The organism is Psychrobacter sp. 1044, assembly GCF_904846525.1.
GTDB lineage: Bacteria > Pseudomonadota > Gammaproteobacteria > Pseudomonadales > Moraxellaceae > Psychrobacter.
The window spans coordinates 57,672-98,261 of the sequence record NZ_CAJHAZ010000013.1; the positions used below are offsets into that span (position 1 = coordinate 57,672).

Annotated in this window: 36 protein-coding genes (1 of these 36 cut by a window edge); 8 read left to right on the top strand and 28 right to left on the bottom strand. The window is 43.3% G+C overall.

Annotated elements, in window-relative coordinates:
• The 6 genes from JMX82_RS10370 to JMX82_RS10395 all read right to left on the bottom strand — a co-directional run.
• On the bottom strand, positions 1-361 hold the 5' portion of the coding sequence (locus JMX82_RS10370) for a YidB family protein (RefSeq protein WP_201540473.1). 374 nt of this gene lie to the left of the window's left edge; 361 of the gene's 735 nt are visible here — the first part of the coding sequence; it begins with the start codon at positions 359-361; its stop codon lies beyond the left edge, outside the window.
• A 301-nt stretch (positions 362-662) separates the two neighbouring features.
• Positions 663-1,106 (bottom strand): protein YgfX, encoded by a 444-nt coding sequence (locus tag JMX82_RS10375; RefSeq protein WP_201540474.1) that lies wholly within the window; start codon positions 1,104-1,106, stop codon positions 663-665.
• Positions 1,107-1,198: 92 nt separating this feature from the next.
• Positions 1,199-1,480 (bottom strand): succinate dehydrogenase assembly factor 2, encoded by a 282-nt coding sequence (locus tag JMX82_RS10380; protein ID WP_201540475.1) that lies wholly within the window; start codon positions 1,478-1,480, stop codon positions 1,199-1,201.
• 29 nt (positions 1,481-1,509) lie between these two features.
• Complete coding sequence (gene folP, locus JMX82_RS10385; RefSeq protein WP_201540476.1) at positions 1,510-2,406, bottom strand: dihydropteroate synthase; 897 nt, start codon at positions 2,404-2,406, stop codon at positions 1,510-1,512.
• 188 nt (positions 2,407-2,594) lie between these two features.
• The gene (gene ftsH, locus JMX82_RS10390) at positions 2,595-4,490 is read right to left on the bottom strand and encodes an ATP-dependent zinc metalloprotease FtsH (RefSeq protein WP_320158775.1); all 1,896 of its coding nucleotides are present in this window, start codon (positions 4,488-4,490) and stop codon (positions 2,595-2,597) included.
• Positions 4,491-4,891: 401 nt separating this feature from the next.
• Positions 4,892-5,524 carry an RlmE family RNA methyltransferase gene (locus JMX82_RS10395; protein WP_045444188.1) on the bottom strand — a complete coding sequence of 211 codons (633 nt, stop codon included), beginning with the start codon at positions 5,522-5,524 and terminating at the stop codon, positions 4,892-4,894.
• A gap of 343 nt (positions 5,525-5,867) precedes the next feature.
• On the opposite strand from JMX82_RS10395, the gene JMX82_RS10400 reads away from it, so the two are divergent.
• Together JMX82_RS10400 and JMX82_RS10405 are read left to right on the top strand one after the other, a co-directional pair.
• Entirely contained in the window at positions 5,868-6,176 is a 309-nt protein-coding gene (locus JMX82_RS10400; RefSeq protein ID WP_045444184.1) for a YhbY family RNA-binding protein, read from the top strand.
• Positions 6,177-6,399: 223 nt separating this feature from the next.
• On the top strand, positions 6,400-7,128 hold the full coding sequence (locus JMX82_RS10405) for a hypothetical protein (protein WP_201540477.1): 729 nt from the start codon (positions 6,400-6,402) through the stop codon (positions 7,126-7,128).
• Positions 7,129-7,242: 114 nt separating this feature from the next.
• Here JMX82_RS10405 and JMX82_RS10410 read toward each other — a convergent pair whose 3' ends face one another.
• Complete coding sequence (locus JMX82_RS10410) at positions 7,243-7,971, bottom strand: CHAP domain-containing protein (RefSeq protein ID WP_045444182.1); 729 nt, start codon at positions 7,969-7,971, stop codon at positions 7,243-7,245.
• A gap of 262 nt (positions 7,972-8,233) precedes the next feature.
• Here JMX82_RS10410 and JMX82_RS10415 point away from each other — a divergent pair, with 262 nt between their 5' ends.
• Positions 8,234-8,749, top strand: coding sequence for a hypothetical protein (locus tag JMX82_RS10415; protein WP_055124714.1), 516 nt, complete (start codon positions 8,234-8,236; stop codon positions 8,747-8,749).
• Between the two features lie 298 nt (positions 8,750-9,047).
• Here the strand turns inward: JMX82_RS10415 and lpxC are convergent, their stop codons facing one another.
• The 12 genes from lpxC to JMX82_RS10475 form a co-directional block, all read right to left on the bottom strand.
• A complete protein-coding gene (lpxC, locus tag JMX82_RS10420; RefSeq protein ID WP_055124715.1) occupies positions 9,048-9,965 on the bottom strand; it encodes a UDP-3-O-acyl-N-acetylglucosamine deacetylase in 918 nt (305 codons plus the stop codon).
• 373 nt (positions 9,966-10,338) lie between these two features.
• The gene (ftsZ, locus tag JMX82_RS10425; protein WP_045454113.1) at positions 10,339-11,544 is read right to left on the bottom strand and encodes a cell division protein FtsZ; all 1,206 of its coding nucleotides are present in this window, start codon (positions 11,542-11,544) and stop codon (positions 10,339-10,341) included.
• Positions 11,545-11,779: 235 nt separating this feature from the next.
• The gene (ftsA, locus tag JMX82_RS10430; RefSeq protein ID WP_198329470.1) at positions 11,780-13,072 is read right to left on the bottom strand and encodes a cell division protein FtsA; all 1,293 of its coding nucleotides are present in this window, start codon (positions 13,070-13,072) and stop codon (positions 11,780-11,782) included.
• 171 nt (positions 13,073-13,243) lie between these two features.
• Entirely contained in the window at positions 13,244-14,038 is a 795-nt protein-coding gene (locus JMX82_RS10435; RefSeq protein WP_201540478.1) for a cell division protein FtsQ/DivIB, read from the bottom strand.
• Positions 14,039-14,582: 544 nt separating this feature from the next.
• The gene (locus JMX82_RS10440; RefSeq protein WP_201540479.1) at positions 14,583-15,590 is read right to left on the bottom strand and encodes a D-alanine--D-alanine ligase; all 1,008 of its coding nucleotides are present in this window, start codon (positions 15,588-15,590) and stop codon (positions 14,583-14,585) included.
• Positions 15,591-15,616: 26 nt separating this feature from the next.
• Positions 15,617-17,056, bottom strand: coding sequence for a UDP-N-acetylmuramate--L-alanine ligase (gene murC, locus JMX82_RS10445; protein WP_201540480.1), 1,440 nt, complete (start codon positions 17,054-17,056; stop codon positions 15,617-15,619).
• Between the two features lie 82 nt (positions 17,057-17,138).
• Positions 17,139-18,224 carry an undecaprenyldiphospho-muramoylpentapeptide beta-N-acetylglucosaminyltransferase gene (gene murG / locus JMX82_RS10450; protein ID WP_201540481.1) on the bottom strand — a complete coding sequence of 362 codons (1,086 nt, stop codon included), beginning with the start codon at positions 18,222-18,224 and terminating at the stop codon, positions 17,139-17,141.
• Positions 18,225-18,562: 338 nt separating this feature from the next.
• Positions 18,563-19,546 (bottom strand): glutathione synthase, encoded by a 984-nt coding sequence (gshB, locus tag JMX82_RS10455; protein WP_201540482.1) that lies wholly within the window; start codon positions 19,544-19,546, stop codon positions 18,563-18,565.
• 58 nt (positions 19,547-19,604) lie between these two features.
• On the bottom strand, positions 19,605-20,327 hold the full coding sequence (gene pyrE, locus JMX82_RS10460) for an orotate phosphoribosyltransferase (RefSeq protein ID WP_413786770.1): 723 nt from the start codon (positions 20,325-20,327) through the stop codon (positions 19,605-19,607).
• 61 nt (positions 20,328-20,388) lie between these two features.
• Positions 20,389-21,387 carry a hypothetical protein gene (locus JMX82_RS10465; RefSeq protein WP_201540483.1) on the bottom strand — a complete coding sequence of 333 codons (999 nt, stop codon included), beginning with the start codon at positions 21,385-21,387 and terminating at the stop codon, positions 20,389-20,391.
• Between the two features lie 57 nt (positions 21,388-21,444).
• Entirely contained in the window at positions 21,445-22,320 is an 876-nt protein-coding gene (locus JMX82_RS10470; protein ID WP_201540484.1) for an SDR family oxidoreductase, read from the bottom strand.
• Between the two features lie 83 nt (positions 22,321-22,403).
• Entirely contained in the window at positions 22,404-24,506 is a 2,103-nt protein-coding gene (locus JMX82_RS10475) for a DUF4105 domain-containing protein (RefSeq protein WP_201540485.1), read from the bottom strand.
• 273 nt (positions 24,507-24,779) lie between these two features.
• Here JMX82_RS10475 and ampD point away from each other — a divergent pair, with 273 nt between their 5' ends.
• From ampD to JMX82_RS10490, 3 genes are all read left to right on the top strand, one after another.
• Positions 24,780-25,367 carry a 1,6-anhydro-N-acetylmuramyl-L-alanine amidase AmpD gene (gene ampD, locus JMX82_RS10480; protein WP_201540486.1) on the top strand — a complete coding sequence of 196 codons (588 nt, stop codon included), beginning with the start codon at positions 24,780-24,782 and terminating at the stop codon, positions 25,365-25,367.
• Positions 25,368-25,561: 194 nt separating this feature from the next.
• On the top strand, positions 25,562-27,112 hold the full coding sequence (murJ, locus tag JMX82_RS10485; RefSeq protein ID WP_055124723.1) for a murein biosynthesis integral membrane protein MurJ: 1,551 nt from the start codon (positions 25,562-25,564) through the stop codon (positions 27,110-27,112).
• Positions 27,113-27,223: 111 nt separating this feature from the next.
• Positions 27,224-27,859, top strand: a complete 636-nt coding sequence (locus JMX82_RS10490) for a hypothetical protein (RefSeq protein WP_201540487.1) — start codon at positions 27,224-27,226, stop codon at positions 27,857-27,859.
• A gap of 11 nt (positions 27,860-27,870) precedes the next feature.
• Here JMX82_RS10490 and JMX82_RS10495 read toward each other — a convergent pair whose 3' ends face one another.
• Positions 27,871-28,485 carry a GNAT family N-acetyltransferase gene (locus tag JMX82_RS10495; protein ID WP_201540488.1) on the bottom strand — a complete coding sequence of 205 codons (615 nt, stop codon included), beginning with the start codon at positions 28,483-28,485 and terminating at the stop codon, positions 27,871-27,873.
• A gap of 270 nt (positions 28,486-28,755) precedes the next feature.
• Here JMX82_RS10495 and ribF point away from each other — a divergent pair, with 270 nt between their 5' ends.
• Positions 28,756-29,796: a riboflavin biosynthesis protein RibF gene (gene ribF / locus JMX82_RS10500; RefSeq protein WP_045454085.1), complete on the top strand. Its 1,041-nt coding sequence runs from the start codon at positions 28,756-28,758 to the stop codon at positions 29,794-29,796.
• A gap of 114 nt (positions 29,797-29,910) precedes the next feature.
• On the opposite strand, the gene JMX82_RS10505 is transcribed toward ribF, so the two are convergent.
• From JMX82_RS10505 to JMX82_RS10520, 4 genes are all read right to left on the bottom strand, one after another.
• Positions 29,911-30,150: a DUF2789 domain-containing protein gene (locus JMX82_RS10505; protein WP_045444148.1), complete on the bottom strand. Its 240-nt coding sequence runs from the start codon at positions 30,148-30,150 to the stop codon at positions 29,911-29,913.
• A gap of 219 nt (positions 30,151-30,369) precedes the next feature.
• Positions 30,370-31,359: a malate dehydrogenase gene (locus JMX82_RS10510; protein ID WP_193837000.1), complete on the bottom strand. Its 990-nt coding sequence runs from the start codon at positions 31,357-31,359 to the stop codon at positions 30,370-30,372.
• Positions 31,360-31,730: 371 nt separating this feature from the next.
• Entirely contained in the window at positions 31,731-32,372 is a 642-nt protein-coding gene (locus JMX82_RS10515; RefSeq protein WP_055124727.1) for a hypothetical protein, read from the bottom strand.
• 533 nt (positions 32,373-32,905) lie between these two features.
• Positions 32,906-35,044, bottom strand: coding sequence for a lytic transglycosylase domain-containing protein (locus tag JMX82_RS10520; protein WP_060491774.1), 2,139 nt, complete (start codon positions 35,042-35,044; stop codon positions 32,906-32,908).
• Between the two features lie 387 nt (positions 35,045-35,431).
• Between JMX82_RS10520 and miaB the strand changes: the two genes are divergently transcribed.
• The gene (gene miaB / locus JMX82_RS10525) at positions 35,432-36,922 is read left to right on the top strand and encodes a tRNA (N6-isopentenyl adenosine(37)-C2)-methylthiotransferase MiaB (protein WP_201540489.1); all 1,491 of its coding nucleotides are present in this window, start codon (positions 35,432-35,434) and stop codon (positions 36,920-36,922) included.
• Positions 36,923-37,141: 219 nt separating this feature from the next.
• Here the strand turns inward: miaB and JMX82_RS10530 are convergent, their stop codons facing one another.
• From JMX82_RS10530 to JMX82_RS10545, 4 genes are all read right to left on the bottom strand, one after another.
• A complete protein-coding gene (locus JMX82_RS10530; protein WP_201540490.1) occupies positions 37,142-37,639 on the bottom strand; it encodes a GNAT family N-acetyltransferase in 498 nt (165 codons plus the stop codon).
• A gap of 131 nt (positions 37,640-37,770) precedes the next feature.
• The gene (locus JMX82_RS10535; protein ID WP_201540491.1) at positions 37,771-38,505 is read right to left on the bottom strand and encodes a LysE family translocator; all 735 of its coding nucleotides are present in this window, start codon (positions 38,503-38,505) and stop codon (positions 37,771-37,773) included.
• A 145-nt stretch (positions 38,506-38,650) separates the two neighbouring features.
• Entirely contained in the window at positions 38,651-39,871 is a 1,221-nt protein-coding gene (gene argE / locus JMX82_RS10540) for an acetylornithine deacetylase (protein ID WP_201540492.1), read from the bottom strand.
• Positions 39,872-40,006: 135 nt separating this feature from the next.
• Entirely contained in the window at positions 40,007-40,489 is a 483-nt protein-coding gene (locus JMX82_RS10545) for a nucleoside deaminase (RefSeq protein ID WP_201540493.1), read from the bottom strand.
• Positions 40,490-40,590 lie beyond the last annotated feature (101 nt).

The window sequence follows — 40,590 nt, forward strand, 5'->3', positions numbered from 1 at the left end:
CTTTACCACCGAATCCGCCTTTGGTACGCTGACCACCCAATACGCTGCCTAAAATATCGCCCAAACCACCAGCACTGGCATTAGAATTGACGCCGCCACGTTGATTGCCACCATTGAGTCCACCGCCTGTTAACCCACCGAGAATATCATCTAAGCCAAAACCATTGTCTGGCTGATGATCATACTGGCGTGGATTATAGCCACCAGTTTGACTAGCACCGCCTAGCACGCTACCCAATATATCCCCAAGACCACCTGTACGACGTGGATCAATGCGTTGATTTACGGGATTACGCTGCGCATCTTCAGGATCCATCGCACGACGGGCCACCTGACTAACCAAATTCCCTAATAAGCTCATTCTCGATTCCTTTTTGTCATATTATTTATTATCTATAAACCGCTAAAAACTTCGCTGCTAATTTAATATATTAAGCAACAGCTTGATTTACTTATGCGATTCACAATTCTCTTGCAATATAACAAATCTCTTTCGCTATCCAGATAGGTGTTTTGTTATGACATGTAGGCGTTCGTAAATTCGTGGAAAAAACCTCTCATTGGGCGCTATAAAAAATACTGCCTTAACTCGTATTTCCGGCGTGTATTTTAGACATATTAAACATTCGACCATGGCACTGATAAGCACTATTTATAAGTATTCAATACAATCTAGCCAAAATATTCAACTCTCGCCATTGTTCAGGGCTCACTTGATCTCGAAAGATGGTCACTGATAAAGAGCGCTGATAAGGCTCTATAACATTGAATTCAAAGCTTATCGCCCATCGATATCCAGAGACATTGCTTAACTGTGCCTGCCATAGCTCATCACCGCGACCCGTACGGAGCAGTAGCTGCCAATGTTGATCAACACGATAGCTAAGTGGTGGCTGGCTCAGATGCAGCAGTATGGGTCGTGATAATGTCAAATAAATAATCACCACGGCGGTAACGATTAAAATAAGCACATATTGCCATAACAGTAAAGAAGCAAGCCACGCCAGTACAACCATGACGGCGGTCAACCCACTATAAAGTAGCAAACGCAAATAGCTGGCAGGACGAATAGCCGTATCAATACGCAACGAATTTGCCAAGGTCATATTTTATCACCAAAAAAAACGGCAGACCATTATGTTACTTAGACCCAGCTATGCCAGCTCTGAACGACCATTTTTTATATCTAAATCAGTCTTTAAGTCAAATCTTTGGTATGACGCCATGTCTTAATTTTATTGACCAATGCCCATATTTCTTCATTTTCTGGACGATTTTGATTGGTGAAATAATCCAACAAATCAGGGTCTTCATGAGTCAGCATTTCTGCAAATGTCTCTTGTTCAGCAGGCTCTGCCGTTAAGTAAATCTCTTTGACATAAAGGTCAATGTAAAAGTCTAACTCTTTTAATCCGCGGCGTGCTTGATAGATAATGCGGCGCTGTTCATTGGTTGGTTCTGGCTGAATCGAGGTGGTCATAAAAGTACTCTCATTATTTTAAATTACGGTTAAGGATAATTATGCGCAGATAATTGACGCCACAAGGCGACTGCTTGCTGCATCATCGCCACATTATGGGTGCGTATAATGCCAGCGCCTTGCTGTAGGGCAAAGATACCAGCTGCCGTACCTACCACATCACGATCTACCGCGTTGGTAGTAGCAACGACTTCGACGCAACTCTTGCTCAATACTTCCGCTAAAAAACGCTTGCGTGAAATGCCAAACATCATCGGTAAACCAAGCACTTGTAGCCTGCTAAGCTGGCTTAATAGTGCGCAATGATGCTCATAATCTTTCGCAAAACCAAAGCCTGGGTCGATAATAATTTTCTCACGCTTAACACCGATTCTTGTTACTTCGTCAATACGCGATAATAGCTCAGCCCTTACGTCACTAATGACATCGTCATAGTGTGCCAAATTATTCATCGTTGTTGGCTCACCGCGCATGTGCATCAGCATGATGGGTATATCAAGCTCAGCCGCTAGTACTGCTGCACCCTCGCGTTTGAGTGCGCGTACATCATTCCAAATATCAGCACCAGCGTCAAAAGCCGCTTTCATAACCTCTGGATTACTGGTATCAATGGATAGCCAAATATCCTCCCCGCATTGCTGCCTAATGGCTCGAACCACTGGCACAACACGCTGCATCTCTTCAACAGTGCCCACAGCATCCGCATTGGGGCGAGTAGACTCACCGCCAATGTCGATAATAGTCGCACCTTCTTCTATCATTTGCTGACAATGCGCAACAGCCTTATCTATCACATTGAACTGTCCACCGTCTGAAAACGAATCGGGTGTGACATTAAGAATACCCATAATATGAGGCTGCGATAAATCTAGTGTTTTATCACGACTTGATATCTTATAGCTGGGTAAGGGCTGAAATAAGGACATAACCAAATTATCTCTCATCAAAACATTCTAATTATTGCAGACTGCTTGTTATGCACTGTGCTTGTTATGCGTTGTGCTTATGATACCAGTAAACTCTATTCTGTACTAAACCCTTCACGAAATATGGACAACAAAAAAAGCCCTTTATGATAAAGGGCTTCTTCTATTGGATATGAATCAACTGACAACTACATCGCTGGTAACGGTGGCGGTGTTGAGTTGGTTGTTTTAATATCACTTTTCGATAAGTTGACTTCATTGTGCTGATAAACTCTAGGTGGACGTGGGTCTTCACCTGCTAGGATATCTTGCAACTGATCACGGTCAATCGTTTCCCACTTCATTAGAGCATCTACCATCGCATGCATTTTTTCTTGATTGCCTTCAATCAATTCACGCGCGATATCATATTGCTCCTCTAACATACGGCGAACTTCTTCATCAACCTTTTGCTGCGTGGCTTCTGAAATCGTACGACTGCTAGAGCCAAAATAGCCTTGCGAGCTGTCTTCATCTTCATAAACCATAATACCAAGCGCATCAGACATACCGTACTTCGTCACCATAGCGCGAGCCATCTTGGTTGCACGTTCGAAGTCGTTAGAAGCACCTGTCGACATTTGATTGATAAAGACTTCTTCAGCGATACGACCGCCGAATAAGATAGCAATATCGCTCAGCATTTTTGATTTATACATACTGGTTTGGTCATGCTCTGGCAACTGCCAAGTAACACCAAGCGCAAAACCACGCGGCATGATCGTTACTTTATGCACAGGATCGGTACCTGGTAGTAGCTCAGCGACTAAGGCGTGACCTGCTTCATGATAAGCAGTAGCACGGCGCTCCTCTTCACGGATGACCATTGATTTACGCTCAGGACCCATATATAGCTTGTCTTTTGCATCTTCAAAGTCATTCATATCAACGCTAGTCTTGTTGCGACGTGCTGCAAACAATGCCGCTTCGTTGACGAGGTTGGCCAGCTGCGCACCACTGAAACCTGGTGTACCGCGAGCCAATGCATTGGCATCCACACCGATAGTATTCGGCAGCTTTCTCAAGTGCACTTTAAGAATTTGTTCACGGCCTTTAATATCTGGCAATCCCACTTGTACCTGACGGTCAAAACGACCTGGACGCAGTAGCGCTTTATCAAGCACATCCGCACGGTTGGTCGCTGCAATGACGATCACGCCTTCATTGCCTTCAAAACCATCCATTTCAACCAATAATTGGTTCAGTGTCTGCTCACGCTCATCATTACCACCGCCCATACCAGAGCCACGATGACGACCGACCGCATCAATTTCATCAATAAAGATGATGCAAGGCGCGCTCTTTTTAGCCTGTTCGAACATATCGCGTACACGTGAGGCACCGACACCGACAAACATTTCAACAAAATCAGAACCTGAGATTGAGAAGAACGGCACTTTAGCTTCACCAGCAATGGCTCTGGCTAACAAGGTTTTACCGGTACCTGGAGGACCTACCATTAAGATACCACGTGGAATCGTCGCGCCCAGTTTGGTAAATTTATCAGGGTCGCGTAAAAACTCGACCACTTCAACCACTTCTTCTTTGGCCTCTTCACAACCAGCCACATCTTCAAAGTTCACCTTGATTTGGTCTTCAGTCAGCATTTTAGCTTTTGACTTACCAAAGCTCATAGGGCCGCCGCCTTTACCGCCAGCGCCGCCTTGCATGTTACGCATGAAGAATAAAAACAGACCAATAATCAATAGAATTGGGAAACTGGCTATCAGTAATTGCATCAAGACGCTTTGGCGTTTTGGGGCAGTCCCTTGGACTTCGACTTGGTTCTCACGCAGCAATGGCATGAGCTCATCATCTGACACAGCTGGTCTAATGGTCTCAAATGATGAACCATTTTTCTTTTCGCCGGTGATTTGCTCGCCATCGATTTCAACGCTGGCTACTTGGTTTTCTGACACAGCGGTCACAAACTCAGAGTAGTTAAGGCTATCCGGCTCGGATGATTGATCAAAGCCGCTAAACACCAGCACCAAAACGCCGATTACCACCAGCCACAATAAGGTATTTTTTACCATGTCGCTCACTAGTTATTCCCATCCCTTACTTATTGGTGTGTTTATTAAACACGTGACGTCTATAAACGTATCGCTCATTTTTTAGTAGATATATTCATAGCCAAAATTTATGAGTCAGACTCACACAACTCAAATGCTGCATGGGGACTGTTTTCACAAGTTATAAATATCAATGACCTATATATCTATCGTAGATGAGCACATCAGGCGCTTATTGTCAGACGACTTTGCCTAAAACATATGCTTGAAACAAAGTTAATATACCATGATATGTGGTGCTAACCTGCATAATTCAAGCAGGTTTCGCTATTATTCAGTTAACGATTGTAGCGGGTTCAATGCGCTCATGAGACTATGTTATGGTGACACATTATCTCGCTTACAATGGCTGTGACACAACGACGTTATGATTATTTAATCGCTATCCAAAACATCTCTTTTGACCGTGGTCGTGACGCACCTGGTTTGATACTACGGATTTTACTAAAATCCTGCTGCATCTGCTTGCGTAATTCTTGTGTGCCTTCACCTTGAAACACTTTCATAATAAGTGCGCCACCTTCTGGTAAGGTTGCAAGCGCGAAGTCCACTGCCAGCTCGCATAAATACATCATACGTGGCTGATCGATTGCGCTGTTTCCTGCCGTATTTGGTGCCATATCGGACAGCACTACATCGACCTGTCTATCACCAACCTCTGCCATGATCGCATCAAACACTTCTGCTTCGCGAAAGTCGCCTTGAATAAAGGTCACATCAGGCAATGTATCCATCGGCAGAATATCAGAAGCAATCAAAATGCCTTTTTCGCCTACTAGCTGACCTGCCACTTGAGACCAACTGCCTGGAGCACTACCCAAATCTACAACTGTCATGCCTTTTTTAATAATATTGGTCTTTTCATTAATTTCTAATAGCTTATAGGCGGCACGGGCACGATAGCCATCTTTTTGCGCTTTTTGCACATAATGATCGTCAATATGCTCTTTCATCCAAGCGCTACTACTCTTTGACAGTTTTTTATTTTCGATACGCGTGGCCAAAATACCTGCTCCTATTGCTTTGCAAAACATTCATACATATTACTGAAGTAGCTAAAAGATTTATGAAGCACATGCGATATGGGTTAAATTCATTCGAATATGCTATCAATCAAGATTTTTCTACATTTGCAGTCTTAAACTGACTAAATTCTATTGGTTAAAACACTGATTTATCAGACAGTAGCGTTTATAATGTGCCCAAACATTCAGTTTAACATTTTCATCACGTAAAATCGTGCAAAATCCTGCTGATCTCATGCAAGATGACCACAGATTATCTATAATGGTCGTCAACTGCTCTTAATAGCACTGTCTTTTATTTTTACCAACACCTAGGAATTCTATGCAACTCGATAACGCTACCATCAAACGCCTAAGAGGCATTGGTCACGACCTCAAACCTATCGTCATGATTGGCAATAAAGGTATTACCCCAACCATTACTGAAGAGATTGATCGCGCGCTATCAGATCATGAGCTCATCAAAGTAAAATTGCCTGCTGGCACAAAAGAAGAGCGCGATGTCATCGGTGCGGAACTTGCCAAAGCGGCTAACGCGTCTTTGGTTCATTCTATTGGTCGTATGGCATTGTTACTACGTAAAAATCCAAACGCCAATCCAAAATTGTCTAACTTAGCACGTCATGCATAATAATATGTGATGACCAGCTGGTTTGAGTGATGTGATGATATGCCATATCAACTCAAATCATAGCCAAATGGTGACGATAAATGTAAAAGCCGCGATGCATCTTGCTCGCGGCTTTTATGTTGTCTGCTCGTTTTAGATTTACTTAGCGTGTAATATTAGCTCACTTAGTCGGTACAACTTTTCTTATGGTTACTTCTATATTTTTATTGTCGGGTCTTAACTTATGAATCAATCATTCAATCTCTGTGTGGCCACCGAAACCATAGTAAATGATGCGCAGCAACTGGGTGTAACAGTGGATGAGTTACAGCGCATCTGTATAAATGTGAGTGCTCAGATTATTCGACAGCCATCACTCCACTTACAGCTAACCTATCAACTCACCCTACCCAACCAAATGCTAGCAAAGCAGCTAAACTGGTCAATGTGGCAGCAAGCACAAGTAAAATTCGATGATTACTTGTGGGAAGAGACTTGCCTTGAGTGTTTTATCGCTGGTCGTCTGATAAATGATGAAAATCTAACGGAGGCTCAAAAGGCAACGCCCTATATCGAGATTAATGCCAATCCAGACGGTCGTTACGCGCTATATCAATTTGCAAGCTATCGTAATCCTGCCACCTTACCACCAACCCCCTTACATGCAGCTGATGGACAAGCGCGCGCGTTTATTAATTGGATAAACAATGTAACGCCAACATTAAGGTACGTGAGAAACCCTTTATCTAATGATCCATCAATTGCAAATAAACCTCATCATTATGAGCGCAGCTTTAATGTACCAGTAATCCAACGACCCAATCAGCAGTACACCATCGCTAATACTGTGATTGAGCAAATACATCCTTGCGTTATTTTATGGTTTGGTGAGATTGCTTTATATTTTGCCCCAAACCACGCCTCCCCGCCTGACTTTCACAATCGTAGCCACTGGTCGAAATTTGAGCTTTAACTCTACTTTTAACTTAAGCATCACAACTCAAAGCGCAAAAAAAACCAGCAACGCTATAAAGAGCATTACTGGATTTGGAGAAAACTTTTAACTTAGGTTACATCTAACTGTCTACTATTTGTCAGCCATCGCGAGGTAAATACCACGATCTGATGCATCATCGACATATTGCGAATCACGCCATGTTGTATAGCTGTAAGTGCCACTGTATGGGCTAATGCTGTTTTGGCGGAAATCAGATACCCAATCGTTACCATCAAAGATCTGGATATGACCATGTGGACGGTTTGACGTACGATTATAGACAACGACGTCACCCACTTGTGGCTGCATATCATTACTGATCTTGGTAAAACCTGCTTGAGCAAGTGTGCCGCGAGAGGCATACTGATAAGCTGAAGGGTTAGGCGTAAATTCGTAACCTGCTGATTGTAGCGCTTTACGTACATAGCGAGCACAGTAGCCAGAGCTTCTAGATAATGCTACTCGCGATGCACTTGCCGCTGCAATCGCAGGAGCAGAATTGCGATCAGGAGCGCGGCTTGATTGCTGCTGACGCTGCTCATAAGACAAACGGCTGGTAAGCGAAGCAAGCTGGTATTCTTTTTGCTTGGCATGCGCACTTAAATTATCAATGGCTTGACTGATCTCATCATTGCTATATACATGAGCACCACTGTTAGTGCTATAGATATTGCGGCTAGAACCGTAGTTCGCAGAAGCAGAGATATTAGTGATGGTATGACTCAAGGTATTATTTGGTTGAAAGGTTGTTTCGACAGCACCACTTGTCTGTGCTATACCCATTCCCAATACTGACAAAATTAATAAAGCTTGTTTCATAAATTTACTACCTATTGTTAATACAAGACCGCTCGTCATCCGTGACAAAGCATCAATTAGTTTAGAGGAGATGATCATTACAAAACATGATAAAATCCTTATTAAAACAGCCCGCTATTCTTTCTGTAGTGACTAATGCTGGTATTATCTGTTAATACCATATTCCGCTTAGTTCACTGTCTCGCAAATCGTTCATTATCAATTGCTTTTAGCATGTCAATTATGAATATCGATTTTGTCACCTACTAGATGAGTCATCACGATGTCAAAAAAACAGCCAAATCGGCTTGCCCAACTTATCGACCATCAAGCTTTTGCTGGTAGCGCACTACCCCGAACGCTTGCTGACAATATGCGGCTATACATAGAAGCGACTAACGAGGTAAAAGAGTTATTGGTAGATTGTCTACCTGAAGAAATTCTTAATACCTGTTGGGTCGTAGGCCTCACCTCCGAGCAATTAATACTCAGTGTGGGCTCAATGACTGCTGCCAATCATATTCGCTATTTGCAGAGCGCTTATTTGCAAGTCCTAACAGAGCAGTCAATTACATTTAAACAACTCAAGCAAATTCGCGTCGTCGTAGCTAAAAATTCAGCTGATAATCATTCATCTAAACAACTATCAGCAGTATCAGCAACTTTGTCAAAATCTAGTAAAGCCAATGAAAATCAGGCTCTTAGCCAAAACACAAAGCGGACTATATCACAGGCCGCAGAGCATGTCACCACTGATGAAAATCTCAAAAAAGCACTTTTACGTCTGGCAAATCATTGAAATTATTAATGTTACTATGTAAAGTTGTGTAAACAAAACCGTAAAAATCAGCTGATAACGCTGCGATTTTGTAATGACGCAAACAAAAAAAATCACCTGCTAGCTCCGTTCACATTATGAACGTCACCAACAGATGATTGAAAAACTATCCACAGCTTTGATATTCTCTACTCTAGAGCAGAATTGTTAAAATAATCTAAACAATACATTCAAAAAAACGAATATTATTAGAATGTAATTACTGCCAGATTATGTAATATTGCGTAAATGTTTCGATACTTCGTGTATATTCCTGTATTCATCCTTCAACAGTCAAACCTTCGAGAGGTAAATACTGAATTGGGCACGTTACATTGTCATCAAAAGTTACAATTTCAAAATTATTATGGTCAGATAGTATCTCACGTACCAATAAATTGTTTAACGCGTGACCAGATTTATAAGCATTAAAGCGACCCAAAATCGGATAGCCAATCAAATATAAATCACCTAAAGCATCCAAAATTTTATGGCGAACGAACTCATCATTAAAACGCAGACCTTCTTCGTTAAGAATATTTGCCTCATCAATAACAATAGCATTATCCATACTGCCTCCTAGCGCCAAATTATTCTGACGTAAGGCTTCTATATCTCGTAAAAACCCAAAAGTACGGGCTGAACTCAATTGCTCAATGAAGTTTTGCGTCGAAAACTGCAGCTGTGCATGCTGAAAATCTTTGTCGATAGCAGGATGATCAAAATCAATCTCAAAATTTAGCTCAAACCCTTCATAAGGACGCAGTTCTGCCCATTTATCGTCTACTTTTACTCTTACAGGTCTGACGATTTTTATAAACTTCTTTAAAGCGTCTTGCTCGCAGAATCCTGCGTCAAGCAGCAACGCTACAAAAGGAGCGGCACTACCATCCATAATCGGTATCTCTGAGGCCGATACACGGATTAAAAGGTTATCCACGCCAAGTCCTGCAATGGCACTAAGCAAATGCTCGACCGTCCCCACACGTGTGCCACCAAACACTAGGTTTGACGACATCATAGTGTCTTGTACTAAAAAAGCACTGGCTGGAATCGGCTGGCTGCCTTCGATATCAGAACGCTCGAAAACAATACCCGTATCAATAGGTTGCGGATGAAACTCTAAGTCAACAGGCTGACCACTATGGAGACCAATACCTGTAACAGCAATCGCAGTTTTTATGGTTCTTTGGTTCATGGCTGTCTTCTCACATATTTTGTTACAATTGCCATAGTGTATCATTACCCGCCCCTAGTTCGCCATAGTTAAAACTCGCTAATTTCCTTATCTCCTTGATTGATAACACTTATCGTCAATAAATTTTGATGGTTATCATGTCTTATTGATCACATTGCCTCTGTTAACACAGGGAAATAACAGCCAAGTGTTACAATCATAAATTGTTTTATACGCCTATTTATTAATGATTATTTTCGCATCGAGAGGCGATTTTTATAAATAGAGCGCGCTCATAGCTGAATCAGTTTGCTAATATATGGACATTTTCTATAAACACAAAAAAGCCAGCAACTTAGTACTGGCTTTTTTTTATTCCAAACATCTGAAAATATTATTTATTTTGTTGACGTTTTAGATAGTCTTGAATGCTATTGGTTTTGGTTTTCGCCTGCTCTTGAGGCGCGCTTGAGCGAGTAGCACTAGCCGTTTCTTGATACATCTGAGCTTGCGATTGCTTCTGGCTGTTTAAAGCACTGGTATGCACGTTAGGGTCAACAGGCTGAGTGCTATTGACAGAAGGAACTGGTGCCTCGACTACTTCTGGCTCTTGCCCAGCGTTTTCATCTAAAGTCAGACCCGTTGCAATAACAGTGACATGTAAATCATCACCCATTTTTTCATCAATCACTGAACCATAGAAAATATGTGCATCGTCAATATCTGTAATTTCTTCGACAATAACACTGATTTTGCTCATCTCATCCAATGAGAGTGATTCAGAAGAAATTACGTTAACCAATAGACCTTTTGCATTTTCTAAACGCAAGTCATCAAGTAATGGTGATCTGATGGCTTTCTCAGTTGCTTGACGCGCACGATCATCACCGCTAGCACGGCCGATACCCATCATCGCATGACCTTTGGCAGTCATAGCAGTGCGGATATCGTTAAAGTCGATATTGATCATACCTTCACTAGCGATAGTTTCAGCAATACCTTGAACCGCATGTAATAACACATCATCCGCTTTTTTAAAGGCATCTTGCATAGAGATATTGCCATAGACACTCATCAACTTATCATTCGGAATCGTAATGATAGAATCAACAAAGTTAGTCAATTGTTCAATACCAGCTTTAGCAGCCTTGATACGTTTGCCACCTTCAAACTTAAATGGCGTAGTCACGACGGCAACTGTCAACACTTCCATTTCTTTAGCAATACGAGCAACCACAGGCGCTGCACCTGTACCCGTACCACCACCCATACCAGCAGTAATGAACACCATGTCTGAATGCTCGAGTAATGCACGGATGGCTTCTTCTTCGCTTTCTGCTGCTTCACGCCCAACTTCTGGGTTCGCCCCTGCGCCCAAACCGCGATTCGTTTTTGCGCCAAGTTGCAATTTATGCGGTGCAGTTAAACGATCAAGCGCTTGTTTATCCGTATTAGCACAGACGAACGTTACACCTCTAATCCCTTGTTGTACCATATGTTCAACCGCATTACCGCCACCACCACCAACACCGAATACAGTGAAGCTTGCTTGGCCGTTATTTTGAGGCTGGTTATCATCTGGCATGGTGTATTTTGACATAAAAAGGTTTCTCCAGTTGCAGATAGCGTGATGGTCGATACTTGGTAACACACTTATATGGCGCGCTATCGACTTACTATATATAATTGTATTTAAATAAAACAGGGCAATGGCTTAGATAATTGTGCTAGCCAAAATATGCCAGTATGGTACAGGGTGTTACTTTTCGTATTCTTGCCTATTATATAGCTGTATACTCTTATGCTGCTTAATATAAGTATGTTTTGCTAACAGATTATAATATCTTTTTGAGTACACTAGCAAAACGCTGCCCTGCACTTTGAAAAACACCAGTGACTCGATTTTTTTGAATCGCTTCAGGCTCACTTTTTTCACTACGGCGAAACTGCTCGCTTTGACTATATAATAGTGTACCAAATGCCGTTTGATAAGCACGATCATTTACTTGACTGTTTAGCTGCTTAAATGACTCGTCATTATCAAAATGATTATGAGCACTAATAGCAGGATGAGTGTTGGTTAATACTACGGGCATTTTGAGCAATTTTTTGGTAAAGGGTATCATACCTTTAATCGCTGTACCGCCACCTGTGAGTACGATACCTTTGTCGATATAGCCGATGAGATCAGCCTCATGCAATTGACGAGCAACTTCCGTAAATATCTGCACATAGCGCGCCTCTATAATGCGGGCTAGATTATAGATACCAATATTAATCTCGTCACCTGTTCCTTGCGGTTTAAAGATAAAGAACGAGCTAGGATCGACACTATTGACATCGACAGTACCATGGGTTTTTTTCAGCTTTTCAGCTTCAATCATGGAAATACCAAAATCAGCTGAGATATCCATCGTCACTTCGTGGCTGCCTGTCGCGATACAATGGGTAAATATGAGCTTGTTTTCTTTATAAACGCAAATACTGGTCGTACTAGCACCAATATCTACCAAACAGACCCCTTGCTGGCGCTCGTCACTCATCAAACTATATTCAGCACTCGTCACTGCATCAAATACAATGTGGTCAATACCAACATCACAGCTTTGCAGTAATTTTTGGATATTCTGACGACTAGCAACGGGCATCATCATCATGTGATACATCACAGTAATATTATGCGCCATCATTTCGATCGCATCATCCACCATGAAATCTTGATCATCAACATAGATACCCTGCTGACAGCAATGCATTAGATAGTAGTCTGATGACAGATCGCGTGACTTGGCATTAGACAACGCCTGCACCATATCTTTGGCACGTACCGCCTCATCTTCTACACGTACCTCGCCTGCACTATTTTTGCTCGATAATTCCGGTGTCGCTAAGGTCAACCACACACTGTGCACGCGGCAATTGGCAGTATCTTCTGCTTCTTGAATGGCTTGTTTAATAGCACCTTGTAGACGTTCACGGTGTTTTATTTGACCTTGGTAAAAATCGCTATTTTTGACTTGTCCCACGCCCAGAATACGGATGTCTTTTGCAGAGACAACGTTACCAATAACGACATAGACTGCCGTGGCACTTAGATGGACAACAACCAGATTTTCAGTATTTTTCATGGTACCAGACAAATTATCGCTAAACAGGAGACCAAATGACGTCTCCATTAGATCATTAAAAAAAGCGTTATCAACACGCTATGATGTTGTATCTTCTGTGCTACAAACTATCAAAATAGCTCAAACTAAAATGCTAACCAGTTTTTGCTTATGCTATCTATCTATCTATCGTTATTCTGCTTCATCGATTTTTGGCTGTGTCATATCCCAAGCGATGGTAAAACCATTTTTATAGCGCAAATCTACAGACTGTATTTCGCCTCGACGCTCACTTAATTGATTGCCGAGCAGCTGACTCAAACTCAGCAACTTTTGCGCAGTATTCTCATTATCAACAATCACACGCAGTCCATTGTCAAAACGAATCAGCCAAGTCATTCTTGGTGACAGGATAATATCTTCGACTTGCATACCAAGTGGCGTATACCAGTCGTTAACTTGCTGCATCTGCTGCATGATAACTGGGGCTTGCGTTATCTCACCTTGTAAGGTGGCGAAGCGTTCTTGCGTCAGATCTTTACTATCAGCAGGGACAAAAACCGCACCTTTTGCATCCACTAAACGCTCTGTACCAAAATTAGCAACCGCCTGCTTAGGTAATGCGGTAACGACTATGCCCCGTTGCCAATCACGAGAAATACTGACCTGATCAACCCAAGCCAGACCCGTCGTAATATCTCTTAACGCTTGCAAATCAGAGGTAAAAAAGCTGCTTACCTTTTGTTGATTCATAACCTGTTGCAATGCGCGATATTGGGTAACTGTCAAACCCTGATTATTCACATGGATAGAAGCTGGCGGTGCATCACGCAACGCTTTTCCACCCATTATCAATATCAGTACGAGCAACCCTAGTACCAATACCATAAAAAAATATTTGAGCGAAGTCGGTACTTGGAACTTAGAGTTTGGGCGACGGGTTTTATCACTCATCAAGTCAGTTACCTCGTTGACAGTTTGAGCCATAACGACCTTTGTCCCTATATTTGCATAAAACTGATCATGCTATTTATAAATGTAACTCTGCATATTTTTGCAGAAGCCTATTAAGTTGACATATTATCAAAATATTTTACTAAAACGATTTATAGGATGACATTATGCTCATTTAAACGTAACATTTTTCTTAATTTATGAATAACTTATGGGCTATGTTCATAGAAAACAGAAATATCACTAAAACAGACCTATAATTACAATATTAACGTATTTTATGGTTAAACAATAGCTTAACCCCTACTAGTGACAACGAATTTACACAAGTTTACATGACGCTGTGGTATAGCAGCTCTAGTGATACATTAACCCGTTCTCGTCTAGTAGTATTCTCAGGCTATAAGAAAAATTTAACTCTAATCATTCATAAGTTTTATCACTGGTTTATTAAGACAGCTTATCAATGACAACTGCCTTAATAAATATCAATAGCATTATGAACAATACTAAAAAATGAGCAATGTTAAAAAGTAGCATTGCTAAATCACTGTTTAAGCAATAACTGCTATACCAGTCACTCTAATGTCTGCGCTAAAATATGCCAGCACAATGCATCAAAGTCCATACCTCGAGCCTTGGCTGCCATCGGAACCAAGCTATGGCTGGTCATGCCTGGCACTGTATTGATTTCAAGCAACCAGAAGTGACCTGCTTCATCTTGCATAGCATCGATGCGTCCCCAGCCTTTAGCATCAACGGCACGGAACGCTGAAAGGCTCAGATCTTGTAAATGCTTTTCGTCAGCAGCGCTCAGACCACAGGGAATGTAGTAGCTGGTATCATTACGATTGTACTTGGCTTCAAAATCGTAGAAGTTGGTAATATCAGCAGGTTCAAGACGAATGACTGGATAGGCTTCATCGTCGATAATGACGATTGTAAACTCGCGACCAGTAATCCAGCGCTCAGCCATAACTGCATCACCGCACTGTACCGCCGTTGCATAAGCCGCTGGCAACTCGTCAAGATTGTGGACCTTAGTCATACCAATACTCGAGCCTTCATGAACGGGCTTAATAATAAGTGGTAGACCTAGCATGTTGACCACTTGCTGCCAGTCAGTCTCAGCTGTTAACAATGAAAATGGCGCGGTTGCTAACCCACAACCTTGCCACAATTGCTTGGTACGAACCTTATCCATACCCAGCGCTGATGCCAGAATGCCTGAACCCGTCTGCGGAATATCAAACCATTGCAGCACACCTTGCAACAAACCATCCTCGCCGCCGCGACCATGCAACACATTGAACACGCGGTCATACTTGCGTAGCTCCGTGATGTCTTGATGCTTAGGGTCGAAATGAGTGGCATCAACGCCTTGGTTTTGTAGCGCCTGCAATACGGCAGCACCACTGTCTAACGACACGCTGCGTTCATTGCTACTGCCGCCATAGACAACCGCCACTTTACCAAACTGTCTGGCATCTTTTGCATCACTGGTCGTCGTGTTTAGAGTGGCATCATTGCTATCTAAATTATCTGAATTTTGAGTGCTGGTATTTTCTTTAGTATCAGTCGTCATGAAGATCGTTCCTAGAATTTTTTAGCTTACTTAATGTAAAGGTTATTGGCAGCCAAGTCGACAGCGATCTGCCCTACATTACCTGCACCTTGAGTAATGAGCATGTCATTGGCTTTTAATAAACGCTGCATGACAGGAGCTAAATTGTCCTTGTCAATAATCGTCGGTTCAACTTCACCGCGCAACCGAATACTGCGTGCCAATGACTTGGTATCAGCACCAGTAATTGGGCTTTCACCTGCTGAATATACGTCTAATAATAATAATTCATCAACGCTGGAGAGTACTTCGACAAAATCATCGAAGCAATCGCGGGTACGACTATAACGGTGCGGCTGAAACATCATTACTAAACGACGTTCAGGGAAGCTTTGACGTGCCGCTTTAATGGTGGCATCGACTTCTTTTGGGTGATGACCATAATCGTCAATCAATAAAACATTACCATCATCAAGACTGACAGAGGCATGCTGCTCAAAACGGCGACCAACGCCTTCAAATTTTTGCAGAGCGCGTTTGATCGCTTCGTCATCCACCCCTTCATCGGTCGCCATGGTGATAGCGGCAAGTGCGTTATAAACGTTGTGAGTACCAGGAATGTTGAGGGTCAAACGTAAAGGTTCACGGTCACGGCGCAGTACCGTGAAGTGAGTTTTCGTGCCTTCCGTCACCAAGTCGATGGCTTGAACGTCGTTAAAAGGCTCAAGTCCAAAGGTCAATACTGGACGACCTATATCATCAATCATGGCATACAATTCTGGGTCGTCACCGCAGACCACCGCCAAACCATAGAATGGCATGTTTTGTAAAAACTGGATATAAGCGGCTTTTAATTTATCAAAACTATTCTCATACGTTTCCATATGGTCTTGATCGATATTGGTGACAATCGCGGCCATCGGATGTAACGATAAAAATGACGCATCAGATTCATCAGCTTCTGCCACCAAGAAACGACTGCTACCCAGTGCAGCATTTTTACCAGATGCATTCAGCTTACCGCCGATCACATAGGTAGGATCGAGTTGCCCTTCTGCCATCATGGTAGTCAACAAACTGGTCGTCGTGGTTTTGCCATGAGCGCCAGCAACAGCGATACCGTGACGATAACGCATCAACTCGCCTAGCATATCGGCACGGCGTACCACTGGCAAACGTGCTTCTAATGCCGCTTTTACTTCAGGGTTGCTGCGATCAATTGCTGACGATACAACGATGACATCAGCATTGGCAATATTTTTGGAGTCATGACCGATCGCAATATCAATACCAATCTGCGCCAAACGTTTGGTCACTAAGCTCTCAGCAATATCAGAACCACTTACTTGATAACCTTGATTGTTCATCACCTCCGCGATACCGCACATCCCCGACCCACCAATACCGACAAAATGCAGATGCTGAATACGACGCATTTCTGGTATTTCAATCAAACGCTTAGGTAGAGCTTTCGCAGGGTTAGACATAGGGCTTCTCTTTATTAAAGGCTAATAAAATTTAGTGTATCAAAATAATTGGCAATAAAAACAGTCAGCTATACGAATTAGGCTACAGCGTTTGCCGGATAATATCAGCAACTTGCTTGCTCGCACTTCGATTAGCAAGGGCATGGCCTTTTTTGGCCATCGCTAGGCACTTCTCTCGATTAAGGGCAGCAAGCTCATTGCTCAAACGCTGTGCTGTCAACTCAGACTGCGGTAACAAAATCGCCGCATCGTGTGAGGTTAAAGTGCGGGCATTAGCAGTCTGATGGTCATCTACCGCATGCGGCAGCGGTACAAAAATTGCGGCAATACCAACGTTCTGGATTTCCGTAACCGTCAATGCGCCTGCTCGGCAAACAATAACATCTGCCCAATTATAAGCGGCGGCCATATCGTCGATAAAAGGCTGTACCACAAACTTGTGCATACTCAAGTCTTGCTCATCGTAAGCTGCTTGTGTGGCAGCCTCATTGTTACGCCCGCATTGATGACGCACTTCAAAAGGCTGATTGAGCAATGCCAGCGCTTTTGGCACAGTGTCGTTTAAGGCTTGTGCACCAAGTGAGCCACCCACGACCAACAATTTGAGCGGTGAGTTGTCATTAACATCATAACGCACCGTCGGTTCAGAGACACCAGTGATGGCATTGCGTACTGGGTTACCCACCGTTTCAAGCTTAGCATCCTGTGCACTATTGGCAAAGGTATCTTCAAATGCTTGCAGCACCTTGGTTGCAATCTTGGATAGGTAGCGATTACTCATGCCTGCAATGGCATTTTGTTCATGGATAATCAGAGGCGTATTGGTCAGACGTGCGGCGATACCGCCAGGCGCTGTCACATAACCACCAAAACCGATAACTATGTCAATTTGATTACTACGAATCACCTTTATAGCGGCCATCGTCGCTGACAATAAAGTCACTGGCAACTTCAATAAACGCCCGATTCCTTTACCGCGTAAACCCTGCATCTCAATCGCATGAAAAGGATAACCAGTCGGTGCCACCAAGCCATTTTCCATACCATTTGGCGTTCCTAGCCAATGAATAACCGCACCACGCTGAGTCAATTCCTCAGCCACTGCCAGCGCTGGGAACACATGCCCGCCAGTACCCGCGGCCATCATTAATATATGCGGTGCTTTCATGAACGCCTGCCTATCTTTTCTTTATTTATATGAAGGACTTATTATCCTATGATCATCTTAGTCATCAGCCAATAATGACCCTATAAAATCTCGCATAGTATAGTGTAAATCGTTGGCTGATATATAGCAATTTATGCACTGTCAATAACAAAAATCCAAGCCGCGAGCAATCACGACTTGGCTTTTATAAATACTATCGAAAAATCATAAAAGCATCGTTTATAAATGACGTTTTATCGCCTTTTTATGGGCTATTAAAAGATGCTGTTTATCAATCTATCTTAGCACACTGTTTTTTAAGTATTGTGCGCATAGCTTAGTGATAAATCACTCTATCCTTACAGCGTTGCGCAAACTGCTAATTTATTTTCAATGGCGATGATAAAGTCTGTCGCGATGTCCGTACCACATTGGTCGTCAATCTCACGAACACAGGTTGGGCTGGTGACATTAATCTCAGTAATACGACCACCGATTAAATCTAGCCCGACAAACATTAGACCTTTTTCTTTAACAATCGGTGCGACTACTTCTGCCACTTGACGTTCGATATCGGTGAGCGGCATCGCAACACCGCTACCACCCGCAGCAAGATTACCACGGGTTTCGCCTTTGGTAGGAATACGCGCCAAGCTATAATCGACCACTTCTCCATCGACGATCAACACGCGCTTATCACCTTCCTTAATCTCTGGCAAATAGCGCTGCGCCATAATGGGTAGTGTCTCAAGCTCAGTTAAAATCTCAAGCGTGACGCCAATATTTGGACTATCTGTGGTCAAACGGAAAATCCCCGTACCGCCCATACCATCTAATGGCTTAACAATGACGTCTTGCTGCTCAGCGATAAACTTGCGAATATGCGCCTGTTTACTGGTCACAATCGTTGGGCTCATATAATCGCTAAACCACGTGGCAAATAGCTTTTCATTACAATCACGTATCGCTTGTGGGTCATTGACCACTAGCACACCAGCCGCTTTGGCATGATCAAGCATATAAGTGGCATAAATAAAACGCATGTCAAACGGCGGATCTTTACGCATCAACACCACGTCATAGTCGCTGATTGGCGCTGTCGCTTTACCCCCTAATGTATAAAAATCTTTAGGATCGCGCTTGACGGTCACTGACTGCGTATCAACCATCAGTTGCCCACGATTCAACCACAAATCATGAATCTGACAATAGCCAAGGCTGTGCCCACGGTCTTGTGCCGACCACATCATCGCAAGGGTCGTGTCTTTTTTATAATTAACTTGCTCGATAGGATCCATAATAACGAGTATATTTAACGATTTTTTTTGATTTGCTTGGCTCATAATAAGGCTCACTTACGTTATATTATTAATATAGAAAAGCTTCGAACTCAGTGCCCAACTATACGCCGTACTGCGCGCGATAATGTTGCATCTTGGCAAGTTGGGTCGCATCTTTATGCTGACCGCTTTGTACGCCATGGTCATCTGCCAAATAACTGATTAAATCATCGATATCGACGAGTGCACGCACTGGTACCTCTAATGTCGACGCTAACTCTTGAATAGCAGAATGCTCAGCCTGCCCTTTTTCTTTACGGTCAAGGGCAACGATAATACCAGCAACGCTAGCACCCGCTTGCTCTAAAATCTCAACCACTTCACGCATCGCCGTACCAGCGGTAATGACATCATCGAGTACCCAGACTGATTTACCACTAACGTCAGCGCCTACTAAGTTGCCACCTTCGCCATGAGTTTTGGCTTCTTTACGATTATAGCCCCACTTGGCATTGATACCATGATGAATCCATAAAGCTTGCGCGGTTGCTGCCACAAAAGGAATACCCTTATACGCTGCCCCAAAGATCACCAGCTCCTGCTCATCTGTACCGTTATGACTAGCAGCCACTTGCTCAGCCAAGGCATCAGCATAACCACACGCGAGCAACGACAACATCTCACCCGATGCCAGCAAGCCTGCATTAAAAAAATACGGACTGATGCGACCAGACTTGAGGACAAACTCGCCAAATTTGAGAACTTGATTGTCTAAAGCCAGTTGGATAAATTGATGTGAGGAAAAAGAAGGGTGTTGCGCATTAGGCATTGAGGCATTAAGCATGGAAGCGTTCCTATTGACAAAAAGAAGAGCAAAAAATTGGCGTTATTGTACGCATTATTGATCAACTTGACCAACCATTGATGTCGTAATCCTGCATGTTAGGATAACGAGTCAATAGGCCACTACGCGACGATATATTAAAATAACACTGATCATCGGCACGTACTTGAATGTCCCAGCCTAAATGATACGCGGCAACAATAACATGTCCTGTGAAAATGCGTATTTGACGGTAGGCATGGCGCTGCGATGGCTCACAAATGATTTGACTCAGCAGATAACTGCGAATGTGCTGACAGATTTGCGCGGCGCTGTAGCGGTGATTGATACTTTTGCGTGTCTCGCACTGCCTCAATGCATGGACAGCGACGCTACACGCCATAATGTCAGTAGCCAAACTGCCCTCGCCTGTCTCAAATTGCTGCGGCTGCAACACTACCTGCCAATCTTCGGCATAAACACTATTGAGCAACTCATCTGGGTTATAACGTTTGGTCAATGCACGGAAAGAAGCCTGTTTGTTTTTAGCATTATTACTAACGCTCGTATCGGTACTTACAGAAGAGCCATTCAGTGCAAAACCGTAACGATGCAGTTTTGGATAAGCACGAAGCGCCTGCTGAATATCAGCCATGTCGAGCAAAGTCATACCATGTAATGATGATAATAATGGTTGCGTGCTGTGATTGTGATAAAAGCTGTCTGGAAAATCGACAAGCTCTGCTGCCCTCAGTAATGACAGATGCTCGCCCAATACTTCTGAAGCAATCAGCGCCCATTTTGACAAGCTGTGTTCTTTAGGCTGATAAAAACGCGCAGAGCGACCATAAAGTCGTTGCAATTGACCATTTAATCGCCTAGCAGGCTCTGGAATATCGCTCAAGGGTCTGGCAGGATCAAGTGCCAAGCGACTCGGGTCGAAATTAGGATGTACAATCGCAGGTTGGGTACTATCTGGCAAAATAGACGACTGCTCAGCATTGCCTTCTGAAATTGTACCGCCTGCTGCTGTAAGATCAGCACTGGGTAAATGAGTGTCAGAAGTAGAAGGCTGGGTCATGAAATCTCCATAAGCTATAAAATATAAAAACAATTCTAATTAAATCAAACTGGCATATTATTCTTGATGTTGTTCTTGATGTTGTTCTTGATGTTGTTCTTGATGGCGCAAAATATCACGGTAACCAGCTTGCCAATCAGGATATGCCAACCAAGCTAATGGAATATTACTGTGCAAGCGTTTTCCCGTAACCGCTACTTTTTTATCGTCAAGAGCAGGAGGCGTTTCATTGATCTGCTGACTTAACCAAACGCCCAACTCAAAAGTCGTGACTGGCGCGTAATCAGTAGCAATATAAAGGGGCTTGGGCGCATCGATAGTCAGTACGTTAGCGATGATAGCGACCAAATCGCGATCCATAATCCGATTGCTCCAATGCGCGGCTGCCACTGCTTCTTTTTGTGGCTCGCGGGCTTTACGCAGACGCATGAGACGCGCGCGTCCATAAATACCGCTTGGACGAATGATAATGGCTTTATCACCAAAACCTTGTTGTAGGACTTGTTCTGCTTGCAATATCACTTGCGATGCTTCACGCTCTGGCATCACAGGTACAGTATTTTCATCAATCCATTCGCCGTTATCTTGCCCATAAACACCCGTTGATGAAATAAAAACAATGCGTAAAAGGTTGGTGAGTTTGTCCGCAAGCGTTGTCAAATGCTGGCTAATTGCTAAGTAGCTATTATGATAGCCGCTGGTCGAATAATCATCGGGGGTAACGATAATTGCTATCGCCGTAAAATCTTGCAGCTGCTCAGCCGTCAGAGTCAATGCATCGGCTTGCATAAATTCAGCGTGATCATCCAAAGAGTAATAATTGCGCTCACCACGAGCCAAACCTGTGACATTTAAGCCGTCCTGTGCCAGCTGATTGCTAACTGGCAAACCAATATCACCTTGACCAATAATCAATAAATTTTGCGTACTCATCATTTATCCTTTATTCGAACGCCATTTCTAATGACTGCTTATACATCTTTTTAATAACCTATACATCTTTTTAGTAATAAGCGTTAAAAATAGCGTCTGTACGACAGCTGTACGTCTTCATTGGCATCAACACGATCTTGCCAATCATAATTAGCATTGATGCGTAATGCTTGTTTTTTATCGATATCATACTGCAGCCCTAATGTCGATATCGGCTGCCAATAATGACCACGTGAATTAGACTCATCGCTGCTGCCATGATACCAATATGGCAGTTGCAATTCAGCCTGAGCGCGTAACTGATTGTTAATCTGATAACGACAGCCTGCATTGACGCCAGCACCAACGCGAAAGCCTTTATTGATACCGCGCCCTGCTTGCGCTGTGCCGGACAAAAAGGTATAGCATAGCTGCGGCGGCATCTCGCCTGTACCTGTGCGAGGCGTACCAAATGCCCATGACCAACCTGATTCATAGCCCAAGCTCCCAACTAAATGATCGCGACCGTCTTGCTGGGAGCCATCATTCACACGCGTCGCCTCGATGCTAGCGCCCCACGTTTTGCCTTTTTTGGCAGAATTGACCGGATTAAATGACCGCCCACGAATCAATGTCACATTTTGCAAAACCACACTGTTTGGCTGATTGGCTGTGTCATTATCGGTGTCGTACAGGCGCAAAGTCGCAGATGCGCCTTCTAAGTCGAAAAACTGTGGGAATCCTGAGGGACGATCGAGAATATCATGATAGCCCGCTCGTAAGCCCAAATCGATATAGTTATTATCACCGCGCTGCCCTAGTCCCATATGAGCCAGTTGCAGAGGATGTCTGTCTATTGGATTATTATCTGATACCGCTATATTAGGCTGCAATAACGTCTGTCCATCAGCTGACATGCTCGAAACCGTATTGAGTTGGGCAGATTTAACCTCATTAATCGTCTGTTTTGCGCTGTTGTGATAGCCGAATTGCTCGCGCTGCTCTTTGACCTTATTCAACTGCGCTTGGCGTAAAGTGCTATCAGCAGGAGTATAGTTGGTGCTGGCAAGTAAGCCTTCATCATCAAGCAACTGCACGACATCTGAAGGAATAACCGCATAAGGCAGCTGACTCAATAAGTGCTGCTGCGGACGCACCACATCAATTAAGCGTAAAATCTCAGACGCACAGTTATCTGTGGTGAAGTAATACGGCAATTTTAAATCTTTGGTTTCCCAAACGTGCAACATAATCTGCTGCACTTCCGCTGGTGTCAAATCCAATTGATACGTCCATGCGTCCCGCTCGTCTTCTTGCAGATACTTGGCCAGCCTTGCTGGATAAGGATCAATTTCTATTAAATTATCATAGCGACCAGTCATTGACTTGATGGCATACACCACAAAATTGTCTTTTGGATTACCACCAACCGTATAATTCAACGCAACCGCATGATGAATTTGGCTCGGATCAGCCACACTGGCTTTTGAGTCGATACGCAATAACGTATGAGCAAAGGCCGATAAAGGGTTGTCTAAATACTCTTGGGCAAACATGATAGATAGCTGTTCAGGGGCAATCTTCTGCATCCATTCATTCAATTCAGGACAGTCAACTTGTAGCGCCGTTTTATCAATGTTTAATGTATCGGTCAACCATTGTGAACGCGCTGGAAAACGGCATAATACCGAATTGTTGGCAGTATTTTTTTTGACAGTACGGTTATTCGTCGTCGCTACCTCATTAGCGAGAGCGACGAGTAATGCATCTAGCTCTGCAGCTGAATCATACTGTCCATTCTTACTTAAAAAAAAGTCAGCCTCATCAACCATGCTGGTGTCTTTTTTCTTACCAATCAAATTTTTTTGATCATCAAAGAAATATAATAAACGTCGCCATGTCGTATGTTGGGCTAAGTTTTGTGTTGCTGCTTGCTCACGCCACTTGGCTAATAATTGCTCAACGTTGCTTTTTTCTAGCCCTTGGGTATCTTCTGGAACGTCATTATTTGGCGTATTATTAGCGATTGCAGCATCTTGCGGCGTAGGCGCTAATGCCTCTGTCGTTACTAATGATGATGGGGTTGGCAAAAAAGCTTGCGTTTGTGCAGAGAGTAGCAATCCTGCAATAGCAAGTGGTAAACGCGATCGTTGACTCATAGTAGTTAGGGTACAATCTACAGATAAAAAATTAGGCTTTAGAGACATGGGATAAACCTCGCACGTTATTATTCATACGCCGATAGCGTGATTGATGGCTGGTTGATAATGCCGATTGGATCGTCCACTGAAATAATCTCAAAAACCATATACGAGCCAGATCATTGAAATATCTTAGTCAAAGTGGCTGTTATCAAAGTTGTTACTATCAAAGCTACTGTTATCAAGGTAGCTATTATCAGACTGGCTATTGATTGATAAAAATGGCTAGCAACTGACAATCAATGCACACTTATTAATATCATGATAAAAGAGAATATTATGTCCATAGCACCAATAACGATTAATGATGGCAGATTATCGGCAGCCACATACCTTGCGTCACCAAACTGCAATCTGCGACCAGCAGACATGAGTATTGATACTATTGTTATTCATAATATCAGCCTACCGCCGAACGAGTTCGGAGCGTCTGATGCTGACGGCATCCATTACGTTAAAGCATTATTTACCAATCAGCTAGACTGGGCGGCGCATCCCTATTTTCAAATGATTAAAGGCGCGGAGGTTTCGGCTCACTTATTCATCGAACGTGATGGCGCGATAACTCAGTTTGTTAATTTTAATGAGCGCGCGTGGCATGCTGGACGCTCTAGCTACTTGGGTCGCCCTGAATGTAATGATTATAGCATCGGTATTGAGCTTGAAGGGTCTGATTTTGTGTCCTTCACCGCCGCACAATATGAAGTACTTGCAAAAGTGGTCTGTGCCATTTATGCCGCCTATCCCAAAACTCGTCGTCATCTGACAGGTCATAGCGATATTGCCCCTGGTCGCAAAACAGATCCCGGTGATTATTTTGAATGGGCAAGATTGCGTGAGATGGTCGCCAACATTCTTGAGGGTTAAGTCGTATGGATAATTATTTTGTCAATCCTGCTAGAAGCTCTATTAACAATTAACTGTATGCATTATATTCCACATCCAATCCATTTATCTCGATTATGAAAATGCTATAATCCGTCAGCTTTTTGATAGCAGCAACTTAGTAGACAACCATCAGTAAACAACCTTCATTAAACAAATTAGCACAATAGGTTCTCATGGCAAAAAGTCGGTTATTTCGTTCAACCATGGTGGTCAGTAGTATGACCATGCTGTCTCGTATCTTAGGTCTGGTACGCGATGTCGTATTGTTAGGCGTCTTTGGCGCTGGTGGTCTGATGGATGCCTTTTTAGTCGCCTTCAAAATCCCAAACTTTTTGCGGCGTTTATTTGCAGAAGGTGCCTTTAGTCAAGCCTTTGTCCCTGTGCTATCTGAATACAAAGAAAAATATAGTTTGCAGCAGGTACAAATCTTAGTCAGTCGTACTTCAGGCGCTCTGTTGTTAATTTTGTCGATGCTTACCGTTGTTGTTATTTTAATGGCACCTTGGGTAGTGACTTTATTCGCGCCTGGTTTTGCGGATCAACCAGGTAAGTTTGCTATTACCGCTGAATTACTGCGTCTGACCTTTCCTTATTTGCTATTTATTTCTATGACCGCCTTTGCCAGTGGCATTTTACAAAGCTACGGACGCTTTGCTGCGCCTGCCTTTGCACCCGTATTATTGAACCTATGTATGATTGGTGGCGCGCTAATTTTTGCCCCTATGTTCGATGTTCCTATCATGGCGCTAGGCTATGCGGTCGCTATCGCAGGATTGTTGCAATTCTTACTACAGCTACCGCAGCTATGGCAACAAAAGCTGCTGGTCGCACCCAAGGTCGACTTTCAGCATGAAGGCGTTCGCCGTATTTTAAAACTCATGCTGCCTGCCATCTTTGGCGTCTCTGTCACTCAGATTAATCTGCTGCTCAATACCATTTTTGCGTCATTGATGATTGGCGGTTCGGTTTCTTGGCTGTATGCCGCAGAGCGTATGAGTGAGCTGCCGTTAGGCTTGATTGGCGTGGCAATCGGTACAGTCATTTTGCCAAGCCTATCAAAAAGCGAGGCGCAAAAAGACGATGTTAGCTTTAAAAAGACCATCGATTGGGCGGCACGCTTAATCATTTTAGTCGGTGTCCCTGCATCAGCAGCGTTGTTTATACTTGCCGATGTACTGATGCAAGCGCTGTTTTTGCGCGGTGAGTTTACCTTACGCGATGCGCAGATGAGTTCGCTCGCATTACGTAGTATGGCTGGTGGTATTTTAGGCTTTATGCTTATTAAAATCTTTGCCCCTGCTTTTTTTGCCCGTCAAGATACCAGAACACCTGTAAAAATCGGTATCATTTCTGTCTTTGCCAACATGATTTTTAGTGTCATTTTCATCGGTATATTTTATTTCTTAGAGATTCCACTACATGGTGGCTTGGCCTTAGCAACCACGGGCGCGGCCTTTGTTAACGCAGGCTTATTATATTACTTCTTACATAAACGTGATATTTTCCGCTTTGGCAGTCATTGGAAAAAACTATTCACCCAGTTTGCGATTGCGACCAGCGCTATGATTGGCGTACTTTATGTCATGCTGCCTTATTTCCCTAGCGATGATGCGCAGTGGCGACGTATCGCCGCTTTGCTCATTATGTGTGCCGTGGGAGCACTGGTTTATGGCGTGGTATTACTAGCCACTGGTTTCCGTCCGCGCCAGCTAAAGCATGGTTAAGCAGCTTCACTTACGAAACCAAAACAAGCTTAGTAAAAGAATGGATAGTGAATGATACGGATAGTTGCCATAATTAACTATTAACGAATAAATGAAATCTGAGGGCTAATAATGACAACCAAACGATCAACCTTGCTACGCTTACCAACCATCCTGACCGCTGGTGTACTTAGCACTGGACTGCTTTTAAGTGCTTGTACCGATAACGATAAGACAGCTAATAGTGCCGAAGATACGGCAGCCATCGCTGAAGGCATTTCTGATGAAAGCGTTGATGCTGAAAATAGCGCTGCTAATCAAACGTCAGCAGTGGATGCGAATAGCACAGTTGACAGCAAGCAGATGGCTGAGAGTGAGAGTGGTAAAGAGAAAACGGTTATTGATAGTGATGATATCAATCCAGTCACCTCTGCAACCAAGCAAAAGAGCCTCGTAACCAATCCCACCCAAGCTGGTACGCCGGAAGATACTGTCAAGCAAGCACTAGATAGCTTGTATTATGGCGAGGTAAAAGAAGCCGTTAAATATTATAAAGTAGATATGGCAAACTTCGAAGAAGAGCTGGCTAAAACCCAGTATGCCTTTCAGCAAACCGTCGATGGCGTCACTATTACCGATACTAAATACAGTGATGATAAAACCCGTGCCACCATCATTGGGGAGCTGATGCTAAAAGGACAAAGTGCGCCTGCACCGTTGACCTATCAGCTACAGAAGATAGAAGGTCAATGGAAGATCTTGGGTTAAGCTATTTTAGCTTACTTATCTGAAGCATCATCCGATGTCACCGCTTTACCCAGCATCACAACATCAGCGATAAAGCCCTGCATATCACACACTTTTGGCATATATCCCCATTGCTCAAAACCAAGCTTACGGAACAATCCTAAGCTTGGCTGATTGTGCGCAAAAATAAGCGCGATCACATTATGAATGCCTAGGCTTGGCGCTTGTGTCAACATCCAGCATGTCAATAAGCTGCCCAACCCTTGGCCGTGATAATCCTGATGCAAGTAGATACTAATCTCAGTGCTGATATGATAAGCCGGTCGTGCATATAAATCGCTAAAGCTGCCCCATGCAACGATTGTTGCTGTCTCTGTTTTCGCTGCATTCTTCGTGGCCTTATGCATCGCTTTTACCACATAAATAGGACGCGTCGGACTGTTTATATGCTCATCAAACCAATCTGCACGCTCTTCACAAGTCACTGGGGTGAGATTGGCAGTGGCTTGTTTACCTGCAATAGTCTGATTGTAAATCGCCAAAATCTCTGACAAGTCGTCTCTACTTGCACGCTGCACGACAAACTCATCCGTAAGATAGTGTTCTGACAAAACAGTTGGTACAGCATTTAAGGCAGCAACGGGCATAAGGTCTCCGTAATTATTAATTAATAGTCTATGAGTGATAATTGTTGCAAGATGATCCATCTATACAGAGGGTCATTACAGAAGCATGTGGACAAATATCACGGTATTTTAAGATGACAGAGCGGATAGCGCCATACTTTTATTGTCAGTAGACTATAGGATGTTAGTGTGGTCATTTTACTTTATAATGGCTGATTTTAAACACATTGATTTTGGTACGGGTGTGTTTTTTCTTTTTTATCCGGTCTTATCTATCATAGCTGAAAATTTATGAACACCTATTTTCTTGAGCAACTGATTGCCTCGCCAAGTAATTTGACTGCAAATACTAGTCCAGTAGATTTAGCGCCCTGTGTGCTCACTATCGGTAACTTCGATGGTGTCCATCTTGGTCATCAAGCGATGCTTGAACAAGTCCGTGATATTGCGCATGCACAAAATCTTGGTTCTGCTGTCATGATATTTGAGCCACAGCCTCGTGAATTTTTTGCGCCAGCCACCGCGCCTGCTCGCCTCACCAATCTCGCTGAAAAACAAGCTTTGTTAGCAGAATATGGCGTTGAGACCTTGATTGTGGCAGGATTTGATGCAGAGTTTCGCTCGCTATCCGCCCAAGCATTTGCGGATCTTTTAGCCCTGCGCTTAAATGTCAAAGCGTTGGTGTTGGGTGATGACTTCAAATTTGGTCATGACCGTACTGGCGACAGTCAGTTTTTGCGGAATTATGGCTTAGATGTGACCAATCTACATACCGTCATCGATGATAGTGGCAAAGCGGCACGTATCAGCTCTACTCGCGTTCGAGACTTACTATTGGCTGGTGATATTGACGCTGCTAATGCGCTACTTGGTCGCGATTATGCGATTACAGGAATGGTCGTTGGTGGCGATAAAATAGGTCGCACCATGGACTTTCCTACTGCGAATATTGACCTACAGCGTTTAAAACCTGCCCTGCATGGTATCTTTGCTGTTGATGTCGTCAGCCTCGACGAGGATGGGCAAGTGATTGCTGATGGCTTATCGGCACTTGCTATAGATGGCAAATCAGGTATCTCAGGATTACGTTCCAATAGCCTCTTTGGGACAGCCAATATCGGCACCAGACCCTCTGTCGATAAACAACATGATTGGCGTTTGGAAGTGCATTTCCCAGAATTAAATGCCGATTTATATGGATTAACTTTACAGGTTCGATTTTTGCATTATTTACACGGTGAACGACATTATGATGGCTTAGAAGCATTAAAAACAGGCATCCATAATGATGTGAAAGCATTGATTGAGTGGCGAGAGCAGCAGCCCAGTTAGGTTGCTATTAAGCTTAAATGCGGGCATCGATATTTATAATTTATAAAAAACCCACAGCGTTTATAACGTTTGTGGGTTTTTATTTAATAATTCTTTTTTTAATAGTTCTTTTTTCTAAGCATCTGGATGCATACGTACGTTTAAGTCATCGATGACCTCTACCCATTCCGCATCTTTTTCCCATTCTTCTTGTAGAAAAGCACGCTGATTGTCTGTCCAAATGCTCGCTTCTATCAACTTCTCTTCTTTATCCAACTGATTATTTTCAATAAAACTATCAATCGCTGCATCTGAGCTATCAAGTCCCAACTGTGCAAATAATTCATTCATATTGTATTCTGGTTCACCCAACATGTTTTTCTCCTTAAATGGTACGAGTGTCTTTGTGTTTATTATCTAAATTGACACATTTATTGTAGCAAGCTTTATTTTAATAGCTGTTAATCAACGTGTATCTAACGTTATCAATTGTATTTTGATAGGCAGACAAGACAAAAAAAAGCCCTCTACATTAGAGGGCTTTTTTAGATCAATTTCTATATAACAGTTTTATGACATGATGACATTGGCGGCTTATGGAAGCAGGTGTGCTACTGCATCACGTTCTTCGCTAAGCTCTTGCTCAGTCGCTGCCATTTTCTCTTTAGAGAAATTTGATGACACATCAACGCCATCTACGATAGACCAATCGCCGTTAGTGCACGTGCATGGGAATGAGTAGATTAAGCCTTTTGCGATACCGTATTCGCCGTTTGAATAAACGCCCATTGATACCCAATCGTTCTCATCAGTACCCAATGCCCACGTACGTACGTGTGCAATGGCCGCGTTGGCAGCAGAAGCGGCAGATGATGCACCGCGTGCTTTAATGATTGCTGCGCCACGCTGTTGTACTTCTGGGATATAAGTCGCTTCGTACCATTCGCGATCAACCAAATCTAACGCAGGCTTACCGTTGACAGTAGCAGCAGTCAGATCAGGATACTGCGTTGATGAATGGTTACCCCAGATGATCATTTTTTTCACGTCATTTACTGTGCTGTCAGTTTTGCCAGCCAACTGTGCCATGGCACGGTTGTGGTCTAAACGAGTCATCGCAGTGAAGTTACGTGGATCAAGATCTGGTGCATTGCGCTGAGCGATAAGGGCGTTGGTGTTGGCAGGGTTACCGACAACCAATACTTTTACGTCACGGCTTGCAACGTCATTCAATGCTTTACCTTGCGCTGAGAAAATCGCAGCGTTGGCTTCTAGCAAATCTTTACGTTCCATACCTGGACCACGCGGACGTGAACCGACTAGCAGAGCATAGTCAACATCTTTGAATGCAACGGTCGCATCATCAGTCTGCACAACACCTGCTAATAAAGGGAATGCACAATCTTCTAATTCCATGACCACACCCTTTAGGGCGTCAAGTGCTGGAGCGATTTCGAGCAATTGCAAAATAACTGGCTGATCTTTACCTAGCATCTCGCCAGATGCAATACGAAATAACATAGCATAGCTGATATTACCAGCGGCACCAGTGACGGCAACACGTAAAGGCTGTTTCATTGACATTGAATACTCCCTAATTATAGATTAGATAATTCATGATTCTGATTGATGGTTCTAATGGATGACTATCGTTGTAAATAGCGACTTGCCTACTGAATATAGCAGTCATAAACCGAGAGCTAGTGTAGCACTTCGTTCAGCAAATCGTCTAGAGACAATAAGACGCCGACCACCGATTATATTGTTACATTTTATACGGGAGGATTTTTATACCTACTGTAAACCTATATTGATACAGCGCTAGAAAGCGATAAAAGGCAGCTGATAACAGCATTGAGAAGCGCTACATACAGTGATATAACACTTAAGATAAGCGAATATTATTAGGGCGTGTCCTCAATTCAAACAATAAGCATTTAAATAGGCTAAAAAAACTATTTTCCACCCGAAATGACGAACTTACTGCCACAATTATTCACAACATTATGACATGTGCCAAATTCGCTCCCTTCATAACAAATATGGATATCCGTCAATGTTGATTGACGACGACTGCCCGCTTGGCAAATCAAATCAATACTGTTTGAGGACATACCACTATTAAGCTGGGTCATTTGACTGATAAATCGAGATTTAGAAACCGTATAGCTATTACCCGTATTAAGCTCGTTAGGCAGCTTTAATGCGCCAGCGTAATTGGTAATCTGGCGGAAATAACTACTGGCACTGAGCGGACTACACGCCCCATAACGCTGCCAAGCTTGGCTACGTACTGTCGTATCAGGCATGATACGGTTGACGACTTTTAACTGTAACGGTGTCAGACGTGGCTCACTACCACGTCCGCAGCGCTCACCATAGCCCATATCTAGACCTGACACTGTCAACGAATAACCCTCCAAGCATTGACGCATACGGGCACGCGTCGGCTGTATGCTACACAATGCTGGCGTCATCTCAATCATCAACACACGCTGTCCGCTCTTAACAGCGCTCGCGGCATGTACGGGCATCATCATAATGCCTTGCAACATCACTAATGCACCGATACTTAGCGTCGTATTTAGTTTATCCATAGATGTATTAGTTATCGAGCTTGATTGGTTTAAATCTGGCGTCAGAGTAGATAGCGAGAGCATCTGCTGAATAGATGACTGATGCCTAACTTTTAATAACAGGGGCAGATTGAAATATTTTTTGATCATAGGGGCTGAAGGCATCTAGCAATGATAAAAACATGGGCTATCGTTTAGCTCATAGTGTTCGACGTATAAACACTGATAAAACTAAGAATAGAGCTAACAAAAATGTGTGCGTTGATTAATAAGCACTTATTATAAGGACGTATAAAAGACACTAATTGATGTAATGGTAGCAAAACGTTTTTTTTAATCTATAGCAGAAACGTAAACATAAGCTAATGATAGCATCAATAGTACAAAAATATCGCAACGTTAGCATGTCATCATCAGCGAGGTTGGGCGTCGAATTAGGCATATCGTCAAGACAAAACTAGCGTTGATTGCACGATAAAAAGTGACATAAAGTGACATGAAAAAACCATTAATGATTGCTCACGAATGGTTTTTTTGATTTATACATTGGCATTTTAGAGCGCGGCAGGTATCGTGCCCATGCGCTGGCTAATAGGCTGACTACGACCTAATAGACTGCTATAAATGGTGGCATTTTCCATCACGTGCTTAACGTAATTACGGGTTTCAGGAAAGGCAATCGACTCGACGTACTGGTCGGCTGCGAGCGAACCATATACTGGTTGCCAACGCTTGGCATTGTTCGGACCCGCATTATAGCCAGCCGTTGCCAACACAGGTTGACGGTTTAGCTTACCGAAAATATCGCCCATATACCATGTGCCGTAACGAATATTGGTATCGCCACTATTGGCACGGCTGGCGCTATAGGTCTCACCTAAGTTACGAGCAATGTATTTTGCCGTGTCAGGCATCACCTGCATCAAACCACTGGCACCAACGTTTGAGCGTGCTGATGCAACAAAGCGACTTTCTTGACGCATGATGCCATAAGCCCAAGCAGGATCGATACCAGCAGATTGACTATAACGTACGACTGCATCTTGATGCGGCATCGGATGTGATAACGCTAAGCTGTCTACTCTATCAGTATTATCGACGGCATAAATTGCTCGGTCGAGCCAGCCCATATCATAGGCTTGACGAGCAGCGGCAATAATCAAGTTATCATCACGCTTGTCGCGCGCCTGCTTTACCGCCCAGTTCCATTCACGATTGGCATAGGCACGGCTGGCGTCAGCATTATATAGAGCAAAAGCACGCGCAAAGTTGGCATCTTGCATGACACGTGCGCGATCAGCGGTACTGACATTCGGTAAGTTATTACCACCCAAACGACTGGCATCAAAACGCTGACCCACTTTATCCTTTGCCATTAAGCCATAATAGTCATTATTTTTTGCCAAGTTTTGATACATTTTTTTAGCAGTATTACGCTTGTTAGCATCGCTTGACTGTTCGTAAGCGCGAGCCAGCCAATATTGCCACTGGTCACTTTTTTGGGTTTCAGCCTCCATTTTTGAGATGGCTTCGACCACATCGTCCCAGCGGCTAAAGCGAATCGCTGCCATGGCATAATCTTCGGCTTCTTCAAAATTAAAATCTTCGTCTAAGCTATTGCGAAACCAGTCAACCGCCTCAGCATTAAAACCATCATCCGTATTATGATTCATACGTTGCACCCCAAGGATGCGATACGCATAGCGACGAGTCTCAGCATTCAACAATTTAACTGAACGCTGATTGTCTTGCTTAACATCAAAATCTAACTGTAATGCAGCTTCACGGTAAGACTTATCAGCAACGCGTCCCATGGCATATAGATATAAGTATTGATTGTTTTGACTGGCAGGTTCTCGACTAAAACGGCTAAAAAAAGCAGACGGATTCAGTTGAATCTCACTCAATGCTGAATAAGCAATGGGCGTTCCTAAACGTGATGACAATGCCATAATGTCACCCGTTTTGCCTTTGCGTAACATACGCTTGAGACGCGCCGCGCGATCCTGATTGCTAATCAGCGCGTTATTATTCATCTCCATCGCGAGCTGGTCACACAAGGCGGGCTGCTTTTTGGTCGTCAACCAAACTTCAGATTTGGCTGCCATAGCCCGCATAGTATCGCCGCCATTATTGAACCCAAGCGCAACCGCACAGCGCTCACTGGCATCCGCATTGGTAATCAAATTCGCAACTTGGCGTACTGAGGCGTAATCATTGGAGCCTGCTTTGGTCTCAGCAAAATCAGCCACTAGCTTTTCTGCCATCACGGTATTTGGATATTGACGCACAAACTGTGATACTGCCGCCGAACTTTGCGAATTAAGATCTAAATTCATCCGCCAATAAGTTGGATACATGGCAAACAAACCGCCGCTCATGGCTTGCTCATAATTGTATAAGGCACTGACATCACCGCGTTCTGCCGCAATTGCTGCTGCTGTAAATGAGCTCACACCATTGTCTGACTGATAGCCACTGTTTTGTTGATAGCTGCCTTCTTGCTGATAACTGTCCTCTTCACCCCACGTCAGCTCAGCACAAGCCACCTGTGACAATCCTAGCGCACTCATTGCTGTCGCCAAACTTAACGCACTGACTCGTAGCGTCCTTGCTTTCATTCGTTTTGCATCTTCATTTTGCTTAATAGATTCTCTATCCTTGATGCTATGAGCAACCTGCGGCTTTGTCATACTGACTCTCTTTGTAATGTGTCCAAATGATTTGGCTAAATAATATGTTTAAAATAACAATGCCAAAACGGCGTAAATCGCGATTTAATCAATCGCGCTAATATGGTCGCATTCATCATACTATACTCGTTGCACTTTCAACCATCACCTTTACCTTTTGTTAATAAATACGATAGCACGGTGTAACATAGAAGTGATAGCAAGCTATAATTTTTGCCAAACGCGTTATTAGCAGCAGTAAACAATTGATACTGTTATAAATAATTTATCATAACGACCAACAATTGACCCTGCTAATTTTTCACATTGTCATAGGGTTGTGATAAAATACGCCACCTGTTAATCACCTATCACGCTATATTTTTAGTCAATCATGGACTTATCCTTATGAGTGTTACTGTATTTAATCCCCGCATCGATGACACTGCTGTCGCTGAAACAACCGCTACTGCGCCTGCTGTCATTGCACTCAAAGAATCAAGTTCAGTCCAAGCACCTGTCAAATCAGCGACTAAGAAAGTCTTTGTCACCACGCAGGGCTGTCAGATGAATGTCTATGATTCTGGCAAAATGCTGGATGTGCTCGGTGATTCACACGGTATGGAAGTCACACACGATATCGATGAAGCCGATGTATTGCTGATGAATACTTGCTCTATCCGCGAAAAAGCGCAAGAAAAGGTGTTTTCAGAATTGGGTCGCTGGCGCAAGCTAAAAGAAAAGCGCCCTGATCTCGTCATTGGTGTCGGTGGTTGCGTAGCCTCTCAAGAAGGCGATAACATTCAAAAACGCGCGCCTTATGTCGATATGGTATTTGGCCCGCAGACATTACACCGTTTGCCAGAGCTGTATGATCAATCACATGAGCAGCGTGAAATCGCACCAAAAAATCGCATCGGCACAGTTGACGTATCCTTCCCAAGTATTGAAAAATTCGACTTTTTACCTGAGCCAAGAGTAGAAGGCTTTAAAGCCTTTGTCTCTATTATGGAAGGCTGTTCAAAGTATTGCTCATTTTGTGTGGTGCCTTATACCCGCGGTGAAGAGTTATCGCGTCCACTCGATGATGTATTGGCTGAGATTGATAGCTTAGCAGCGCAAGGCGTGCGTGAAATCAATCTATTGGGTCAAAACGTCAACGGCTATCGCGGTGAAAAAGACGACGGCAGCATTTGCCGTTTCGCTGAGCTATTACATTATGTCTCGCATGTCGATGGCGTTGAGCGTATTCGCTATACGACCAGCCATCCACTAGAGTTCACTGATGACATCATTGATGCCTATGCACAATTGCCAGAGCTGGTATCGCACTTGCACCTACCCGTACAAAGTGGCTCAAATGCTATCTTGGCTGCGATGAAACGCAATCATACGATTGACGTTTATATCAATCAAATTAATAAGCTCAAAGCCATTCGCCCAGATATTCACTTGTCGAGCGACTTTATCATTGGCTTCCCTGGCGAGACGGATCAAGATTTCCAAGATACCTTGAATTTGGCAAAAGAATTAAATTTCGATCACTCCTACAGCTTTATTTACTCTAAACGTCCGGGCACGCCAGCCGCTGAGTTGCCAGATGATGTGAGCTTTAAAACTAAAAAAGAGCGCTTAGCAGAATTCCAAAAAGTCATCATTGACTCAACGCTTGCCAAAACCCATGAGATGGTCGGTACTACGACTCGCGTATTGGTTGAACAAGTTGCCAACCGTCATCCTGACTGCTTAATCGGTACGGCAGATAATACCCGTACGGTCATGTTCCCTCATGATGTTGAGAGAATGGATGAGATGTTAGGTAAACTCGTGAGCGTACGTATTACTGATTTCGTCAGTCCTCACATGGTAAAAGGTGAGCTAATCGAAGTGCTTGCTTAACACTTTATAAAATATACTCGTAGTGTGCTTTCTAAGCCCTCTTTACCCAATAGTTTAAAACAAGAAAAGCCGTTCACTATTAAATAGTGAACGGCTTTTTTATTCATAAAGTGGGTTAGTTTTATCAAGCTCTCAAAGAGAGTGCAAACGATACTTAACTTTCGAAATGATTGCTATAAGGGCATATTAAGATATTGACTTATGAACACAATAAAAGTGCTATAACACAAAAAGCTTCATTAAGATCTCGTTAATATACTCCTCATTATCTTTCAATGCCATTGGTTCTATTCCATAAGTTTGAAAACCAAAATTTTTATAGAAATTAATAGCAGGCTTATTATCATCAGCTACAGTAGGTAAAATTGGTTCCACGTATTTTCTACTATACTCCACAACTTCCCTAAGCAATTGATTTGCTATGCCTTTTTCTCGGAATTCAGGTTCAATGAATACACTGGATAGATACGCTTTATGAGAAAACTTTATTCCCGTCTCTTGTGTGAAGGGGGCTAAACCTATGATTTTATTTTTATGATAGGTGCCAAATACAGTTGAACTTGATAAGCAATTTTCAAAAAAAATTGGTGGTTTTGCTACTTCTGCTACATATGTGGATCCAAACATTCTTGGAGATTTTTCTAGAGCTGAAAGTCTAATAGTTCTGAAATCGTTAAGCTCATTAACACTTAAAATTTTTATCTCAATATTTAACATACGATCATCTGCCCAATCATAAAATACCTAATAGATCAAACTAAGCTACCTGTCTCAGTGTGCAGGGTGAATTACTTTTGTCAAACTCACGTAGAAAGCGCCGATAAAACGTAACCCACTAGATTCGTTTTTTAAACCATAAAACCATTTATTACTTCAGCCAATAAAGCGGCTGCAATGATGATAAATATGATGCCGCAACCACGATTGAGCCACGCTAAACGATTGCCAACATCGAGCCAACTTGCCAGCTTTTTACCACCCAAGGTATAAACGATTTGCCAAATTGTTTCACTTAAGAACAACCCTATCGTTAATAAAACATATTGTGGCCATAACGGCGCACTAAAATTGATAAATTTAGGAAAGAAAGCTGCAAAAAATAAGATGGCTTTGGGGTTAGATAGCGATACCCATACACCTGTACGAAACAAGGTCACATTGCTTGGCGAGATTCTAACCGCTGCGCTTGAGAGCGAACGCGGCTGCAGTGTACCAGCTGTATCTTCACTGCCAGAAAAAGAATATTCAGCCGCGACTTCTTCGCTCATTTCACGAGCATCACTCATCAAGCTGCCATCGCCTGCATCACGCCAAGAGCTAATACCTAGATAGATTAAATAAGCGGCGCCAACCGCTTTTATGATCGTCAATAGCCAAGGTGACTGGCGACTGATCACATCGAGTCCAAGTAGGGTCGAAAGCAGTAATATAAATAGCCCAAGACTCAGACCTGCCAGCGTCCACAGCGTTCGCTTCACGCCATAGTTCATGCCATACTGAAACGCGAGCAGCATATTGGGACCTGGGGTCGCTGAAATAAAAAACGTACTTGCAAAGAATACTGCAAACAGATGCCAAGACATCGACCAACCCCTACTTTGTTATTTATAAAAATTTATCGTAATAATGCCAAACTGCTAAAAAATAAACACCGCCATAACGACGGTGTCTCTTCTGCTAACTCGTCACTTGCTGATAACAGAAAGGAATACTTGCTGATTTAATCCATCAATTGATCGCACAGCTGTCTAATAACTTCTGTAAAAAACCATCACAGCGCTCAATTTCACTCAGCTTAACGTATTCATCGGCTTTATGTGCTTGCTCAATACTACCGGGACCGCAGATGATCGTTGGGATGCCTGCATTGGTAAACTGACCACCCTCAGTCGCATAAGCCACTTTATGACGCTCGTTATCTCCAGTCAGTGCGGCTATTAACGATTGCAATTCAGCACTGTCATTATCAGTCATTGCCGGTACGCTTTCTTCCTGCATCAGCTCAATACCGGTATCGGCAGCACGTGCTTGCATCTGGGCATTTAATTCTGTCACTTTCGCTTGAATCGGTGCAAGAATATCCTCTTGTGTCATATGCGGCAGGTTACGATAGTCAAAGGTAAACTCACATAGATTGGGGACAATATTGGTCGCCGTGCCACCTTTTATCGTGCCTACAGACAATGTCGAATAAGGCACATCGAACAGCGCATCATTATCACTGCGATGACTAATCTCTTCTGCCAACTCATCAACATAACCAATCAAACGACTGGCATAGCTGATAGCATTGACACCTTGGGCGGTCAATGACGAATGCGCAGACTTACCATGGACGCGGCAACGATAAACGGCAATGCCTTTATGTGCCACAACCATCGTCATATTGGTTGGCTCACCGACGATACAATAATCAGGTGTGATACCACGCGCTTTCAAATCTGCCAGTATCAATGGCGCACCCAAACAGCCCACTTCTTCATCGAATGACAATGCTAAATGCAGTGGACGACGTAACTGACCGCTATTTGATAACTGCACAGCGCGTGGTAATAATGTCAATGCACAAGCGATAAAGCCTTTCATATCACACGCACCGCGTCCATATAGCTTATCGCCACGTATCGTCGCAGTGAATGGCTCTGATGTCCAGTCTTGACCATCTACGGGTACGACATCGGTATGACCAGATAGCACGAGACCGTGATTGACTTCGTCAGCGTTTGCCCCTGCTGGCACAGTAACGAATAGATTGGCCTTGTTTTTGGCTTCATTAAAAGTCAAATCTACTATCAAACCTAATTGTTCACAGTATGCTTGCACATCTTCAATCAAAGCTAAATTTGAATGGCGACTGACCGTATCAAAGCCAATCAAGCGTGTGAGCCAATCGATACTATGCGCAGGGTAAGACGTATTTTTGAGCTGATTATTATTGTTCGAAGTCATGAAATATCCTTATCACGATATAATACCGATTTTAGAAAGACGGTTAGCGATGTTAAATTTTCCAAGCCTACTAGATGTAGTACTCGCACACATTTTTCGCTACTGTAATTTCTGGAATGGTAAAAATAGAAAGCGTTAGCGTCTTTGAAATGCGCGATGTTGCAGCGCCTTTACTTCTGCATCTAATCCAGCAATCGGACCTTGTACTGATACATTTGGTGCTACTTCTTGAATACTTAATGAATTGATTGGTGATGTTGATGTCACGCCCATCTCCTCCATCCATTCATCCAACTGTTTTGATGAGCTCACATAAACGATACGACCAAGCCCTGCCCACGCATGCGCGGCCGAACACATGGCACAATGCTCGCCTGAGGTATAAACCACAGCGTTAGCGCGCGCCTCCGCTGTCATATTTGCTGCTGCCCATTTAGCAACGGCAATCTCAGGATGATAAGTAGCATCGACAGAATTGGCACGATTGCGATCTTCATGCAGCACATGACCATCGCCGTCGACCAATACACTACCAAATGGCTCATCGCCCGCCTCGAAAGCTTCAGTAGCAAGCTCAATAGAGCGGCGTAAATGAATCATATCATTGTCAGTTATCATCTCCATCTCCTTTTATCACTTCATACTAGGGCGTGTCCCTAATTCAGTTTGCAATGAATCATAGTACAAGCTAGATACAGCATAGACTTATAATTACGAGC

Bases quoted from the DNA above. Each gene is read 5' to 3' on its own strand.
- JMX82_RS10375 (WP_201540474.1), bottom strand. From the start codon at position 1,106: ATGACCTTGGCAAATTCGTTGCGTATTGATACGGCTATTCGTCCTGCC.
- JMX82_RS10380 (WP_201540475.1), bottom strand. From the start codon at position 1,480: ATGACCACCTCGATTCAGCCAGAACCAACCAATGAACAGCGCCGCATT.
- folP (WP_201540476.1), bottom strand. From the start codon at position 2,406: ATGTCCTTATTTCAGCCCTTACCCAGCTATAAGATATCAAGTCGTGAT.
- JMX82_RS10400 (WP_045444184.1), top strand. From the start codon at position 5,868: ATGCAACTCGATAACGCTACCATCAAACGCCTAAGAGGCATTGGTCAC.
- JMX82_RS10405 (WP_201540477.1), top strand. From the start codon at position 6,400: ATGAATCAATCATTCAATCTCTGTGTGGCCACCGAAACCATAGTAAAT.
- JMX82_RS10410 (WP_045444182.1), bottom strand. From the start codon at position 7,971: ATGAAACAAGCTTTATTAATTTTGTCAGTATTGGGAATGGGTATAGCA.
- JMX82_RS10415 (WP_055124714.1), top strand. From the start codon at position 8,234: ATGTCAAAAAAACAGCCAAATCGGCTTGCCCAACTTATCGACCATCAA.
- lpxC (WP_055124715.1), bottom strand. From the start codon at position 9,965: ATGAACCAAAGAACCATAAAAACTGCGATTGCTGTTACAGGTATTGGT.
- ftsZ (WP_045454113.1), bottom strand. From the start codon at position 11,544: ATGTCAAAATACACCATGCCAGATGATAACCAGCCTCAAAATAACGGC.
- ftsA (WP_198329470.1), bottom strand. From the start codon at position 13,072: ATGAAAAATACTGAAAATCTGGTTGTTGTCCATCTAAGTGCCACGGCA.
- JMX82_RS10435 (WP_201540478.1), bottom strand. From the start codon at position 14,038: ATGGCTCAAACTGTCAACGAGGTAACTGACTTGATGAGTGATAAAACC.
- JMX82_RS10440 (WP_201540479.1), bottom strand. From the start codon at position 15,590: ATGACGACTGATACTAAAGAAAATACCAGCACTCAAAATTCAGATAAT.
- murC (WP_201540480.1), bottom strand. From the start codon at position 17,056: ATGTCTAACCCTGCGAAAGCTCTACCTAAGCGTTTGATTGAAATACCA.
- murG (WP_201540481.1), bottom strand. From the start codon at position 18,224: ATGAAAGCACCGCATATATTAATGATGGCCGCGGGTACTGGCGGGCAT.
- gshB (WP_201540482.1), bottom strand. From the start codon at position 19,546: ATGAGCCAAGCAAATCAAAAAAAATCGTTAAATATACTCGTTATTATG.
- pyrE (WP_413786770.1), bottom strand. From the start codon at position 20,327: ATGCTTAATGCCTCAATGCCTAATGCGCAACACCCTTCTTTTTCCTCA.
- JMX82_RS10465 (WP_201540483.1), bottom strand. From the start codon at position 21,387: ATGACCCAGCCTTCTACTTCTGACACTCATTTACCCAGTGCTGATCTT.
- JMX82_RS10470 (WP_201540484.1), bottom strand. From the start codon at position 22,320: ATGAGTACGCAAAATTTATTGATTATTGGTCAAGGTGATATTGGTTTG.
- JMX82_RS10475 (WP_201540485.1), bottom strand. From the start codon at position 24,506: ATGTCTCTAAAGCCTAATTTTTTATCTGTAGATTGTACCCTAACTACT.
- ampD (WP_201540486.1), top strand. From the start codon at position 24,780: ATGTCCATAGCACCAATAACGATTAATGATGGCAGATTATCGGCAGCC.
- murJ (WP_055124723.1), top strand. From the start codon at position 25,562: ATGGCAAAAAGTCGGTTATTTCGTTCAACCATGGTGGTCAGTAGTATG.
- JMX82_RS10490 (WP_201540487.1), top strand. From the start codon at position 27,224: ATGACAACCAAACGATCAACCTTGCTACGCTTACCAACCATCCTGACC.
- JMX82_RS10495 (WP_201540488.1), bottom strand. From the start codon at position 28,485: ATGCCCGTTGCTGCCTTAAATGCTGTACCAACTGTTTTGTCAGAACAC.
- ribF (WP_045454085.1), top strand. From the start codon at position 28,756: ATGAACACCTATTTTCTTGAGCAACTGATTGCCTCGCCAAGTAATTTG.
- JMX82_RS10505 (WP_045444148.1), bottom strand. From the start codon at position 30,150: ATGTTGGGTGAACCAGAATACAATATGAATGAATTATTTGCACAGTTG.
- JMX82_RS10510 (WP_193837000.1), bottom strand. From the start codon at position 31,359: ATGTCAATGAAACAGCCTTTACGTGTTGCCGTCACTGGTGCCGCTGGT.
- JMX82_RS10515 (WP_055124727.1), bottom strand. From the start codon at position 32,372: ATGGATAAACTAAATACGACGCTAAGTATCGGTGCATTAGTGATGTTG.
- JMX82_RS10520 (WP_060491774.1), bottom strand. From the start codon at position 35,044: ATGACAAAGCCGCAGGTTGCTCATAGCATCAAGGATAGAGAATCTATT.
- miaB (WP_201540489.1), top strand. From the start codon at position 35,432: ATGAGTGTTACTGTATTTAATCCCCGCATCGATGACACTGCTGTCGCT.
- JMX82_RS10530 (WP_201540490.1), bottom strand. From the start codon at position 37,639: ATGTTAAATATTGAGATAAAAATTTTAAGTGTTAATGAGCTTAACGAT.
- JMX82_RS10535 (WP_201540491.1), bottom strand. From the start codon at position 38,505: ATGTCTTGGCATCTGTTTGCAGTATTCTTTGCAAGTACGTTTTTTATT.
- argE (WP_201540492.1), bottom strand. From the start codon at position 39,871: ATGACTTCGAACAATAATAATCAGCTCAAAAATACGTCTTACCCTGCG.
- JMX82_RS10545 (WP_201540493.1), bottom strand. From the start codon at position 40,489: ATGATAACTGACAATGATATGATTCATTTACGCCGCTCTATTGAGCTT.